Annotated in this window: 58 protein-coding genes, 1 pseudogene, 1 riboswitch and 2 other annotated features; of the genes and pseudogenes, 51 read left to right on the forward strand and 8 right to left on the reverse strand. The window is 27.4% G+C overall.

Going from position 1 to position 57,671, the window contains the following annotated elements; translation table 11 throughout:
* The coding region (locus KGF42_RS05230; protein WP_227825920.1) for an IS3 family transposase at positions 1-222 on the forward strand (222 nt) is incomplete at its 5' end.
* 112 nt (positions 223-334) lie between these two features.
* Here the strand turns inward: KGF42_RS05230 and KGF42_RS05235 are convergent.
* Entirely contained in the window at positions 335-856 is a 522-nt protein-coding gene (locus KGF42_RS05235; RefSeq protein ID WP_227825921.1) for a GNAT family N-acetyltransferase, read from the reverse strand.
* Positions 857-1,217: 361 nt separating this feature from the next.
* On the opposite strand from KGF42_RS05235, the gene KGF42_RS05240 reads away from it, so the two are divergent.
* The 27 genes and pseudogenes from KGF42_RS05240 to KGF42_RS05365 all read left to right on the forward strand — a co-directional run bounded on the left by KGF42_RS05240 (position 1,218) and on the right by KGF42_RS05365 (position 27,024).
* Entirely contained in the window at positions 1,218-2,015 is a 798-nt protein-coding gene (locus tag KGF42_RS05240; protein WP_054273578.1) for a 3D domain-containing protein, read from the forward strand.
* 109 nt (positions 2,016-2,124) lie between these two features.
* Entirely contained in the window at positions 2,125-2,715 is a 591-nt protein-coding gene (locus tag KGF42_RS05245) for an SGNH/GDSL hydrolase family protein (protein ID WP_227825922.1), read from the forward strand.
* Between the two features lie 61 nt (positions 2,716-2,776).
* Positions 2,777-4,474 (forward strand): phospho-sugar mutase, encoded by a 1,698-nt coding sequence (locus KGF42_RS05250; RefSeq protein ID WP_227825923.1) that lies wholly within the window; start codon positions 2,777-2,779, stop codon positions 4,472-4,474.
* A 213-nt stretch (positions 4,475-4,687) separates the two neighbouring features.
* On the forward strand, positions 4,688-5,527 hold the full coding sequence (locus tag KGF42_RS05255; RefSeq protein ID WP_107595532.1) for a YihY/virulence factor BrkB family protein: 840 nt from the start codon (positions 4,688-4,690) through the stop codon (positions 5,525-5,527).
* A 193-nt stretch (positions 5,528-5,720) separates the two neighbouring features.
* Positions 5,721-5,864, forward strand: coding sequence for a hypothetical protein (locus KGF42_RS05260; protein WP_207655646.1), 144 nt, complete (start codon positions 5,721-5,723; stop codon positions 5,862-5,864).
* Positions 5,865-6,132: 268 nt separating this feature from the next.
* Positions 6,133-6,534 carry an IS200/IS605 family transposase gene (tnpA, locus tag KGF42_RS05265; RefSeq protein WP_107595548.1) on the forward strand — a complete coding sequence of 134 codons (402 nt, stop codon included), beginning with the start codon at positions 6,133-6,135 and terminating at the stop codon, positions 6,532-6,534.
* A gap of 311 nt (positions 6,535-6,845) precedes the next feature.
* The gene (locus KGF42_RS05270) at positions 6,846-7,145 is read left to right on the forward strand and encodes a hypothetical protein (RefSeq protein ID WP_227825924.1); all 300 of its coding nucleotides are present in this window, start codon (positions 6,846-6,848) and stop codon (positions 7,143-7,145) included.
* Between the two features lie 182 nt (positions 7,146-7,327).
* The gene (locus tag KGF42_RS05275) at positions 7,328-7,660 is read left to right on the forward strand and encodes a transposase (protein ID WP_227825925.1); all 333 of its coding nucleotides are present in this window, start codon (positions 7,328-7,330) and stop codon (positions 7,658-7,660) included.
* Between the two features lie 173 nt (positions 7,661-7,833).
* Positions 7,834-9,690, forward strand: a complete 1,857-nt coding sequence (locus KGF42_RS05280; RefSeq protein ID WP_227821860.1) for an ATP-binding protein — start codon at positions 7,834-7,836, stop codon at positions 9,688-9,690.
* A gap of 80 nt (positions 9,691-9,770) precedes the next feature.
* Positions 9,771-10,011: a binding site (T-box leader), on the forward strand.
* Positions 10,012-10,067: 56 nt separating this feature from the next.
* Positions 10,068-10,303 (forward strand) — a binding site (T-box leader).
* Positions 10,304-10,387: 84 nt separating this feature from the next.
* Complete coding sequence (locus KGF42_RS05285) at positions 10,388-11,605, forward strand: homoserine dehydrogenase (RefSeq protein WP_054273584.1); 1,218 nt, start codon at positions 10,388-10,390, stop codon at positions 11,603-11,605.
* A 116-nt stretch (positions 11,606-11,721) separates the two neighbouring features.
* The gene (cdeM, locus tag KGF42_RS05290) at positions 11,722-12,216 is read left to right on the forward strand and encodes an exosporium morphogenetic protein CdeM (protein ID WP_227821859.1); all 495 of its coding nucleotides are present in this window, start codon (positions 11,722-11,724) and stop codon (positions 12,214-12,216) included.
* Positions 12,217-12,457: 241 nt separating this feature from the next.
* Positions 12,458-13,723, forward strand: a complete 1,266-nt coding sequence (gene hisD / locus KGF42_RS05295) for a histidinol dehydrogenase (RefSeq protein WP_227821858.1) — start codon at positions 12,458-12,460, stop codon at positions 13,721-13,723.
* 221 nt (positions 13,724-13,944) lie between these two features.
* Positions 13,945-15,039 (forward strand): ROK family protein, encoded by a 1,095-nt coding sequence (locus KGF42_RS05300; protein WP_227821857.1) that lies wholly within the window; start codon positions 13,945-13,947, stop codon positions 15,037-15,039.
* Position 15,040: 1 nt separating this feature from the next.
* Positions 15,041-15,991 carry a BadF/BadG/BcrA/BcrD ATPase family protein gene (locus KGF42_RS05305; RefSeq protein WP_227821856.1) on the forward strand — a complete coding sequence of 317 codons (951 nt, stop codon included), beginning with the start codon at positions 15,041-15,043 and terminating at the stop codon, positions 15,989-15,991.
* Positions 15,984-17,168 (forward strand): hypothetical protein, encoded by a 1,185-nt coding sequence (locus tag KGF42_RS05310; RefSeq protein WP_227821855.1) that lies wholly within the window; start codon positions 15,984-15,986, stop codon positions 17,166-17,168. The genes KGF42_RS05305 and KGF42_RS05310 overlap by 8 nt, the downstream gene beginning before the upstream one ends.
* A 9-nt stretch (positions 17,169-17,177) precedes the next feature.
* Positions 17,178-18,677, forward strand: coding sequence for a sugar ABC transporter ATP-binding protein (locus KGF42_RS05315; protein ID WP_227825926.1), 1,500 nt, complete (start codon positions 17,178-17,180; stop codon positions 18,675-18,677).
* A 22-nt stretch (positions 18,678-18,699) separates the two neighbouring features.
* Entirely contained in the window at positions 18,700-19,650 is a 951-nt protein-coding gene (locus tag KGF42_RS05320; protein ID WP_107595539.1) for an ABC transporter permease, read from the forward strand.
* A gap of 20 nt (positions 19,651-19,670) precedes the next feature.
* The gene (locus tag KGF42_RS05325) at positions 19,671-20,633 is read left to right on the forward strand and encodes a sugar ABC transporter substrate-binding protein (RefSeq protein WP_054273594.1); all 963 of its coding nucleotides are present in this window, start codon (positions 19,671-19,673) and stop codon (positions 20,631-20,633) included.
* A gap of 369 nt (positions 20,634-21,002) precedes the next feature.
* Complete coding sequence (locus KGF42_RS05330; RefSeq protein WP_054273595.1) at positions 21,003-21,635, forward strand: YitT family protein; 633 nt, start codon at positions 21,003-21,005, stop codon at positions 21,633-21,635.
* Between the two features lie 448 nt (positions 21,636-22,083).
* Positions 22,084-22,134 carry a K(+)-transporting ATPase subunit F gene (gene kdpF / locus KGF42_RS20410; RefSeq protein ID WP_353671629.1) on the forward strand — a complete coding sequence of 17 codons (51 nt, stop codon included), beginning with the start codon at positions 22,084-22,086 and terminating at the stop codon, positions 22,132-22,134.
* Between the two features lie 46 nt (positions 22,135-22,180).
* Complete coding sequence (locus tag KGF42_RS20415) at positions 22,181-22,813, forward strand: potassium-transporting ATPase subunit KdpA (RefSeq protein WP_413926992.1); 633 nt, start codon at positions 22,181-22,183, stop codon at positions 22,811-22,813.
* Positions 22,798-23,400 (forward strand): potassium-transporting ATPase subunit KdpA, encoded by a 603-nt coding sequence (locus KGF42_RS20420; protein ID WP_413926993.1) that lies wholly within the window; start codon positions 22,798-22,800, stop codon positions 23,398-23,400. The genes KGF42_RS20415 and KGF42_RS20420 overlap by 16 nt, the downstream gene beginning before the upstream one ends.
* Positions 23,387-24,538: pseudogene (kdpB, locus tag KGF42_RS05345) on the forward strand (potassium-transporting ATPase subunit KdpB); the annotation flags it as partial. The gene KGF42_RS20420 and the pseudogene kdpB, both read left to right, overlap by 14 nt.
* A 141-nt stretch (positions 24,539-24,679) precedes the next feature.
* Positions 24,680-24,913 carry a potassium-transporting ATPase subunit C gene (locus tag KGF42_RS05350; RefSeq protein WP_413926994.1) on the forward strand — a complete coding sequence of 78 codons (234 nt, stop codon included), beginning with the start codon at positions 24,680-24,682 and terminating at the stop codon, positions 24,911-24,913.
* 236 nt (positions 24,914-25,149) lie between these two features.
* Positions 25,150-26,058, forward strand: a complete 909-nt coding sequence (cysK, locus tag KGF42_RS05355) for a cysteine synthase A (RefSeq protein WP_227825927.1) — start codon at positions 25,150-25,152, stop codon at positions 26,056-26,058.
* Positions 26,059-26,084: 26 nt separating this feature from the next.
* Positions 26,085-26,675: a serine O-acetyltransferase EpsC gene (gene epsC / locus KGF42_RS05360; RefSeq protein ID WP_107595544.1), complete on the forward strand. Its 591-nt coding sequence runs from the start codon at positions 26,085-26,087 to the stop codon at positions 26,673-26,675.
* 160 nt (positions 26,676-26,835) lie between these two features.
* The gene (locus KGF42_RS05365; protein ID WP_107595545.1) at positions 26,836-27,024 is read left to right on the forward strand and encodes a ferredoxin; all 189 of its coding nucleotides are present in this window, start codon (positions 26,836-26,838) and stop codon (positions 27,022-27,024) included.
* A gap of 53 nt (positions 27,025-27,077) precedes the next feature.
* On the opposite strand, the gene KGF42_RS05370 is transcribed toward KGF42_RS05365, so the two are convergent.
* The 3 genes from KGF42_RS05370 to KGF42_RS05380 all read right to left on the reverse strand — a co-directional run bounded on the left by KGF42_RS05370 (position 27,078) and on the right by KGF42_RS05380 (position 29,130).
* The gene (locus KGF42_RS05370) at positions 27,078-27,947 is read right to left on the reverse strand and encodes a methionyl aminopeptidase (RefSeq protein ID WP_227821852.1); all 870 of its coding nucleotides are present in this window, start codon (positions 27,945-27,947) and stop codon (positions 27,078-27,080) included.
* 195 nt (positions 27,948-28,142) lie between these two features.
* Positions 28,143-28,724 carry an anthrax toxin lethal factor-related metalloendopeptidase gene (locus KGF42_RS05375; RefSeq protein ID WP_413926995.1) on the reverse strand — a complete coding sequence of 194 codons (582 nt, stop codon included), beginning with the start codon at positions 28,722-28,724 and terminating at the stop codon, positions 28,143-28,145.
* Entirely contained in the window at positions 28,714-29,130 is a 417-nt protein-coding gene (locus tag KGF42_RS05380) for a hypothetical protein (RefSeq protein ID WP_227821850.1), read from the reverse strand. The genes KGF42_RS05375 and KGF42_RS05380 overlap by 11 nt, the downstream gene beginning before the upstream one ends.
* Positions 29,131-29,418: 288 nt before the next feature.
* Between KGF42_RS05380 and KGF42_RS05385 the strand changes: the two genes are divergently transcribed.
* The 5 genes from KGF42_RS05385 to KGF42_RS05405 all read left to right on the forward strand — a co-directional run bounded on the left by KGF42_RS05385 (position 29,419) and on the right by KGF42_RS05405 (position 32,721).
* Complete coding sequence (locus KGF42_RS05385) at positions 29,419-29,730, forward strand: GIY-YIG nuclease family protein (protein WP_054273602.1); 312 nt, start codon at positions 29,419-29,421, stop codon at positions 29,728-29,730.
* 92 nt (positions 29,731-29,822) lie between these two features.
* A riboswitch (TPP riboswitch) is annotated at positions 29,823-29,915 on the forward strand.
* 100 nt (positions 29,916-30,015) lie between these two features.
* Positions 30,016-30,810 carry a bifunctional hydroxymethylpyrimidine kinase/phosphomethylpyrimidine kinase gene (gene thiD, locus KGF42_RS05390; RefSeq protein WP_227825929.1) on the forward strand — a complete coding sequence of 265 codons (795 nt, stop codon included), beginning with the start codon at positions 30,016-30,018 and terminating at the stop codon, positions 30,808-30,810.
* 24 nt (positions 30,811-30,834) lie between these two features.
* On the forward strand, positions 30,835-31,626 hold the full coding sequence (gene thiM, locus KGF42_RS05395) for a hydroxyethylthiazole kinase (RefSeq protein WP_227825930.1): 792 nt from the start codon (positions 30,835-30,837) through the stop codon (positions 31,624-31,626).
* A 21-nt stretch (positions 31,627-31,647) separates the two neighbouring features.
* Entirely contained in the window at positions 31,648-32,280 is a 633-nt protein-coding gene (thiE, locus tag KGF42_RS05400; RefSeq protein WP_227825931.1) for a thiamine phosphate synthase, read from the forward strand.
* 138 nt (positions 32,281-32,418) lie between these two features.
* Positions 32,419-32,721 (forward strand): PTS sugar transporter subunit IIB, encoded by a 303-nt coding sequence (locus KGF42_RS05405; protein WP_227825932.1) that lies wholly within the window; start codon positions 32,419-32,421, stop codon positions 32,719-32,721.
* Positions 32,722-32,874: 153 nt separating this feature from the next.
* Here KGF42_RS05405 and KGF42_RS05410 read toward each other — a convergent pair whose 3' ends face one another.
* Genes KGF42_RS05410 through KGF42_RS05420 form a run of 3 tightly spaced genes read right to left on the reverse strand, consistent with a single transcriptional unit; the run spans position 32,875 to position 35,042 of the window.
* Positions 32,875-33,624, reverse strand: a complete 750-nt coding sequence (locus tag KGF42_RS05410; protein ID WP_227825933.1) for an ABC transporter permease — start codon at positions 33,622-33,624, stop codon at positions 32,875-32,877.
* The gene (locus KGF42_RS05415; RefSeq protein WP_227821845.1) at positions 33,618-34,580 is read right to left on the reverse strand and encodes an ABC transporter ATP-binding protein; all 963 of its coding nucleotides are present in this window, start codon (positions 34,578-34,580) and stop codon (positions 33,618-33,620) included. Before KGF42_RS05415 ends, KGF42_RS05410 begins: the two co-directional genes overlap by 7 nt.
* A 3-nt stretch (positions 34,581-34,583) precedes the next feature.
* The gene (locus tag KGF42_RS05420; RefSeq protein ID WP_227825934.1) at positions 34,584-35,042 is read right to left on the reverse strand and encodes a GyrI-like domain-containing protein; all 459 of its coding nucleotides are present in this window, start codon (positions 35,040-35,042) and stop codon (positions 34,584-34,586) included.
* A gap of 351 nt (positions 35,043-35,393) precedes the next feature.
* Between KGF42_RS05420 and KGF42_RS05425 the strand changes: the two genes are divergently transcribed.
* From KGF42_RS05425 to KGF42_RS05455, 7 genes are all read left to right on the forward strand, one after another.
* Positions 35,394-35,750 carry a GntR family transcriptional regulator gene (locus KGF42_RS05425; protein WP_054273609.1) on the forward strand — a complete coding sequence of 119 codons (357 nt, stop codon included), beginning with the start codon at positions 35,394-35,396 and terminating at the stop codon, positions 35,748-35,750.
* A 72-nt stretch (positions 35,751-35,822) separates the two neighbouring features.
* A complete protein-coding gene (locus KGF42_RS05430; RefSeq protein ID WP_227821844.1) occupies positions 35,823-36,539 on the forward strand; it encodes an ABC transporter ATP-binding protein in 717 nt (238 codons plus the stop codon).
* The gene (locus tag KGF42_RS05435) at positions 36,532-37,356 is read left to right on the forward strand and encodes an ABC transporter permease (protein ID WP_227825935.1); all 825 of its coding nucleotides are present in this window, start codon (positions 36,532-36,534) and stop codon (positions 37,354-37,356) included. Before KGF42_RS05430 ends, KGF42_RS05435 begins: the two co-directional genes overlap by 8 nt.
* Before the next feature lie 10 nt (positions 37,357-37,366).
* Positions 37,367-38,566 (forward strand): hypothetical protein, encoded by a 1,200-nt coding sequence (locus KGF42_RS05440; protein ID WP_227825936.1) that lies wholly within the window; start codon positions 37,367-37,369, stop codon positions 38,564-38,566.
* A gap of 8 nt (positions 38,567-38,574) precedes the next feature.
* Positions 38,575-39,387 carry a hypothetical protein gene (locus KGF42_RS05445; RefSeq protein WP_227825937.1) on the forward strand — a complete coding sequence of 271 codons (813 nt, stop codon included), beginning with the start codon at positions 38,575-38,577 and terminating at the stop codon, positions 39,385-39,387.
* Between the two features lie 10 nt (positions 39,388-39,397).
* Positions 39,398-40,666: a hypothetical protein gene (locus KGF42_RS05450; RefSeq protein WP_227825938.1), complete on the forward strand. Its 1,269-nt coding sequence runs from the start codon at positions 39,398-39,400 to the stop codon at positions 40,664-40,666.
* 359 nt (positions 40,667-41,025) lie between these two features.
* Complete coding sequence (locus tag KGF42_RS05455) at positions 41,026-42,207, forward strand: metal-dependent hydrolase family protein (RefSeq protein WP_227825939.1); 1,182 nt, start codon at positions 41,026-41,028, stop codon at positions 42,205-42,207.
* Positions 42,208-42,359: 152 nt separating this feature from the next.
* Here the strand turns inward: KGF42_RS05455 and KGF42_RS05460 are convergent, their stop codons facing one another.
* Positions 42,360-43,277, reverse strand: coding sequence for a CotA family spore coat protein (locus KGF42_RS05460; RefSeq protein ID WP_227821839.1), 918 nt, complete (start codon positions 43,275-43,277; stop codon positions 42,360-42,362).
* Positions 43,278-43,528: 251 nt separating this feature from the next.
* Here KGF42_RS05460 and KGF42_RS05465 point away from each other — a divergent pair, with 251 nt between their 5' ends.
* From KGF42_RS05465 to KGF42_RS05515, 11 genes are all read left to right on the forward strand, one after another.
* Positions 43,529-44,323 (forward strand): ABC transporter ATP-binding protein, encoded by a 795-nt coding sequence (locus tag KGF42_RS05465; RefSeq protein WP_227825940.1) that lies wholly within the window; start codon positions 43,529-43,531, stop codon positions 44,321-44,323.
* Positions 44,324-46,390: an ABC transporter permease subunit/CPBP intramembrane protease gene (locus KGF42_RS05470; protein WP_227821837.1), complete on the forward strand. Its 2,067-nt coding sequence runs from the start codon at positions 44,324-44,326 to the stop codon at positions 46,388-46,390.
* Between the two features lie 599 nt (positions 46,391-46,989).
* Positions 46,990-48,534 (forward strand): bifunctional diguanylate cyclase/phosphodiesterase, encoded by a 1,545-nt coding sequence (locus KGF42_RS05475; RefSeq protein WP_227821731.1) that lies wholly within the window; start codon positions 46,990-46,992, stop codon positions 48,532-48,534.
* A 174-nt stretch (positions 48,535-48,708) separates the two neighbouring features.
* A complete protein-coding gene (locus KGF42_RS05480) occupies positions 48,709-49,077 on the forward strand; it encodes a GntR family transcriptional regulator (RefSeq protein ID WP_107595370.1) in 369 nt (122 codons plus the stop codon).
* A 1-nt stretch (position 49,078) separates the two neighbouring features.
* Positions 49,079-49,804, forward strand: coding sequence for an ABC transporter ATP-binding protein (locus KGF42_RS05485; protein WP_227821732.1), 726 nt, complete (start codon positions 49,079-49,081; stop codon positions 49,802-49,804).
* Positions 49,798-50,556, forward strand: a complete 759-nt coding sequence (locus KGF42_RS05490) for an ABC transporter permease (RefSeq protein WP_227821733.1) — start codon at positions 49,798-49,800, stop codon at positions 50,554-50,556. Before KGF42_RS05485 ends, KGF42_RS05490 begins: the two co-directional genes overlap by 7 nt.
* Before the next feature lie 221 nt (positions 50,557-50,777).
* Positions 50,778-52,028 (forward strand): MFS transporter, encoded by a 1,251-nt coding sequence (locus KGF42_RS05495; RefSeq protein WP_227825941.1) that lies wholly within the window; start codon positions 50,778-50,780, stop codon positions 52,026-52,028.
* Positions 52,029-52,215: 187 nt separating this feature from the next.
* On the forward strand, positions 52,216-53,100 hold the full coding sequence (locus KGF42_RS05500; protein ID WP_227821735.1) for a mechanosensitive ion channel domain-containing protein: 885 nt from the start codon (positions 52,216-52,218) through the stop codon (positions 53,098-53,100).
* 369 nt (positions 53,101-53,469) lie between these two features.
* A complete protein-coding gene (locus tag KGF42_RS05505) occupies positions 53,470-54,087 on the forward strand; it encodes a PepSY domain-containing protein (RefSeq protein ID WP_227821736.1) in 618 nt (205 codons plus the stop codon).
* Positions 54,088-54,194: 107 nt separating this feature from the next.
* The gene (locus KGF42_RS05510) at positions 54,195-56,726 is read left to right on the forward strand and encodes an FAD-dependent oxidoreductase (protein WP_227825942.1); all 2,532 of its coding nucleotides are present in this window, start codon (positions 54,195-54,197) and stop codon (positions 56,724-56,726) included.
* A 210-nt stretch (positions 56,727-56,936) separates the two neighbouring features.
* The gene (locus KGF42_RS05515; protein WP_227821738.1) at positions 56,937-57,557 is read left to right on the forward strand and encodes a VTT domain-containing protein; all 621 of its coding nucleotides are present in this window, start codon (positions 56,937-56,939) and stop codon (positions 57,555-57,557) included.
* Positions 57,558-57,671 lie beyond the last annotated feature (114 nt).

Consider the following 57,671-nt stretch of genomic DNA (forward strand, 5'->3'; position numbering starts at 1 on the left):
GGTATTATACAATCTATGTCCCGAAGGGGCAACTGCTGGGATAATGCTCCTATAGAAAGTTTTTTCAGTCATTTTAAATCTGAATTAATATATTTAATTGATACTACAGATCCAAAGGAAATGATTAATCTAATAAATGATTATATTTATTTTTATAATAATGAAAGAATACAATTAAAAAACGGAATGAGTCCGATTGAATATCGAACTCATTCCGCGTAAAGATAGCCTTTTTTAAGTCTGTCTACTTGACAGGGACATATCCAATTTTGAGACAGTCTCTTTTATGTAATTGTTATGAAACTTTGCACAGTTCAATAGATAGGAACTATATTTAGAAGTTCATTACATGATTTTTTAAATAATGATTAAATTTATCATATTCCATTTTAGATAATCTTTCTGGATAAGACATTACAACTAGTTGATGACCATTAAATTTCTCTTGGTATGGTGGATAAATATGTTTATAATCATTTGCCTTATATTTTACTCTCTCATAGAATTCCTTGCGGCGAGTTGAAAGCTCATCAATGGGAGGGTCAATTTCTAAAATAATAGTTTTTCCTCTCTTATTTAGAAGTTCCAATGTTTTTTGTCCATATCTATTATTACGCATTTCTGGAAAAATACAGAAATGTTCTACATAAATAAAGCTTTCTACTTCCCAACATAGAATTATACCAACAAACTGGTTTTTATCATAAATTAAATTGAATTGATATTCTTTATTTTCCATAATTTCTGCTTGCAAAGAAGATTTTCTTTGTTCATGAAATGGAAAACTAGTTTTATATAATTCCATAGCCTTATAGTATAATCTATCTTTACTAGTTCTTAACCGTTCAAATTTCATTTTGTTCCTCCTAATTACAAAAAATTCCGATTTATCTATGAGTTTATTTTATCACAGTCAGCATTTGTATACAATGTGTTTTCAGTTGTATATCATTTCTCAATTTTATTCTATTTATGTCCATATCTCATAGGCCGAAATATAATTGTTTGTGGTGTAACTTCAAACTATTATATAGGCTCTGATGATTTAAAAACAGCATACTTGTAGACTTTTTTACTGTATGGAAATAATTTTAATGATTTTAGAAGTTACAAAAAAGTTACATAAATTTGGAAAGTTATAATATACATATATAATATAAGATTAAAACTAGAATGAATAATATTAATTTAACATTTGAACATGGAGGAAGATTATTATGGAGAAAAGAGAAAAGAGGATAATAATATCATCTTTATTAAGTGTATCAATTTTAATGGGTTTAGTAAGTGTATATTCTATATTAAATAAGGAAGATATAAGTTTAACAGTTAAAGGTCAAGAGCAAAAAGTATCTTCATTTAAAAAAACAGTTGAGGAACTTTTGGATGAACAGGGTGTGAAGTATAATTCTGAAGATAAAATTAATCCAAGTTTAGATACAGAGTTAAAAGATAATATAAAAATAAAAGTTGTTAAAGTAACTAAAAGTAAAAAAGAAGAGTTTGAAAAAATTCCGTTTGATACAAAACATGTAAATGATAGTAATTTGTTGAAAGGAAAATCTAAAGTCTATCAAGAAGGTCAAGATGGAGAAAAAAAACTAGTCTATAATTTAACTTACCATGATGGAAAGTTAGTCAAAAAAGTCTTATCAAAAGAAGTAATATCTAAAGAGCCAACTGCAAAAATTATAAAATATGGAACTAAAGAAAAGGTACTAATTGCATCAAGAGGAGCAAATATAAGAGGTGGAAAACATATGAAGGTAGTTGCAACTGCATATGCAGGTGATACAATAACATCGACTGGAACAACTCCAAGATGGGGTGTTATTGCGGTTGACCCAAGTGTAATACCATATGGAACAAAGGTATATATACCTAAGTTGGGCATGACTTTTGTGGCAGAAGATTGTGGAGGTGCAATTAAAGGTAATAGAATAGATATTTTTATGAATAGTGAAGGAAAAGCCTCAAATTGGGGAAGGAAAAGCATAGATATATATCTACATTAAATTAGTGAATAGAATAACTTTACTTGAAAGATAAAAAAGTATAAAATATGAATTAACTAAACTGTTAGATTATTCTTGAAACATAAAAATATATCTAAGGGGGGATAAGATGAAAATAGTCTGTTTAGGAGACAGTTTAACATATGGATTTGGAGTATCACGAAGTAATTCATGGACAAACATTGTAAATAAAGAGACTCGATTAGAAATAGTAAATAAGGGTATAAATGGTGATACAACAAGTGGTATGTTAGTTAGATTTAATGAAGATGTTGTAAAAAACTCTCCTGATATAGTTTTTATAATGGGTGGTACCAACGATTTTATTGCTGGAGCAGGAAATGAAGTTATTAATTCTAATATAATGGCTATGGTACATCAAGCATATTCAAAAAATATTATACCTATAATAGGAATACCATTAAAACCAGATATTCCAAGTGTTAGAGAAGATTGGAGTTGTTTTACTGATTTTAATATAGTATCCCCAAAATTAGAATCATATAGCCATTGGTTAAAAAAGTTTTGTTTGACATTTAATACTAATTTTGTAGATTTTTATTCAGAATATAATAAAAATATGGAACTAGAAGGATATAAAAAATTGTATTTTGATGGATTGCATCCAACCAAGGAAGGTCATAGAATAATGGCAGATATTTTTATTAATTCAATTAATAAGTATATAGAAGAGTTATAGTTGTATCAAAATGCTTGTTTATACAGTTGTAATAAATACATAAGATAGGGAGGGTTTTATTATGGATTATACTAAAACATATGAAGAGTGGATAAAGAGTTCATATTTTGATGAAGATACAAAACTAGAGTTGGAGAAAATAAAAAATAATGAAAAAGAGATAGAGGATAGGTTCTATAAGGATTTAGAGTTTGGGACTGCTGGTCTTAGAGGAATAATTGAAGCAGGAACGAATAGAATAAATAAATACACAGTTAGAAGGGCTACTTTTGGGTTAGCAAACTATATATTAGAAAATACTACAGAAGAAGAAAAAACTAGAGGTGTAGTAATAGCTCATGACAATAGACACAAGTCTAGAGAATTCTGTATAGAGTCTGCAAACACTTTGGCAGCATGTGGTATAAAAGCATATATATTTGATAGTTTGAGAACTACTCCAGAATTATCTTTTGCTGTTAGAAACCTAAATGCAATAGCGGGTATAGTCATAACAGCAAGTCATAATCCTCCAGAATATAATGGATATAAGGTATATTGGGAAGATGGAGCACAAGTTATGCCAGAGATTGCAAATGCAATAACAGACAAAGTAAATAGTATACACGATTATAGTATAATACCAACTTTGAGTGAAGCTAATAAAAATTTAGTAGTTTTGTTGGACGAATCACAAGATACTAAATTTATAGAAGCAGTAAAAAGTCAAATTATAAGAAAAGATTTAGTTAAAAGTGTAGGTAAAAGCTTTAAGATAGTTTATACACCTCTTTGTGGAACAGGTAATATTCCAATAAGAAGAGCATTAAAAGAAGTGGGGTTTGAAAATATAATTGTAGTTCCAGAAGAAGAAAATCCAGACCCAAATTTTGCAGGCCTTGATTATCCAAACCCAGAAGAGAAAAAAGCTTTAAATAGAGGTATATTACTTGCAAAAGAAAAAGGAGCAGACCTCGTAATAGCAACTGACCCGGATTGTGATAGAGTAGGTGTAGCAGTAAAAACTACTACAGGAGAGTATGCTTTACTTACAGGAAATCAAATTGGTGGTATGTTGACACATTATATAATAGAAGGCTTAAAAGAAAATAATAAATTAAAAGAAAATGCTACAATGATAAAAACTATAGTTACATCAGAATTTGGAGCAGATATAGCTAAAGCGAATAATGTTGATGTGTTAAATGTTCTTACAGGTTTTAAATTTATTGGTGAAAAAATAAAATTATTTGAACAAAATAAAAACAGAAGTTATGTATTTGGATATGAAGAAAGTTATGGTTATTTAGTTGGTACTCATGCAAGAGATAAAGATGGTGTAGTTTCTTCATTATTGATATCCGAAATGGCAGCATTTTACTATTCAAAAGGTATGAGTTTATATGAAGGTTTAATAGAACTTTATAAAAAATATGGATTTTTTAAAGAACAGACTATATCTTTGACTTTAAAAGGTATAGAAGGTGTAGAAAAGATAAAAGAAATAATATCTTACTTTAGAGAAAATCAAATTGATTATATAAATAATGTTAAAGTAGTTGATAAAAAAGATTATAAAAATGGTATAGAGAATCTTCCTAAATCTGATGTTTTAAAATACTTTTTGGAAGATGAATCTTGGGTAGCTATAAGACCATCTGGAACAGAGCCAAAACTTAAATTTTACATAGCTGTAAAAGGAACCAGTGATATTGAAGCGGATAAAAAGCTTCAAGGTTTAAAAGAATATATAGATGCCATGGTTGAAAAATTAAAATAAAACATTATTATTTTATAAGATAATTTTATGATAATATTTGTTTAGCTGAAAATTATAATTTACTTTCATTGAGTAGAATATGGAAATGTTAGTAGAATTATTATTTTCAGCTTTTATTTGTGTTACTTTTACTTAAATAATTATATTATGGTAGAAATCTGAGTATAATTAATATTATATAGTGAAATTAATTTGAGAGAAAAGGGGATATTTATGTTTGGTATAGATAAAAAATTGATTGAGTATATAATTGCAAAATCTAATTACAGTGAATTAAGTTCAAAGTCAGCAGAAGTATCTTTCTTCTTAATGTTGTCTATATTTCCTTTTTTGATATTTACAATAAGTTCTATAGCGTATATACCAATTCTTCATTTAAATAAATATATAGCTTTGTTTAGAAATATGATGCCAGAAGGAGCTTTTGCTGTATTATCTTCAATCATAGTTTCTGCAATAGACAATAGAAACCTAAAATTTTTAGCTATTAGTTTTGTACTTACTATGTGGACATTTTCAAGAGCAGTAAAAGCTCTTATTAAAGGGATGAATAGAGCGTATAAAGTTAAGGAAACTAGGTCTTTTTTTAAAATTCTATCTATATCATTTTTATTTACAATAATGCTTTTGGTACTTATTTTTTTATCTATGATATTTCTAGTTTATGGAGAAAAAATAGGTTATTTTATTTTTAACCTTATAGGATTGGATGAAATATTCATAAAAATATGGGATATTCTAAGATACACTGTAGGTATAATAACAATAATAGTGATATTTACATTATTATATAAATATACTCCAAATAAAAAATTGACTATTAAAGAATCTGCGCCAGGTGCCATCTTTGCTACTTTTGCTTGGTTTTTAGTATCATTTTTATATTCTTATTATACAAATTACTATGCTAATTATGAAGTAATCTACGGAAGTATAGCTGAAATAATTGTACTTATGACATGGATGTATTTTAGTAGTTGGTCTATTGTTATTGGCTATGAGGTAAATTCAAGACTGTATTTTAGAAAGATAAGAAATGAAATGCTAAAGTAAAACATTAAAATAAAAGATAGTATTTAATATTATAAATGTGATTGAATTAATGAAAAAAATATTGACATTTAAGTTAAAAAGTCTAGAATTTTCTGGGCTTTTTTTATTTTTAATGCAACTTGACAAATTTTATTTTATGAGATAATTTTAATTTATAATCATCTTTGAAAAGATGACTATTGATAAGTAAGAGATGAAATTGGTAGAAGCATCAAAAAATGTACTAAATAAAAATTATAGTCCTAATGAGTTAATGTCTGTATTTTCAAATAATGCAGTGTTTAGTCATGTGTTTTTATATGCGCCTGTATTCCTAATTATCAATATATTAGAATAAGATACTGTAATTAGATTTAGAAAAAAGCGACATAAATAATTATAAACAAATAATAAATTACATAAAATTAAATTTATTCACAAGTATATCTTATAAAATATGTTATAATTAATAGAAAATTGTCATATAATTACAATGAAATTGCCGAAAAGCCTCCTTCTTTAGATGTGGGGATGAAAGGCAAGGTCTTAATATAAATAAAAGTCAGAATAATACTTTCAACCTAACATTATGAATGATAGATTATGTGTAGGAGGTGTTAGTTTTTATGTATAAATCTAACGGAAATATAACATATGATTGTAAATATCATATAATATTTTGTCCTAAGTATCGTAAACCTGTTTTAGTTGGCGAAGTAAAAAATATGTTAAAAGAGATAATGCCATATAAAGCAGATGAACTTGGAGCAGAAATAATAGAAATGGAAATAAACAAAGACCATGTGCATTTATTAATATTATGTGACCCACAGTTTGGAATACATAAAGTAGTAAAAGGTTTAAAAGGTTTTAGTTCAAGAATATTAAGGGAAAATTTCCAACATTTAAAGTCTAGTATGCCTAGTATGTGGACTAATAGTTATTTCGTAGGAACTGTTGGCACTGTAAGTTTAGAAGTGGTTAAACAATACATAAACAATCAACCATTTAGGAGTAAGAAAAAATGATAAAAAGTCATAGAGTAAAATTAAACCTAACTAGAACACAATTTGAATTAGTAAGAGAAAAACAAATGGAGAGTGCTAATTGTTGGAATCATACGGTTATCTAAAGAATACTATTTTGAACATAGACAATGGATAAAAAAGAATGATATACAAAAGATAATCAAAGGTAAATACAATCTAAACTATACAAGCAATATCAGATAAATTTGATGCTAATAGAAAGACTATTTCACAGTTAAGAAAGAAAGGTAATACCAAGGCAAAGTATCCATATAAAACCAAGAAATTTTATATAATACCATTCAAAGCTAGTGAATATCAATGCTAAAGGTAACTTAAAGTTATCAATGTCAAAAGGTAGATATTTAGAGTTAGATTTTAATATTGAAAATATAAAGACTGCTGAAATAGTATGGAGAAACGGATATTATTTGTATTATACATTTGATGATGGAATCATTAATCAAACACTGAAAGGTAACAACATCGTAGGTGTAGACTTAGGAGAAATACATTCTATAGCGAGTATAACTAATGAAGGTATTGGACTTGTAATATCTAATAGAGAAGGTAGAAGTATTAAGCAATTTAGAAATAAGTTATATATCTAAAAGATTAAGTAGATGTAAAAAAGGTAGTAGACAATATAAGAGATTATGGAAATTAAAAAATACTATTAGAACTAAAACAGATAACCAATTAATAAACTTATACCACCAAACAACGAGAAAGTTTATAGATTTTTGTGTAGAGTAACAAGTATGTGAAATAGTTTTAGGAGATATAAAAGGAATTGAGAAAAATACAAAAAAGATTAAATAGAATTAATAGACAAAAAATATCTCAAATGGAGTATGGTCGTATTAAAGACTATATTAAATATAAAGCTAAAGAGCAAGGTATTGAAGTTAAGCTAGTTAAAGAAAACTACACATCTCAAACTTGCCCAAAGTGTTCTAAAAAACACAAACCAACTGGTAGAACTTATAGTTGTACTTGTGGTTATAAAACTCATAGAGATATAGTTGGTGCATGGAATATTCTAAATAAAAAACATAAATATGATTTAGTTGATTTTAGTATAAACCATAAGCAACCAATTAATTTAAAAGTATCTACCATATAAGGTAGTAGTGGCGAAGACACCGTCCAAGTAGCTTGGTTTTGTAACCACCTATGATTCTATCGTTTAGATAGTATTAAGTCGTTAGCCACCAAGAATCCCCTTGCTTTAGCTATGGGGAGTGTGTCAATTAAGGAGTATTATTATAAATAACATTGAGAGGTAGTGGTTAGAATATGGATACCCATAATAAATATGTAAATTTTATAAAAAATATACCTGTACCTTTTTTATATTGTAGAATTATAAAGAGACAAGAAGATATAGAATATCGAGTAGAATATATAAGTAAAGGTATGGGCAAAATATTAAAATTAGAAGAAGGTATTTGTGATAAAAATATATTAGATGTATTGCCTGTATTTAAGTCTAAAAAATATTTTAATGAGTTGTTCTCAGATGATGTGGATTGTATAAAAAGATACATTCCGACACTTAAAAATTGGATAAACATAAAAAAACAGATAATAGGGGATTCATACATAATTTTGTATTTTGGTAAAATTGTATTTGATTATAGACAGATAATCGATTCTCTTGATAAAAAAGAAAAAGTAGCCTATATTAAAGATGAAGAAGGCATATATATAGATTGTAGTGAAAATTTAATATCAATATTAAATAATAATATTAAGACAACAAAAGACATATTTGGTAAAAATGATATAGAAGTATGGGGAGAGAATACTGGAAAATTATTTAGAGATGATTATATAGAAGGAGTATCCAGTAAAAAAAGATTTTTACAAAACTTATTTGAATATGAAGAAACTTTCTTTATGGTTGAAAAATATTTTTTGTATGATGAAGATGAACTTTTAGGTACTATAGGAATAATAGATAATATAATATACAGTGGATACAGTAATAAAAATTATAATTCAAAAGACTTAATGAAGATGATAGAGCACTCAATTCCAGAGAATATGTTTTATAAAGACGTGTATGGAAATTACATTGGATTTAATTCAGGTTTTTTGAATTTAGCCTGTATGAATAAAGAAGAATTATTAGGAAAGAATAGTTATAAAATATCAACAGAAGACTTTTTAATAGATAAGATATTTGAAAGTGATAAGAGTGTAGTTGAAAATAAAAAAGCAGTTACATTTGAATTAAATATAAATATGAATGAGGAAAACAAGTGTATTGAGATTACAAAAAGACCATTTTTTGATAGTTATGGAAGTGTCATTGGAATAATTGGAACAGCAAGGGACATAAGTAGAAGAAAAAAACTAGAAGAGGAAATAGATAAAACTAGAATGGAATTTTTCGCAAATTTATATCATGAACTTAGAACCCCACTAAATTTAATATCTTCTTCATTACAAGTGATAGAAAAAAAAGAAGCTGACTTAATAGAATCAAATGATACTTTAAAAAGAAATCTAGGTATAATAAAACAGAATGGAAATAGAATACTAAGGTTAGTAAATAATTTTATAGACTTTACAAAAATGCAGTCAGGATATTTAGATTTCATACCAGAAGAATCTGATATAATTGCATTTATAGAAGATATATGTATGTCTGTAGCTGACTTTGCAAGTCAAAATAATATACAGCTTACATTTGATACAGAAATAGAAGAATTTTCAATGTTGTTTGATTCAGAGAAATTGGAAAGAATAATATTAAATTTACTTTCGAATGGAATTAAGTACAATAAGAAAGATGGAGAAATAAATATATTTTTATATGTGAAAGATAATGTATTTAATATGAAAATATCCGACAGTGGTATAGGTATACCAAAAGAAAAAATAGATAAAATATTTAATAGGTTTGAACAAATTGACAATGAACTTTCTTACAGGGTTAAAGGCAGTGGAATTGGACTTTCACTAGTGAAATCTTTGGTTGAGTTGCATGAGGGTAGTATATCTTTAAAAAGTCAACTTGGTATTGGAAGTGAATTTATTGTTTCATTACCTGTTAGAAGTAAAAATAATATTGAAAAATACAATTATAAAAAAGAAATCAGTAATGAGTTAAGTAAAAAATTAGAAATAGAATTTTCGGATTTATAGTTTAAATATGAAAAATAAAATTTAAAAAAGTATTGACAATTGATTTGGAAGGGTTTAAAATGAAGTACAACATAATAAATAAAAAAGCGATGAATAGGAAGAGTAAATCTAATTCGATTACCAGAGAGAAGAGTCCATAGGCTGAAAGACTTTTTAAATTAGAGGGATTGAAAACTACCTAGGAGCTACTTTCTGAAGTTATCTATACTAATAGATTTTAGTAAGAATAGTCGTTAACTGCGTTAAAGTATTAAGTGAATTTTCATAATAGATGAAAATTAAATTAGGTGGAACCGCGGGAATAATACTCTCGTCCTTATGTCATAAGGATGAGAGTTTTTTGTTATTTAAAAATATAAATAGTAATTATAAAAAATATAAAAGCGATGAATAGGAAGAGTAAATTTAATTCGACTATCAGAGAGGAAAGTTCACAGGCTGAAAGACTTTCTAAGTTTGAGAAATTGAAAACTACCTAGGAGCTGTGGTCTGAAGTTACTTTAAAAGGTTTTAGTAAGACTAACCGTTAACTGCGTTAAAGTGTAAAGTGGATTTTATCACTAAATGATAAAATCAAATTGGGTGGAACCGCGAGTATAGACTCGTCCCTTTATATAGGGATGAGTCTATTTTTATTGCAATAAAAGATTGAAAATAAAAAAAAATCGGAAAATTATAAATTTAGGAGGAAAATAATATGGAAAATAAAGTAAAAATTGGAGTACTAGGATATGGGATTGTAGGAAGTGGACTTATAGATATAATAGATAATAATAAAGAAAAAAGAAATATAGAAATAGTTGGAATCTTAGTTAATAATTTAGAAAAACATAAGGGGAAAAAATATTCTAATATAATAACTAATAATATAGATGATATATTTGATAAAGATATAGATATACTTGTTGAAGTCATGGGTGGTTTAGAACCAACATTATCTTATATTAAAAAAGCGTTAAGTAATAAAATTCATGTTGTTACAGCAAATAAAGATTTGTTAGCTGAATGTGGAGATGAGCTTGCAAAATTAGCAAGTGAAAATAAAGTAAGTATAAAATTTGAAGCTTCAGTTGCTGGAGGTATACCAGTATTAAAACCAATAATAGAATCACTAGAAGGAAATAACATAGATAGTATAAATGCTATTTTAAATGGAACTACTAACTTCATATTATCTAAAATGTATGATGAGAATTTATCTTATGATATGGCATTAAGACAAGCTCAAGAATTAGGTTTTGCTGAAGCAAATCCAGAATCAGATGTATTAGGGTATGATGCTGCTAGAAAACTATCAATATTATCAACTCTAGCTTATGACAATAGAGTCTATTGGAAAGATGTGTATTTAGAAGGAATTACAGACATAGATGAAAAAGATATCGAATATGCAAAAAAATTAAATTGTAAGATAAAATTAATTGGTCAAAGTAAGTATGAAAATCATAAAGTAAGTGCTTTTGTTAGACCTGTCTTAGTAGAAAAAGATAATATACTTGCTAGAATAGACAATGAGTTTAATGCTGTCATAGTGAATGGAGATTCAGTAGGAGAAGTTTCTTTTGTAGGTAAGGGAGCTGGAAGTTTAGCAACAGGAAGTGCAGTTTACTCAGATGTTATAGATATAATAGATAATAGAGTTTCAAGTATAGACTCTTTTACTAAAGATAAAATACAAGTTAACAAAATAGTTAGAGAAAAGTGTGGAGCACTTCTTAGATTTAAAAAATGTAATAAAGATGAAATTTTAAATATAGTTGAGAACTGTTTGGTAAATTACGATATTTTAAATGATGATGATGAACTTGCTATTATGGTTTATGCTGACTCTGAATATGAAATAAATAACAGTTTATGCCTAATAAAGGATAAAGGATATTGCGAAAAAATGAATAAAATGTTGAAAATAAGTTAAAAAAGAAAAAATATAAGTTTATATGTAACATATTTTGACGATTTTAATACTATATAGTATGAGATGAAACAAAACATCTCATAAAAAAATTAAAATTAAAGGGAGAGATATGTTATATGGAAAATAAAAAATATGCAAATGGTGGTTATTCAGAAGATTGGTATGAAAGAGGAGAATCTACAGCTAAATGGTTCCAAAATGATGGAGAAGAATATGAAAGAGTAGCATACGATGAAGATAGAGAAAGAAGAGGTTCAAACTGTGGATGTTCAAATTCAGAAGATAATAGACCTAGAAATTGTGAAAGATTTAGAAGAGAAGCTGAAATAAGAGAAAGAGAAGCAAGAGAAGCATTCTGTGAATCTTCAGAAAGAAAAAAAGAAGCATTAGCATATGAATGTGAAGCTAGAAAATTATGGGAACAAGCAGAGAAATACTGGGATGAATACTCAAAGTACAACTATCAAGGAATCGAATATTTAGCAGAAGCTGCTAGATTATTTGATGAAGGTATGGAATGTGAAGCTAGAAGAAATGGAAATAATGGAGGAAACAATAATAATTGTTGCCATAAATGCCATAAATCTAATTGTAACTGCTGTAGAAAATAAAAAAATTCATTGACAAATCAATAGTTAAAATATATCATATTATGTATAATAAAGAGAAAATTTAGAAAAAAATAATGATTAGAAGAAATATAAGTATAGTTATTAGACAAATAGTGCTCAGTTAGTGAGGTGAGTACAATATGATTAAACTCCCATCCTCTAGCTTTTAATAGAGGGTGGGAGTTTTTATTTATTGATGTATCTTAAATGATGATAATATTGTAAAACTAGGAGGTAAAAAATGAAGAGTATTAAAGCATCAAGCGTAAAAGAAAAGGTAGATGAAAAGATATTAAGAGAGCAAGTAAGTTCTATAATAGAAGATATAAGAAGTAATAAGGATATTGCACTTAAAAAATATAATGAGAAATTTGATAGAAATACAAGATGTGAATTTAGAATTACTAAAGAAGAAATAAGGGAAGCTTATAAGCATGTAGATGACGAATTTATAAATAACTTGAAGATTGCTGCTGAAAATATAAGGAAATTTGCTAAGGCTCAAAAAGTAAGTTTTGAAAATTCTTTTGAAAAAGAAATTTATCCAGGTGTAATCCTAGGTCAAACTAATATTCCAATAGAGTCATGTCTTGCATATGTTCCAGGGGGTCAGTATCCACTGTTTTCAACAGCTCTTATGCTTATAATACCTGCAAAAGTCGCAGGAGTAAAAAGAATTGTGGCATGTTCACCAACTATGAAAAATACTGAAGACATAAATCCTAAAACATTGGTAGCTATGGATATAGCAGGGGCTGATGAAATATATGCAACTGGGGGAGTTCAAGCTATAGCAGCATTTACATATGGGACAGAAAAGATTAATCCAGTTGATATAATCGTAGGACCAGGAAATAAGTTTGTGACTGAAGCTAAAAGACAATGTTATGGTCAAGTAGGAATTGATTTTGTAGCTGGTCCAAGTGAAGTTCTTATAATAGCTGATGAAACTTCAAATCCAGTTTATATTGCAGCCGATTTATTAGCACAGTGTGAACATGATTTAAATGCAAGAGGTATATTATTAACAAATAGTTTAGAAATAGCACAGGAAGTTGAAAAAAATATAGAAATTATGTTAAAAGATTTGCCAACAAAGGATATAGCATATAGTTCATGGGAAAATAATGGAGAGATAATACTGGTTGATGATATGGAGGAAGCCATTAAAATAAGTAATTTTTATGCACCAGAACATTTAGAAGTTGCAGTAAAGAAGTATGATGAAATTTGTGATAGATTAATTAACTATGGCTCTCTATTTATTGGAAACCTTTCTGCTGAAGTATTTGGAGATTATGTTTCAGGTACTAATCATACATTACCAACACTCAAAGCATCAAGATATACGGGTGGCGTTTGGGTTGGAACTTTTATAAAAACTTGTACAAAGCAGATATTTAATGAAAAAGCTATAGAATCATTAGCACCTGTAGCTGAAAAGCTCGCAAAAGAAGAAGGATTATATGCACATGCAAAGGCTGCTGAGGTTAGATTTAAAAAATAGTAGAAAATTCTGTTTCTATCAATCGAGATTGCGTATTAGAGAAGGATAAGAAAAACGCCGCCAACCTGAATAAACACTATATTTTGCAGGTCGTCGGCGTTTTTTATATCTGGACAATAGAGAAATTTGATTTAAGTTTTTTTGAAAATTTATTGACAAATCTAAGTTGCAAATATTATACTAAACTTAATAAATAAAGTTTATAAAGTAAGGTGTTGTTTATGAAAAATATAGTTGGAAAACCACAAACGATAAAAAAAGTAAATGAGGATTTAATAAAAAATATTATAAAAAATGAAGGTCCTATAACAAAACCAGAAATTTCAAGTATTACTGAATTGAGTTTAGCCACAGTTAATAAGATTGTAGAGCAATTAGCTTTAAAAAATGAAGTTAAAGTAAGTGGACTAAGTGAATCTACTGGAGGAAGAAGAGCTCAATTATTTGAAATAAATGCAAACTTAGAACACATAATAGCTTTATATTATTATAGAAATAGTTGTATAGGGGTAGTTGCCAATTTACTAGGTGAAATAATTTATCAAGAAGAATTTAATATAAGAATGGATACGTATGAAAACGTTAACCAAGATACTTTTTTTGTTATAGATACTTTAATCAAAAAGGAAAGGGGAAACAATATAAGAGCTATTGGGATTGGTGTACCAGGCGTTGTAAAAAAAGGTATAGTTAAAAATATACCAACTATAAAAAGTTGGGAAGGTATAAATTTGGAAAATTTAATAAAGAGTAAATACAATACTAAAGTATTTATAGAAAATGATACAAATATTACTACTATCGGGATTTATCAAAAACAGTATAAAGACATATATAAAAATATGGCTCTTATGTATCTAGAAGATGGGATTGGCTCAGGTATAGTTATAAATGGTGAATTATATTTAGGTTCTACAAATTTTGCTGGAGAATTAAGTTATTTAAATATGGAGTTTGGTAAATATAACTCCAATAACTTAAATCTTGAAGATTATATTATGAGTTTAAGAAAAATATATTTAGAAAGTAAAGATAAGAAATTTAAGAAAGAAATTTTATCTATAATATCAAATTTTATAAGGACTATTATATGTGTCTTAAATCCACAAGCGATGATTATACAATGTAGCATATTAACTAAGATTGACATGGAATTTATAGAAAAAGATATAAGTAATAGTGTTGGAGAAGAAAATTTTCCTAAATTAATAAAAGTAGAGTCATTGAGAGAAGGAAGTATAAATGGAGTAATTAGTATGTGTTTAAAAGAAACTGACTATCAATATTCCTTATCTAATAAAAAAGGAGGATATTAATGTGAAACATTTGATTTCAATAGATGGAGGAGGAACAAAAACTAAATTTTGTGTAAGTGATTTAGATGGAAACATACTTAAAGAACATACCACTGGTTCAACTAATTACAAGTCAGTTGGAATTCAAAAAACATATGAAAATATTAATAATGGATTTAAAAAATTATTAAAAGATTTACATATCGATTACGACGATATTGAGTATACTGTATTTGGTATATCTGGTTGTGATTCTCCTAATGATTATAAGATTATAATGGATGAAATATTAAAAATTGGGATTAACAAAGAAAAAATATATCTAGTAAATGATGCAGTTTTAGCTTTTTATGCACAAACTGATGCTCCTGGTCTAGTAATTGTGGCTGGTACAGGTTCAATTATATTAGGAATTAAAGGAGATGGGGAAATATATAGAGTTGGTGGATGGGGATATAATTTTAGTGATTTGGGTTCTGGATATGATATAGGAAGAAAATTATTAAAGAAGGTTTTACTTTATTGTGATGGATGTCATGAATATAGTGATTTATTTAATTGTGTTTTGGATTTCTTTGGAGCAAATAGTTTTGAGCAACTTACATATATAATTACTGAGATAAACAATAATGTTGAAATAGCAAACTTAGCTTCATTAGTGATTGATTGTGCCAAACAAGGTGACAAATTGGCTATTGAAATATTAAGAGAGTCATCAACTGAACTGTCTAAATTAGCTCAAGTAATATTGAGTAAAATATCTAATTCAATGAAAAGGGATAAAAGCAAAATAAATATAGTTTTGTCTGGTGGTACGTTAAATAAAACTATATATGCTCAAATGTTAATGAATAATTTAAAAACAGAAAATATAGATAAAAATTTAAAATTTATACCTCAAGAAAAACAGCCTGTATATGGAGGTATAAGACTTGCTATGGCATTAGCTAATAGGAGGGTCAAGCATGGATAGAAAAAAAGTAATAGTACAGATTTTTACTGGAGGTTTTAAAACTAAAGAAATAAAATTCAATGATATAAAGTGTAAGCTACTAGAATTACTGGACTGTATTGATATAGAAAAGGTTATCATGGGATGGAATGTAGATGAAGAATTATATGTAGGAACTAAAAAACTATTAAATAAATATAATGTTGAATTATATCTTTGGTTACCATGTTTTTCAGAAATAGGACTACTTGAAAAAAGTAATTTACTAGTCGATTATACGGGAAAGGAAGTCAAGGGCTATACTTTACAAGAAGATGAAAATTTTGAATTTTATTGCCCAAATAATAAGAAGAATATAGAAAATATAAAGAAAGTATATAGTACTTATTTTAGTGAAATTAAGTTTGATGGAATTTTTTTAGATAAAATAAGGTATGGCTCTTTTTCAAATAAACTAAATGGTGTTTTTAATTGTTTTTGTGAAGATTGTTTAAATATATATGAAGAAAATAATATTGATAAAAAGTCGTTAATGATAGAGATGAATAATGTGTCTAATGGAGTTCTAGATAATGAAGATACTCCATTTGGTATAACAGAATACATTAATGGAAAATACAAATTTAAAAATAAAATATGGGAAGATTTTTTTGAAATAAAAAATCAAAATATATACAAGGCATTATTAGAAATAAGTAGTTATTTTAAAAATAAAGGATTGAAAATAGGTATAGATACATTTTCACCTTTTATTTCTTACTTTGCAGGTCAAGATCTAGAAAAATTACAAGAAGTAGCAGATTTTATAAAACCAATGATGTATAGAATTACAAAAGCTCCAGCTGGTTTACCATTTGAATTTGAAAGGCTGATTGATGAATCCATACATAAAAATAAAGAGATTGCAAAAAGAAATTTCTTAGATATTTTAGGAATTAGAGAGTATGAAGGAGATATATATCCTATAAAATTTGTACTAGAGGAAATCGATTTTATGACAAAAAATCTTAATAGAGAGATATATGTAGGAATTGAAATAAATAAAAAAGAAATTATAGCTCCTGTTACACCTAAATACATAAGTGAAAATCTTTCAAACATAAATAAAACAGCAGTAAAAGGATATGTTTTATCTTGGGATTTGTTATCAGCACCAAAAGAAAATATTGATGAAATTATAAAATGGTTTTGGAATTAGTGAGGTGATATGGTGAGTAAAATATTGGAAATGCAGCAAATATATAAAAGTTTTGGAAAGGTGGATGTTTTAAAGGGGATAAATTTTGAGTTAGAAAAGGGTGAAGTAAGGGCTCTTTTGGGAGCTAATGGAGCAGGGAAATCTACACTTATTAAAATTTTAGGAGGAGTTCATTCTCAAACTAAAGGTAAAGTAATTTTAAATGAGAATGAAATAATGTTTAAAAATCCACATCATTCTAAAGAAAATGGGATTAGTATAATTTATCAAGAATTAAGTTTGATACCAACACTTACAGTACTTGAAAATATTTTTCTTGGTAGGGAAACTTTAAAAGGAATTGTGTTTTTAAATAAGAAAGATATGTTTGAAGAATATATGAAAATTTGTGAAGACTTTGATTTTAATATAGACCCACATACAGTAGTTTCTAATTTAAGTGTAGCAAATCAGCAAATGGTTGAGATAATGAAAGCTGTTTCATGTAATTCTGAAATTATCATAATGGATGAACCAACAACATCACTTACTAATAATGAAAAAGATGGGCTATTTAAAATAATAAACAGATTAAAGTCTAAAGGTAAAACAGTAGTTTATATTTCCCATATATTGGAGGAAGTTTTAAAAATATGTAATAGCGCAAGTATAATGAAAAATGGAACTATGGTTGGAACTTATGATGTAGGGGATTTAACTAAATTAAAAATAACTCAACTTATGACAGGAAATGATAATCACAAACTTATTGAGAAGAAGGATTATACATTTGCAAAGTATGAAGAAAGTCCAGTACTAGAAGTAAAGAATATAAGTTGGTCTAACAAAATAAAAAATGTTTCATTTAAAGTTTATAGGGGAGAAGTTGTAGGTCTTGCAGGTCTTGTAGGTTCGAGAAGAACTGAAATTATAAATTTGATATTTGGGATAGATAATAAAGATAGTGGAGACATTTTTATCAACGGTAAAAAAGTAGACATAACTTCTCCTAAAGTTGCTATAAAAAATAAAATAGGACTGATTCCTGAAGATAGAAAAAATTTAGGACTAATTTTAGAACAAGCTATATATACGAATTCAGCATCAGTACAAATTGATAAGTTCAAGAAATTCTTGTTTATAGATAGAAAGAGAGAAATTGAGTTTTCACAAAAAGGTGTTAAGGAATTAGGAATAAAAGTTAGCGATGTAAAGCAAGAAGTAAAAGCGCTTAGTGGCGGAAATCAACAAAAAGTAGTAGTTTCTAAATGGTTAGAGAAAGATTTAGATTTAATAATATATGATGAGCCGACAAAAGGAATAGATATTGCTGCAAAAGAAGATATTTTCAATAAAATCAAAGAATTTTCAAGTAAAGGAATAGGAGTAATATTTATATCTTCTGATTTAGAAGAAGTAATAAGAGTAAGTGATAGAATTTTAGTAATTAGAGAAGGTTCTATTGGAGATGATTTAAAAAATGAGAATATAAAGGTTCAAGACATAATGAACAGTATATTTAATGTATAAAAAATGAAAATGGAGGACTGAGATGAAGAAAGCTTTTGAGAAATTAAATTTAAGAGATTATGGAGTATTACTAGGTTTTTTGGCTTTATGTATAGCTATAAGTATTGCAACTCCATCATTTTTAGGTAAACAAAATATACTTAATCTTTTACGACAATCTTCTATAATTGGAATAATTTCAGCCGGTATGACTTTTGTTATAATATCTGGAAACTTTGATATATCTGTTGGAGCAGTAGCAGCTCTTGCAGGTGCTATAACAATGAAATTTGCAACTGGTGGAACTAATTTGTTTGCATCCATGTTCTTAGGTATAACGATTTGTGCAGTAATAGGATTAATCAATGGTATAGTAGTTGCAAAGATAAACGTACCATCACTAATAGCCACTATGGCTATGGTCACTATTGTAAGAGGATTACTGTTGATGCTTACAGGCGGGTATCCAATTACTGAAAATATACCAATACTTGATTACATTGGAAATGGACATTTGTTTAATATACCAATACCAGTATTAATTTTCTTTCTGGTGGTGTTAGCTTCGTTTATTGTACTTAACAAAACTAAATTTGGTAGATACGTTTATTCTGTAGGAGGGAATCAAGAGGCAAGTAAGCTTAATGGTATAAATGTAGATTCTCATAAAATAAAAGTATTTATTATTAATGCTGTGCTTGCAGGAATAGCTGGAATCGTACTAACTGGAAGACTTGGAACTGCAACTGCGATTGCAGGTGAAGGATATGATATGGATGCAATTGCATCTGTAGTAATAGGAGGTACATCAGTGGCAGGAGGCTCTGGATCTGTACTTAAAACTGTTATAGGAGTGTTACTTATGAGTGTTATAAACAACAGCTTTAATCTTCTTGGAATAGATGTATATTTCCAGTACATATTTAAAGGGTTAATAATTTTAGCAGCAGTTGGATTTGATTCTTATAGCAAGAAAAAGCTTGCTGCAAGATAAAAAAAGAGGGGGAATTTTTTATGAAAAAATTAATGAAACATTTAACATTACTGTTATCGCTTGTTATGATATTCAGCTTAGTTGGATGCTCAAATGATGGTAGCAAAGGAAAAGAGGGAGAAAAGAAAATAGCAGTATTATTGCCAGGTTCAACAGGTTACTTTGTAGCAACTAAACAAGGTATAGATGCAAAATCTAAAGAATTAGGTGTAAGTGTAGAATATGCAGATGCTCAATGGGATGCTAGTAAACAATTATCACAAGCTGAAGATTTTATGGCTAAAGGGGTAGACATGATTGCATTATGTGGAGTTGATTCTGCTGTAAGTGAGAGAATAGTTAAAGCTGCTAATGATTCAGATGTTCCTATAATAGCATTTACAAATTCTATAGGAAGTAACCCAACTGGAGAATTTAAAGGTTTAGTTACATATATAGGACAAAATGAGGAAGAGACAGGAGCATTAACAGGTAAAATTGCTAAAAACTTATTAGGAGAAACTGGTGGAAAGGCTGTATCAATAGAAGGTGTTCCAGGAACTACTCCACAAGTATTAAGAAAAAAAGGACTTGAAAAAGAACTAAAAGATAGTAATATAAAAATAGTTTATAATCAAACTTCAAATTGGGAGAAAGAGCAAGCTTTAAAAGTAACAGAAGACTTAATTCAAAAGAAAACTGATTTTAATGTTATAATATGCCAAGATGATAACTCTGCTACAGGTGCAGGACAAGCTTTAAAAGATGCTGGTCTTAAAGATAAAGTTAAAGTTATAGGTTTGGGTGGAAGTAAAGATGGATTAAAAGCTATAACTGATGGGTTAATAGATGGTACAACTTATATGTCTGCTGTGGAAGAAGGTGGATTAGTCATAGAAAAGGCATCTAAATTCCTTAAAGGTGAAAAAGTGGAACCTGTTACACAAATTAAACAAGTTGAAGTTAATAAGGATAATATTTCAGAGTTCAAGGGTGAATGGTAAGTATCATAGATAATAAATAAAATTTTCAGAGTTACTTTATATAGTTTCTAAAGTAACTCTTTTTTAAATTTAACTTAGTGATAAATTATTGGATAGTATTTCTAAACAAATAAAAAATTAATATAAACAAAGATTTAATTATACTAAATTATAAGTAAAATTAATATAAACTTTTGTAAAAAAGGAAAACGTCTAAGGTATTGAAAATACTGTGATATGGGTGATGAACTAAAAAAACATAAAAAAATATAAAAAAATGTTGAAAAAAATATAAAAATTTTGTATAATTAAAGATTTGAAAAGTGCGGTATACAAAGCCAATTCTTTTGTATATAATATATATAAATTAAGAAAAAGGAAGGGATATGTATGGCCAGGCGGTTATTTTTAGAAAGGATTGGACTTATATTTTTAGGTTCAGCAATATTAGCATTTGGAGTTTACAATTTTTATTATTTAAACAACATAACAGAAGGTGGAGTGTTAGGTATTTTACTACTGTTAAAAAATTTATTCAATATACAACCAGCAATAGCAAATGTTGTAATAGATGGTTTACTACTTTTAGTAGGATATAAATTTTTCGGTAAAAAATTCCTTATATATTCAATAGTAGCTTCTATAACTTTTTCAGTGTTATACGACTTATTTGAGGCTATAGGACCTCTGGTACCACAATCAGAAAACATGCTTTTATCAACTATTTTGGCAGGTGTAACTGTTGGAACAGGTGTAGGTATAGTAGTAAAAGCAGGTTGTGCATCAGGAGGAGACGATGCTTTAGCATTAGTAATTTCTAAGACTACATCTTTGAACATAGGGCAAGTTTATTTAGCAACAGATGTTATTGTATTGTTGTTATCATTATTTTATCTATCAGCTTTTGACATCTTTTACTCTTTGATTGCTGTTACAATTAGTGGCAAAGTAATTGATTTTATTTATTATCATGGTAAAAGTTTGGATATGGATATAAGTAATGATATAGTTCCAGAATGTTAATATAAATTAAATAACTTTAGATTTTATTAGAGGTGGCAAATTTGCCACTTTTTTTGTCTAAATATTTATAGAAAGTATAATCCCATATAGATTTTTACAAATCTTAAATATAGAATTATGTTGGAATGACTAGGAATACGATTGCCAGATGGCATTTTAAAAACTCAATTTTATATTTATGAAATACTAATCATTAATAGATGTTTCTTAATCCTATCTTTATACCTAAAATGATAAGATAAATGAAGTAGCAATATAAAACTAAAATTTGTAAAAGAAATTAAAGTAAATGGAGGAATTAAAATGTTGGATATAGTTATGATAGCATTGTTATTCATAGGATTTGTTTCCATGAAGTTGCTTGCTGACTGGTGTGGGAAACAAACTGAAAAAAATAATGTAATGTATGGAGGGATTACCTATGTGGTTTCTGGCAGTTGTAATCATAATGTTAATAATATATTTGGTGTATGCGCTTATTAATCCTGAAAAATTTTAAACATTGTAAGGCTAATAAGTAAGTTGAATTGGGGGGAACAATTTTTATGGTGCAGATAGTAATAGTGTTAGCGATTTTTATGGTTTTAGTAATACCTATGGGCAAGTACTTATATCATATAGCTACTAATCAAAAAACATTTGGAGATAGAATAGTTGATAAAGTGGACAATTGTATATATAAAGTATGTAGTATTGATAAGAAAAAAGAAATGAACTGGAAACAGTATGCTTTAGCTTTATTATTTACAAATGCAGCTATGGTGTTTATAGGATATATCATACTTAGAACTCAAAGTATGCATATTTTTAATTCAGGTGGAATTAAAGGTATGGAGCAAGGTTTATCATTTAATACAATAATAAGTTTTATGACAAATACAAACCTTCAACATTACTCAGGTGAATCAGGACTTTCATACCTTAGTCAGATGACAGTTATAATATACATGATGTTTACATCAGCAGCAACAGGATATGCAGCTGCTATGGCATTTGTAAGAGGTTTGGTTGGTAAAAAGAAAACATTGGGAAATTTTTATGTAGATTTAATTAGGATAACAACAAGAGTACTTTTACCAGGAGCTTTAATTGTTGGGATTATACTAGTTACACAAGGAGTACCACAAACTTTTGCTGGAACAGAACAGGTACAGTTAATAATATGCATGACACCTTAACTCCTTTAGGAGGATTAGTACCACTGTTAAATATGATGCTAAATGTAGTATTTGGTGGTAAAGGTGTAGGTCTTATGAGTATGTTAATGTACGCTATAATAGCAGTTTTTCTATGTGGATTAATGGTAGGAAGAACACCAGAATTTTTAACTAAGAAAATTGAAGGAAAAGAAATGAAGCTTATTGCTTTACTTATTATATTACATCCACTTTTGATACTAATGTTCTCTGGTCTTTCAGTAGCAGTACCAGCAGGGCTTGAAGGAATTTCAAATCCTGGATTCCACGGATTATCACAAGTATTATATGAATTTGCATCTTTAGCAGCCAATAATGGTTCAGGATTTGAAGGTCTAGGAGATAATACTATGTTTTGGAATATAACAACAGGCATAGTTATGTTCTTTGGAAGATATGTATCTATTATAATACTACTTGCAATATCAAGTTTATTGGCATCTAAAAAATCTGTAAATGAAAGTATAGGAACGCTTAGAACGGATAATTTTACATTTACAATAATTTTAGTGCTTGTTGTTTTAATTGTTGGTGCTTTAACATTTTTCCCAGCCTTTGATTTTGGATAAGACAGGTACTATTACTTATGGTAATAGACTTGCATCAGAATTTATAGCAGTTGGAAATGCAGATACAAAAGACTTAATAAATTATTCTGTTATGTGCTCATTAAAAGATGATACTCCAGAAGGAAAGTCAATAGTTGATTTAGGTATGAAGTTAAGCTCAACAGGTAAAACAAAAGAGGCAGAGGAAACTGAATTCGTAGAATTTTCTGCACAGACTAGAATGAGTGGGATTAACTTAGATGATGGTACAGCTATAAGAAAAGGTGCTTATGATAGTATAGTAAAACGAGTAAAAGAATCTGGTGGACTGATACCAGAGGACTTAGAAGAAAATGTAAGCAGAGTAGCCAATTTATGAGGAACACCTCTAGTAGTATGTGTAGATAATGATATATATGGAATTATCTACTTAAAGGATACAGTAAAATTAGGACTAGTAGAAAGATTTGCTAGACTTCGTGAGATAGGAATAAAAACAATAATGTGTACAGGAGATAATCCTTTAACAGCAGCCACAATTGCAAGAGAAGCTGGAGTAGATGGGTTTATTGCGGAATGTAAGCCAGAAGATAAAATAGATGCTATTAAGAAAGAACAATCTGAAGGTAAAATAGTTGCAATGATAGGTGATGGAACTAATGATGTTCCTGCACTTGCTCAGGCAGATGTAGGTCTTGCTATGAATAGTGGAACAACATCTGCAAAAGAAGCAGCAAACATGGTGGATTTAGATTCAGACCCAACTAAGATATTGGAAGTTGTTGAAATAGGAAAACAGCTTTTAATAACTCGTGGTGCTTTGACAACATTTAGTATAGCAAATGATGTTGCGAAATATTTTGCGATTATACCAGCTATATTTACTCTTGCAATACCTCAAATGGAGATACTAAACATAATGAAACTTTCTACATCATTTAGTGCGATATTATCAGCTTTAATATTTAATGCTATAATCATCCCATGTTTGATACCTCGTGCAATGAAAGGAGTAAAATATAGACCTATGAAATCACAAGCTATGTTAATGAGAAATATGCTTATATTTGGTCTTGGTGGAGTCATAGTACCATTTTTAGGAATAAAATTAATTGATTTATTAATTACACCTTTAGTAATGGTTCTTAATTTAGGTTAATAAATGGAGGGTATGAAAATGAAAACATTAAAGCCAGCGTTGCTTGTAAGTATTGTGTTGTTAGTTGTTTGTGGACTTGTATATCCACTTGTTTTAACAGGTATAAGCTAGGTTGCATTTAAAGATAAAGCTAATGGAAGTATGATAGAAGTAAATGGTGTAAAAGTAGGTTCAGAACTTGACCCTAATATAAGTCCAGCATCTGCAAAAATTCAGATACCTGCTATAGCAAAAGCATCAGGAATATCAGAAAGTAAATTACAAAAAATTGTAGATGATAATACTTCGAAAAAACTTTTTGGAGTTTTAGGTGAAGATAGGGTTAATGTGCTAAAGATTAATGTAGAGGTCGCAAAAATATTAGGTCTTATATAGTATTTTGTAGAATTTTAGTAATAAAATATTGTGCAGGATTTAATCTAAAGGTTAAAGTTTAAAGAGTGAAAATCGATAATGATTTTCACTCTTTTATTTGAATATTACTAATATTTGGAATAAAGCGATTGTATGTATAAAATCCAAAAAAAGGTTGCATTATCAAAATGATAATACTATAATATATTTATCGTTATCAATTTGATAATAGATTTGGACATATAGGAGGAAGTAGTATGTTATATAATAACGCATTAGAGTTGATAGGAAACACACCTATAGTAAGGTTGAATAATTTAGGCTGTACTAACGGGTGTTCTAACATATATGTAAAATTAGAAAAAGTAAATCCAGCAGGAAGCATAAAAGATAGAGCCGTTTATGAAATGTTAGAGGGATTAGAAAAAAGAGGCGAATTGAAAAAGGGAGATGTATTAGTAGAAGCAACTAGTGGAAACACTGGTATTGCATTATCTATGATAGGAAAATTAAAAGGATATGAAGTAGTAATCGTAATGCCTGAAACTATGAGTGTTGAAAGACGAGACTTAATGAAGGCTTATGGAGCAAATTTGGTACTTACAGATGGTAAAGCTGGAATGGCAGGTTCCATAGAAAAAGCAAATGAGCTTTTAAAAGAAAATCCAAACTATAAAAGCTTAAAACAATTTGAAAATAGAGATAATCCAAACGCACATTATAAAACAACAGCAGTTGAAATTATGAATGATGTTAAAGATTTAGATATATTTGTATGTGGAGTTGGAACAGGTGGTACTTTAATAGGAACTGCGAGATATTTAAAAGAACAAAATCCAAACATAAGAGTAATTGCACTTGAGCCTAAAAAATCTCCAGCTATATCAGAAAACAAGACTGGACCTCATAAAATACAAGGAATAGGTGCTAACTTTGTTCCTGAAAATTATGATTCTAGTGTAGTTGATGAAGTAATACTAGTAGATGATGAAGATGCTTTTGATACAGTTAAATTACTTGCAGCAAAAGAGGGAATTTTAGTAGGTATCTCTTCTGGAGCAAATATATTTGGTGCTATGGAAATGGCAAAAAAATATCCAGGTAAAAAGATAGTAACAGTAGCTCCAGATGGAGTAGATAAGTATATGTCAATGGGAATATTTTAATAATTTTATTTTAGGGAGTGAATACTTTGTTTAAGAAAATAAATAAAGATATTGAATATATAATGAAAAATGACCCAGCAGCTAGGTCTAAAATAGAAGTCTTTTTACTTTATCCATCAGTTCATGCAATGATAATGCATAGGATGGCTCATGCTCTTTATAAGAAGAAGATGCTTTTTACAGCAAGATTAATATCCCAAATATCCAGATTTATGACTGGTATAGAAATACATCCTGGTGCTAAAATAGGAGAAGGTATATTGATAGACCATGGAATGGGTGTTGTAATTGGAGAGACAGCTGAAGTAGGTAATAGGGTAACAATATATCAAGGAGCTACTTTAGGAGCTACAGGAAAAGACACTGGAAAGAGACATCCAACTGTTGGTGATGATGTATTAATTGGTGCAGGAACAAAAATACTAGGACCTTTAAATATAGGTTCAAATTCAAAAATTGGTGCAAATTCGGTTGTTGTTAAGGATGTACCTAATGGTGCAACAGTTGTTGGCATACCAGCAAAAATAGTAAAAATAAGAAACTTAGAACCTGTAAAAAAGAATAAAAAAGAAGTGTCCTATGAGTATGACGAGTTAGACAATGTATATTATATATAACTTAGGTATAACTATAAAATAAACTTTATAAAAATTATTTTTAAAAGGTATTTTTTTCAAATTTGGGGACATAATAAAAAAGAACTGAATGTTAAAGTTTTAGTTCATCAATCTTTGATAAACAAGATTTTAAATTTGTAACGTCTAGGAGGATTTTATTATGAAAGCAAATGTTAATCAAGATACTTGTATAGGTTGTGGATTATGTCCATCAATATGTCCAGAAGTATTTGACATGAAGGATGATGGAAAATCACATGTTATAGTTGATGAAATACCAAGTGATGCTGAAGAGTCAGCAGCAGAAGCTAGAGAAAGCTGTCCAGTTGATGCAATAGATGTGCATTAATAAAATAAATGCCTATAAAAATTGAATCTTCAATTTTTATAGGCATTTGTCTTTTATTCAGTCAATATTTCAACTCCTGTTTCTGTAACTAAAACCATACACTCCCATTGAGCAGACAATTTACCATCTTTTGTATAGATAGTCCAATTATTTTTTTCATCAACGAAAATTTCGTGAGTTCCCTCATTGACCATGGGTTCTATTGTAAATATCATTCCAGGAACCAATAACATCTCAGTTCCCTTTTTAGATACATAACTTACAAATGGGTCTTCATGAAAACTTAATCCAACTCCATGACCACCAATTTCTCTAACGACAGAGTAACCATTTTTTTTTGCATAGGAGTTAATAGCATCACCTATATCGCCTAAGAATCCCCAGGGTTTAGCAGCATCAAGGCCTTTTTGAACACATTCTTTGGTAATTTGTACTAGTTTTTTTGCATTTTCACTAACATTACCTATCATAAACATCCTTGAAGCATCTGAATAGTATCCATTAAAAATAGTAGAGACATCTACATTTATAATATCTCCATTTTTTAAGATAATGTCTTTACTGGGAATACCATGACAAACTTCATTATTTATTGATGTGCATACACTTTTAGGAAATCCATTATAATCTAGTGGAGCAGGAATAGCTCCATTTTGTAGTGTAAAGTCATGAACCAACTTATTTATATCTTCTGTAGACATTCCAATTTCAATTTTATCTGAAATATAATCTAAAATCTTTGTATTTATTACAGCACTTTTTTTTATTTCTTCAATTTGTCTTTCATTTTTTATAATATTATGGGTTGGTACAATATGGCCCAACTTAGCAAATGAATCTATTTTATTGTCCATATCCATGTGACATTTTTTATATTTTTTAGTGCTTCCACACCAACAATTGTCATTTCTATTTAACTTCATAACTTTCCATCCTTCTTTTATTATTTATTTAAATTATGGATTACGTAAAGCATTTTAAAACATAACCATTATAAATATTATAACATAAATGTTAAGAAATCCTTTAAGGATAGTAATTTATTAAAATATAAATTATCATCCAATTATTGTTGATGAAAAGGGTGTAGTTAAATATATTATTGGATATTAGTGTACTTAATAGTCCAATTCAAGTTTTTCAAGAAAATCATATGTCAAAGGACAATTTTCTTTTAAAGTATTTCTTGAATCTTCATCAAGATAATAACCAGGTACATCTCTCCAAGTCTTGCCTGATCTTACCCAACATGGAGGTAATTGATGTTTTAAATCACTAAATTCCGGTTCATCAGTTAAGTTTGAATTTATTAATTTTATTTTTATATCCTTTTCTTTGAGCGTTTGTAAATATTTAATATTTATTTTTGCAAGTCTGTTTTTCATATTTTCAACTTCATCCTTATCATAATTCAAGTCATTAAGAAGTATAAGCATTTGCTCAATTATATCTATGCTACTGTCTTTTACATCTTCAGATTCTTCATCAAATTCAGATTGAAGATTATCATTTTCATAGATAGTTATATTTGTATTATTTTTCATAGAATAAGAGTTAATATCATCTAAATCTAAAATATTCATTTGCTGTAAAATATGTTTTGTTTCGCCACTCCATACCACTAAAAAAAGTGAATTAAAGTTAATTAGTGGATTTTCTTTTGCTTTTATATCATTGCTTATATCGACATCAAATAACATATTCAATTGAGTCCTCTATGTTAAGACTGTCTGTATTCTTTTTAATATACAAATATGCTTGTTTTAAGTCTATATAAATCTCATCTAAAGATTCGTCATAAAATTCCGATAAATTATCAGTAAAGAGTTCTTTACTTAAAAGTTCATTTTTATCAGTTATACTTTCGATTAAAATATTAATTTCTTTTATCATATCGGAAATACTCATTTTTTTATTTGCTTTTTCATTAGATACATTGCATGGCGCAAGAGCAATGCAATAAAAATCTTTTTCTTTTTTGTAAAAGGTTTTAAGTGATTTTGATAAAAGTGTAAAGTCTACACCTATCTGTAAATTGACTTTAAGTGAGTCCTTTTGTGATAACTCAGTATTGTTTCTTTTAGCTATATTTAAATTATTTTCCATAATCATGACCCCCTTTTTATTAGAGAATCATAATTTTTTTATATGTATCAATTTATTTTTTGAGAATCATAATTTTTTTGAAAATTTCATTTTTTATAATTTGTGAATTTTTTGTTATAGAAATAAAGATATTATTATGTCAAAATTTAGCGTTAGATTCATGTAGAATATGTTCTATGAACATATATTAGAATTAACTCTTTGAAAACTACATATTTAAAATACACACCATTTTTTTCAATTCTATAATATAATATTTATATATTTAATTTGAGGATGTGATTTAAGATGTATTTTACATATATTATAAGATGTAAAGATGATTCTCTATACACTGGATATACCAGTAATATAGTTAGAAGAATGAATGAACATAAGTTAGGAATTAATTCAAAATACACAAGAGCAAAGGGATTTAAAAAACTAGAAGTTTATTTTATAACCAATACAAAAAGTAATGCTATGAAGTTGGAATACTATATAAAAAAATTAACTAGAAACAAAAAATTGTCTATAATTAAAAACCCGAATATACTTATAAGTTTAATTGATAATAAAGGGGATTATATTATTGGGAAAGACATAGAACAATTAGCATAAATCTTTATAGTAATATTATAATAAGTATATATGCTGTAAAAACTTGACAATAAATACTATTGTAATATAATGAAGTTATAAATATAATAAATTAAAATAGCTAGGGGAGCCAAGAGCTGAGAGGAATACCGACCCTTACACCTGATCTGGATAATACCAGCGTAGGAAAGCTTAGTATAAAACTTAAGTATGTATTATTTGTGATATATGCTATTTCTAAGCTATACCTATTGTAGGTATAGCTTTTTTAATTAGACTATATAAATCAAACTTTAGGAGGTAATAATGAGTAATTATAAAATACCAACACTTACAATAGCTGGGTCAGATTCATCTGGAGGAGCTGGAATTCAGGCTGACTTGAAAACTTTTAGTGCAATTGGCACTTATGGTATGAGTGTAATAACAGCTATAACAGCACAAAATACTCAAGGAGTTTTTGCTGTAGAAGGTTTAAGTAAAGAAATAATAAAAAAACAGATAGAGGCAGTGTTTGAAGATATACCTCCAAAAGCTGTTAAAATAGGAATGGTTTCAAGTCCTGAGATTATACTTGAAATAGTTGAGAATCTAAAGAAATACAATCCAAAATATTTGGTAGTAGACCCAGTGATGATATCTAAAAGTGGATATTATCTATTAAAGCCAGAGGCAAAAGAAAACTTAATTAAACATTTGATACCACTTGCATACATAATTACACCAAATATCCCAGAAGCAGAAGAAATCACAGGAATAAAAATACATAATGTAGATGATATGAATAAGGTAGGAAAAGAAATACTACAGCTTGGACCTAAGTTTGTCCTTATGAAAGGAGGACATTTAGATGGGGAAGCAGTAGATATTTTAATTGGTAAAAATATATTTAAAGTTTATAAAAGCGAAAGAATTGATAAAAAAAATACACATGGAACAGGGTGTACATTATCTTCTGCAATAACATCTTATTTAGCATTAGATTATGAAATAACAGAAGCAGTAAATTTAAGTAAAATTTATATAACAGAAGCAATAAAAAGAAGTTTTGACATAGGTCATGGAGTAGGACCAGTGCATCATTTTTATAAATTTGAATAGTAAAAAAATTTTTGGAGGTACAATATGTATAATTTAATTAAAGATGTTAAAAAAGCTAATCCATTGGTAATCCATTATACTAATAATGTAACAATAAATGATTGTGCTAATGTAACTTTAGCTATAGGAGCAAGCCCTCTTATGAGTTTTTCATATGAGGAAGTAGAAGAAATGGTAAGTATAGCAAATTCCGTAGTAATAAATATAGGAACTATGAATACAAATATGTTAGACTTGTACTTATTAGCTGGAAAGGCAGCAAATAAGTATAATAAACCTGTTATCTTAGACCCTGTTGGAGTATTTGCAAGCAAAGCTAGAGCAGAACTTACAAGTAAACTTTTAAATGAAGTCAAATTTAATGTTGTTAAGGGTAATATGGCAGAAATAAAGTTTATAGGTGGCTTTGATGTAAGAGGAAAAGGTGTAGATTCATTTGATGAAGAAGAAGATTCTACTGATATAATAAGAAAAGTTTCTGAAAAGCTTGAATGTGTAGTTGTGGCAACTGGAAAAATAGATATAATAACCAATGGTAAAAGCACATATAAAATAAACAATGGAACCGATAAATTAAAAGGAATTACAGGAACTGGATGTATAACTGCTAGTTTGATTGCAAGTTTTATGGCTGTTACTAAGAATATATTAGAAGCAGCAACAATGGGTGTTCTTACAATGTCTTTAAGTGGGGAATTAGCTAATCTAAATAATCCACCAATAGGTACATTTAAAGAAAATCTTATGAATGCTATTTATCAAATGGATATAGATACTTTAACTAAAAATGCTAATATTGAATTTTTAAATGAATAAAGGGTTAAGAGGAGACTTAAAATGATAGATAAAGAATGCTTAAAAAAAGATTTAAAGTTATATCTAGTAACTGATTCTGAAATGCTTGAAGGTAGGGACTTTTATAAATGTATTGAAGATGCAATAGTTTCTGGAATAACAACTGTACAACTTAGAGAAAAAAATGCTTCTGGAAGAGAATTTTTTAAAAAAGCTATGAAAATTAGAGAAATAACTAAAAGATATGGTGTTAAGTTTATAATAAATGATAGAGTGGATATAGCCCTTATTTGTGATGCAGATGGAGTACATGTAGGGCAGAGTGATATTGGGGCAAGAGAAGTTAGAAAGCTTATAGGAAACAATAAAATTCTAGGAGTATCAGCAAGAACTTTAGAAGAAGCTATTTGTGCAAAAAATGATGGCGCAGACTATTTAGGTATAGGGTCTATATTCACAACATCTACTAAATTAGATGCAAAATCAGCTTCGTTTGAAACTGTTAAAGAAATTAAAGAAAAAGTAGACATGCCATTTGTACTAATTGGAGGTATAAATTTAGACAATATAGATAAACTTAAATGTTTAGAAAGTGACGGGTATGCTATAATATCAGCTATATTAAAAGCTGAAGATATCTCTAAAGAAGTGGAAAAGTGGACATTAAAAATATAAAATTGGCTCTGGTAGTGAAAAAAATGGAAAAATTTGATATAATCTAAGAGTAAAATTTAAGCAATTATAAATGATAAACTTTTTTACATATACTTTTTAATCAAGATATATGTAGATTTGGTTAAAAAGGAGCTATGAATGATTAGGATATTGTTAGTGTGTGTTGGAGGCATGTCTTCTACTCTATTGGTAAATAAAATGGAGAAGGATGCAAAAAAAAGAAATATAGACTGTAAAATATGGGCAGTTGGAGAAGGGAATATAAAATCAGAACTTGGTAACTTTGATATTTTACTTCTTGGACCACAACTTAGATTTATGCTTAATGATGTAAAATCTATAGTTGGAGATAGAGCTCCAGTGTCTATAATAGATATGGTAAACTATGGTACTTGTAATGGTCATGCTGTGTTAAATTCAGTTTTAGAAATATTAAAATAAATAATAAAAAGGGGCTGTCTCAAAATAGAGATTGTACTGCACCCCAATTGTTGGAATGATGGCAATATATTTAATTTCATACAAAAAAGAGTGCCTCGTAAACTAAAAAGTTTATTTTGAGACACACTCTTTTTATTATTGTAGATTTAGAGCTTAGCTTACCATTTCCTTTTTCAATCTCCACATAGCAAGTGAAAAACTTGCACAGCACAATATAAAAAATAATAGGATAACAGGTAGTATATCTCCAATAAGAATAGTTTCACCAAATATTAAACTACGTAAAGCATTAATGACATGTGTAAATGGATTGAGCATTACTGCTATTTTTAATCCTCCAGATAAATTTTCTATAGGGAAAAGAGCTGAACTTAAAAAGAAAATAGGAAGTACAATTGCAGTCATAATTGTTTCATAAACTATTTCATTTGGCAACAATAAACTTATGGAATAAGCTAGACTTGATAAAAAAAAGGCTGTCATGAATATCAGCACTATCATAAGTATGATTCCACCAATACCAGATTCTATTCTTACTGAAAAGAATATGCTTACTATACACAAAATAGCTACTTCTAGGAAGGAAACTAATATAGCTTCTAGTAATTGACCAAGGACAATTGAATACCTACTAATAGGTGCAATTAAGACTCTGTAGAAACTCCCACTGTTCTTCATTATGAAGTTGATGATACCACCACTACTACATGAAGAAAACACAACCAGTACAATGATACCTGGTAGTATAAAAGCAGTATAATTACCAATATTCATATTATTCATAGTTTGGTTTGCGATAGAGCTATAAAGTACAAGCCAAAGAAAAGGTTGTAATATAGTGACTATAAATGAGATTGGATTTTTAAAACGCCATTTCATACTACGCCATAAGATATTTAACATTTCCATTCCTCCTTTAAGTCTTTTTTAGAACTTGTAAGTGCTAAAAATACATCTTCGAGACTTGGTTCTACGATTTCTATTGCATCAAACTTTATATCGCGTTCTAAAAGCCATTTATTTATTAAAGTAAAAGCAACTCTACTATCATTTACAGTTATAAAAATTGAATTTTCTCGTACGCTCATAAACTTGACTAAGCCAGTATTTTTAATTGCATCTTTATATTTTTTTATATCTTCAATATTATGAAAAGCTATACGTAGTATATTTTGTCTAATGTAACTACGTAAACTGGCTGGTGTTCCTTGTGCTAAATCTTTTCCATTCTTCATAATACAAATATTATCACTCAATTGTTCAGCTTCTTCAAGATAATGGGTAGTTAGAAATATAGTTGTGCCATACTCATCTCTAATTTTTAATAACATATCCCACATAGATTTTCTTGAATCTACATCCATACCAACAGTTGGCTCATCTAGAAATAGAATTTTAGGAGATGATACCATATTCATAGCTATGTCCAATCTACGTTTTACTCCACCAGAATATGATGAAGTGGGGTATTTTAAGTAACTAGATAAGTCAAATTTATCAATTAAAGAGTTTATTCTTTGTTTTGCAATCTGTGGTTCTACTTTATACATCTTGCTTTGAAATACCATATTTTCCATAAGAGATAGATGTTCATCAATAGAGATTTGTTGTGCTACACAAGCAATTTGAGTACGTATCCAAGAAGGATTATCTACTAAATCTTTTCCAAACATTGTTACATTTCCAGATGTAGGCTTGTAAAAAGTAGTCAAAATATTGATAAGAGAAGATTTACCAGCACCATTAGGACCAAGTAAAGAAAAAATTTCTCCAGCATTTACATCAAAACTTAGACCATTTAAAGCTTTCACACCATTTTTATATTTTTTTACTAAATTGTCTATTTCAATAGCTAACATATATTATTCCTCCTCTTTAAGTGGAAATATGATTTCTGTAATATAGTTATCAGGGTTTCCTTTTATCAGCATACCTGGGCCTTTAATAAATACTTCTCTCCAAGGCGTTTGTATTTTTATATTATTTTCATGAATATACTTAAATATCATTTCATACGTTTTTGGTAAATTACTATAAGAGCCTATGTGAGTAAAAAACAAAGCTTTTATTTTAGGAAATTCTTTTATAGTTACACCCATACGATTTGGAGTCTCAGCAGTTGGAACACATAATTCCATTTCTCCAACACCAGTTTTTTGGTTAACGTTATAGTAGCAAAAGAATGGTGCACCATTGGATTTTCCTTTTATAGATTTAAATACATTTGGAAAATACTTTGTCGCTTCAGTCATAGGTCCATTATAACGCATAGTAGCTGCTGTGACTGATTCAATATTTTTGATTTCAATTTTATAACTCATTTGTTTACCTCCTAATGTGTGTTCATATTCTTACTAGATTTTTAAGCATTAATACATATAAGATTTTTAATTAGTTGAAAATATATAACCTTATCTCGTTTGCTTGTTTTCAAGTCTAACATAACATAAAATATATATCCTCTCATTTGATGCTCTATTTTGTAAAGTTATTATTTAAGCTTTACTTTAGATGTTTTAGTAAATTAAAATAAAGTAATTTATAAAAAAAGTATTTACAAATTAAGTGTATTAATCGTATAATACACTTAATAGTAAATAAGGTCTGAAATAAAAGTGTATTTTTTTAAAGTAAATGTACTATCGTATTAATACACTAGAATAGGAGGAATCATGAATTTTGAATTAGATAATACAACTCCCATTTATTTGCAAATAGTAAAGTATATAAAAAGACAAATAGTAACAGGAGAGTTGAAACCAGGGGAGACAATACCATCAAGAAGAGAAATGGCACTTAATCTAAAAGTAAATTTAAATACGGTTCAAAGAGCATATAAGGAGATGGGTGATATGAATATAATAAATACTTTTAAAAATTATCAAAGCAGTATAACAGTTGATGAAAATATATTAAAAAACTTAAAATTAGAGCTGATAAATGAATCATTATCTGTTTTTATAGAAGATATGAAAGCAATAAATGTTACCAAAGAAGAAGTTTTAAAGATAATAGAAGATAAATATTAGTATTTTAACAAATAGAAAACTTAGTTTAGAAAGTTTATTGTACAAGCATATTGGATATGGAGGATAGTAAATATGATAGAAATAAGGAATGTCAGTAAAACATATAAAAGGATGCAAGGGATTAAAATAAGAAAGATAGAGGCTTTAAAGAATGTAAGCTTTAATATAGAAAAGGGGAAAATAACTGCATTACTTGGGATAAATGGTGTTGGTAAATCAACTATGTTAAAAGCAATAGCAGGACTTATAAACATTGATAGTGGAGAGATTCGTATAGATGGAGAAAAAATAAATGAAAAGATATATAATAAGCTAGCTTTTGTTCCAGATGTACAATCTCACTTTAGTAATACAACAATAAAAGAAACATTTGAATTTATGGAAGTTTTTTATCCAAAATGGAATAAAGAAAAATCAAAAGAAATGATGAACATATTTAAATTAGATGAAGATGAAATAATTGATAACTTGTCGAAAGGAAATATTGCAAGAGTAAAATTGATACTTGGATTTTGCCAAGACCCAGAGTACATACTGCTTGATGAACCATTTACAGGAATTGATTTGTTCAAGAGGGAAGAGTTTATAGGAGTAATAGCAAGATATATGGAGGAAAATCAAGCTATTATTATAACTACTCATGAGATAGTGGAGATAGAAAGTTTAGTTGATGAGGTTATAATTCTTGATGAAGGGCAGATTATAACTTCATTTAATGCAGAAGAATTAAGAGAAAGAGAAGGTAAATCCATATTAGATAAGATGAGGGAGGTATATAAGAATGAATAAACTTCTATATCTAATAAATGTAGATTTGAGAAGAAACAATAGGTTTTATATAGCTTATATATCCTTTTTTTCATTAATTACACTTGGTTTAAATTTATTAGAAATTAATAAATTTAAAAGTTCTAAATTTATTATGAATTTAGCGATAGAAGATTTTGGAGGTATATTTTATGGAATAGGGATACTTAGTAATCTTGGATTTATCGAACATATATTGTTCTTTGGGATGTTGGGACTTTTTATATACTATGTTTTTATGTGGAAAAGAGATTTCTTTTCAAAAAATCAAAGTATTTACACACTGATGATGTTACCTCAGAGTAAGTTTAAGATTTGTATAGCTAAGTCAATTGCTTTGATAACAATGATATATGGTTTTTTGACAAGTCAGATAGCAACATTATTTATATGTAAATATATATTTAATTTCATTTTTAGAAATTTGCCAATAATCAATATGAACTTTGCACAAGATTTATATTATCTAAACTTGAAGAGTATACCAATTGATTTTATCTCTTTTATGGCTATTTATGTATTTTTACTACTTATAGCTATTTCTGTTGTGAATTGCTGTATATTATTTATATTTTCTTATATAAATAAATTTTATGTAATTTTAATCACTTTGCTGATTATGGCAGGCTTATATTTTTCAACAATATATATAAATATAATCACTTTATTTAGAAAATATTATGAGGTCATAGGATTTCAATTTAATAATTTAGTAGCAGGGTTATTAAGTTTTTTAATTATAATGTTTGTTCTAAATGGAATATCTTATTTGTTAATCAAAAAGAAAGTATCTCTTTAGGAGGGATGGTATGAAATTAAAATCTAAAATATCTATACTTATTATATTTTTGACTTTAGTAATATATTTTAGTATAGGTTTATTAAACAATGAAGACAATTTGAAGATAAAAACTATAAAAGGTGACTCTGATGAATTAGACTATATAAACATAAATTTTGGATATGATTTTAACGGATATATAAATTCATATTACACAATAAATGGAAGTAACAAAACTAAAAAGACTGAATTAGTAAAACTACAAAAAGATAGTAAGAACACAAATAATTTAATTGATGTATCTAGTGGTTCAGATTTAATTGCTCATGTTGGATTTGAAATGAATGATGATTCAAAAGATATAAACTTTGTAATAGATGAGAAAAAAGAAGATTTAGAAAAAGGTGTATTTCCATCAGAAGGAAGTGATAAAGAACTTGAATATGAAAAACTAGATATGAATAATTTTATAAGGATAAAATATAAAGTAGATAAAAACATTGATGATTATTATGCAAAGATACTATCATCAAAAAGATATAAAAAAAATTTGTATGTGTCTGTACTTTATGCTACAAGTGATTCGTCAGAAAATAACAAAGAATATTTAAGTACTATAGATATAATAAAAATTAATCCAGAAAATAAAAAAATACAGACTATAAAAAGTATAAATTTAAGTAATTATTTTTCTGAAAAATACCAAAACATAGAGTCTATAGGTGTAAGTTATGCTAGCAAATATGAGGATAAGATGTATATTTTAATAAATGTATTAAATGCAAATACAGGTGATAATAGCAATTCTAAATTTCATTTACTTGAGTATAATCTTGAAGAAAATAAAGAAAGCATAGTGGAATTAAAAACTGATAGCAGTATGGTTTTAGCAAAAGCAAAGTTAAAAGATAATAAATTATATATGGTAATGTCAAATGATTATGATGATAGTTCAATTACAGAGTTAAATTTACTTACCTATAATATATTAGATAAAAGCTTAGATGAAGATAAATATGTTTTAGATAATAGAGAAAAAAGAGACATTAGAAGTATTGTAATTGATTCAAATAAAATTATTGTATATACATCAAGACTAAATTCTATATTATCTTGGGATAATAAATTTATGTTATATATAATAAATAAAAATTCTAAGGAAATTGTATATGAAGGAAAATTACAATTTAACAGTTCAAATAGTACATTAGAATTTGAAATAAAGTAGGTGATTTGATGAAAGATTTAATAAGATTATTCGAATTTGAATTAAAAAGAAATATAAAAAATTATATATTTATAATAATTTGTTGCTGTTCTTTTGTAATTTTAAATATAGTAAAAAATTTAAATGACTATAATTACATAATAGAAAATGCATCTAAAAGTGAACAGTTAACAAAAATAGGAAATACAATAGAAATGGTAAATGTCACAGGTTTCTCAAGTTTTAGAAATATAATGAGTTCTACAGAATCATGGTTTATATTTGGTATAATTGCATGTATTTGCTATGCTTTTTTTATTTGGTATAGAGACTTTGAGGGGAGGAGTAAATCTATATATACACTCATAATGTTACCTAAAAATAGAATCAATGTTTATATATCTAAATTATTAAATATATTATTTCTAGTGTATAGCTACACAGTAGTATTTACAATAACTTTATTTATTACAAGTAAGGTGTTGCCTAGGTATATGCTTGGTAATGTTGTAAACTATGGTTTTGTACAAGAAACAATATATAGGTTAAAAATGTTACTTCCATATAGCTTTGAAATACTATTTGTAGAGTATATATTTTTATTGATAGGATTTGTATCTGTAGTATTTACATCAATTCTTATAAATAAATCTATTTATAAACTAAGTACTTTAGTAAGTTTCCTGTTTTTAGTTTTGGAAATTTTAGTATTTATAATTTCTGTAGAATTTATTATACCTTATGAATACAGCAATGTATTTACTGTTTTATATTCAAGTATAAACATATTTGTATGTAGTCTTATATCTAATAAACTTTTGAAGCAAAAGATTGACTTTTAGGAGGGATATTATGAAAGCAAAAAATATAGGAAAATATACAATATGTTTTATAATAGTATGTTTTTTAATGATTACTATGACCTTAATATTGAGTTATTTTAATAAGGATAAACTATCTGTAAAAACTTTAAAAGGTAATGTAAAAGATATAGGGAGAGTAAGTGTAGTATATACACCTAATATAAGCAAATTTTCTTATGAGGAGGTAATTATAAGTAAAAATGGAGTAAGAAATGATACAAACCCTAAATCAATAATTAGAAATGATTATTTAAATATTGACAAAAAATACAGTGATTTTGTTAATGATAAAGGAGATGTACTTATATATAAAGATGATTTGAATATAGGAGAAGCATATACTTCTACTAAGTCTGATTTAGTACAAGGAATGAATGCTTTAAATGATTGCATAAAGGTTTCAAATAAAAATTTAAAAAGTGGGGTAGAAGAAAATTTTGATATTAATTTGAATAAGTCTGATTTTAAAGAAAATAGTTGGAAAACTTTATTTAATAAAATCTATAAAGGCAATTTATATATGGTAATTAGTGAAACTAATATTTCAGGTTCTAAAGTCAATAATATTTGTATATTAAAAATAGATATAAAAAATAAGTCTTATAAATTATTAAATAGATTTAATTTAGTCTTACAGAATGGATATCAACAAAATATCAATGAAATTAAATTTTCTATTGGAAGCAAATTGTATTTAGAAATGGTAAATAATAAAAGTACAAATGGAGATGTTGAAGGACATGATAATTACTCTAACTTTATTATATATGATATAGAAGAGAACACTTTTAATATAAGCAATAAATTTATGGATAATCTAAATAAAGAAAAGAATGCAAATCCAAAGGAGATTGGCTTATTAAGTAAAACTAAGCTAGATTATATGGTAAAAAATAATAAATTGAATCTTATAGTTACGGATATGAGTAATTCCATAACTAATCTTGTTTATGATATTAATTCTAATGAGATTAAACTAGAAGATTATGAGATACTTGATTTAAAAGTAGATTATAATGAAGCATTATCTGGAGTTAGGAAAGTTAAGTTACTGGATGATAAGATATATTCTATTTCATGTATAAAGGACAATATATCAGGAGAATTAAAAGGGTTTAAAGGAGTTGTTGACATAGTCGGAACTAAGCCAGTAAAATTTCAAGTATTTGATATGAAACTTAAAAAGAATGTTTATGAAGCTGAGCTAATAAATGGAGATATAAGTTTACAAGAGAAGTTATATTTTGTTGCAAATTAAGTGATAGAACTAATTTTATCACTTTGAGCGTTTATATGTGTTTATTATATGAAAATATAAATAAGGGGGTGTCTCAAAATGAACTTTTTAGTACATGAGGCACTCTTTTTGCATGAAATCAAATATATTTTCATTATTTCAACAATGAAAAAAGGCTTATCTCTATTTTGGATATGTCCCTTATTTTTAATTTTAATAGAAAAATATTTTTTAATATTTTTGTGTTATATATCGTAATTTAATTTATATTAATACACTTAAATTTGAAATAGAATGAGTATAGTGGTAAAATTAATTATTGGAATATTAGAAATAATAAATAAATAATACATTATACTTAAAAGGGGGAGAAATTTAAGTTGAGCAAAAAATATATTAAAGCAGGGATTTTGATTGATGGAACAGGAAATAGTATTATGAAAAACAAGGGTATAATTATTGATGGGGATACTATAGTTGAAATTGAAGATATAAGAGAAGATTTAAATGGATATGATGTGTATGATTACTTAGATAAAACTGTTATGCCAGGTATTATGAATTGTCATGTTCACTTGACAATGGAGCCAGTTGGAAATCCAAAAGTATATTATGACAATGTATCAGATGTAGAGCTTGTAGTAAATACAATAAAACAACTTGATGCATATTTAGATTCAGGAGTGACATATATTAGAAGTCTAGGTTGTCCCAAATATGTAGATGTACAACTTAAAAATCTTGTAGACAAAGGGTCTATAGATGGTCCTGGTATAGTTACCTCAGGTCCAGTTATATGTATGACAGGAGGACATGGATATTATTTTGGTATTGAAAGTGATGGAGTAGATGAATGTAGAAAATCAGCCAGAACAGTTTTAAAAAATGGAGTAGATTGTGTAAAGATAATGGCAACTGGAGGTGTAACAACTGATGGAGTTGAGCCAGGTTCACCACAATTAACTTTGGAAGAAATGAAGGCTGCTGTAGATGAAGCTGTAAAAGCAGGTAAAATAACTGCCACACATGCACAAGGAAGAACTGGTATAAAAAATGCAGTGCTTGCAGGAATTACCTCTATAGAACATGGTGTTTATTTAGATGATGAAATAATTGATTTGATGCTTGAAAGAGGAACTTACTTAGTTCCAACCGTGGCTGCACCGTATTTTATTCTAAATGCAGGAAAAGAAAGTGGAATAACTGAGGCTACTCTTAGAAAGTGTGAGATTGTTGCCATTCCACACAAGGAGTCATTCCTAAAAGCATACAAAAAAGGCATTAAAATTGCAGTTGGTTCTGATGCAGGAACTTCTTATAATGAGCATGGGAAGACATACTATGAAATGAAACTAATGTCAGATTATGGTATGGATAATATGGACGTAATAGTTGCGGCTACAAAAACAGCATCTGAACTTTTAAGAGTTGATAAAAATTATGGAACTTTAGAAAAAGGAAAGAAAGCAGATGTTATAGTTGTAAATGGAAATCCAATAGAAGATATAGATGTACTTGCAGATGTATTAGCAGTATTTAAACTTGGTAAAAAAGTTAGATAAATAAAAAATTAGATAAGTAATATGAAAAAAAGAGTGTCTAAAGGGATTTTTAAATAATTATAGACACTCTTTTTTATTAGTAATAATTAAATTTTTTATACTTTATAAAATGGATGTTATTCTATATTTAGATATAGTTCTTTAAAATTATTCTATGCAATATAATCTATAGAATCTACACATACAAAGTATATTCTTGAGTCATTAGAGTTTCCAAGTACTAGAACATCATTTTTCTTTCCTATAACTTCAACACCAGTTAGAACTAAACTACCAGCTACTACAGTAACTTGATTATTTATATTGGACATATAAAGATTATCAAGGATACCTTTATTACAACAACAATCGTCACAATCACAGTTACAATTGCATTCTTTGTAATGTTTTTTGTCAAGATAGTAACCTAAAGATGCTACGAAATCTTCGTAATCTGCAGGTGTAACATTAAAGGCAACAGCTTTAAGATTACATAATGATGCTAAATCTACATTTGTTAGTGGGTTAACTGTAGAAATTATATAATCAATTATATCATCAAGTATTGAATTTAATATAGCTCCAAGGTCTATAGTAGCAGGAACTGCTGCCTCTATAAGAGTAACTAGTTCAGATACTCCTGGAATAGTACCAATTGAAGTAACTAATCCTCCAAGTGTCAAAGGAACAGGCTTAGGATAATACAATTGACCAGATATATCTATTAAATCACAGTTACAAGCTGAAAATCTTTCAAAAGTACCATTAAGTCCAGATAAATTATCTTTTGGAGGTATTGAATAATCTATACCTACTAAATAAGCACCAACGATAAAGAAATCTGAAATAAAAGCAAATTGATTGAAATTTACAAAAGGTCTTAGAGCATCATATCTTAGAAGTTCTAATGCCTCTCTCATGCTTTTTTTACAACAACATTGTTTCATTTTAGGTTCTTTATATTTATTTGGGTAATTATAGTATCTATCAGCTACTTGATAATTTTCATAGTATCTTTCATTTGTATTTGGATAATCTTCTTCGTATTCCTGAGTAAATCTAAAGTCCTCTCTACATTTATTATTTTCCATTAAATACACTCCTTTTATATTTTGATTTAAATGTATAGATAATTGAGTTTATCTATATAGTAATATTATATTTATTATGTAAAAAAATGTTACAAAAGGTATTATAAAATAATAAAAAATAATAATTTGTCAGATGAGGTTATAAACTCTTATGAATAATCTATTTTAAAATAAAAAACTGTGTATAAAAAAGGTTTATATGTTATATTTATATAAATATATTTGTAAAAGAGAAAGGAGTAATTCGATAAATGATTGAGGTAGATAAATTGTGCAAGTCTTTTACAAGAGTTGTGAAAGATGATAAGAATAAAAATTCAATAAGAAAGTTAAAGAAAATAAAAACTAGAAAAGAAGAATTTTTTGCTGTAAACAATGTTTCATTTAAAGTTGTAGAAGGTGAAATTGTTGGAATATTAGGTCCAAATGGTGCAGGAAAGACAACATTACTTAGAATGTTAGGTGGTATATTGACACCAACATCAGGAAGTATAAATATTTCTGGATATGATTATTCAATAGATAGAAATTCAGCAAAAAAAGAAATAGGGTATCTATCTGGAAATACAAAGCTATATGGAAGGCTTTCTCCTAGAGAACTTCTAACAACTTTTGCAAACCTATATGAAATGTCAAAAGAAGAGATAGAAGAATCAATTGAAAATGTTGTAAAAATAATGGATATGAGTGAATTTATAGACAATAGAATTGACAATTTATCAACTGGTCAGACTCAAAGAACATCTATAGCTCGTTGCTTAATACATTCTCCTAAAGTATACATTTTTGATGAGCCGACGTTAGGGCTGGATGTTTTAAGTAGTGCATCCATAATAGATTTTATGAAGAATGAAAAATTAAGGGGTAAAACTGTTCTTTATTCAACTCATTATATGGAAGAAGCAGAAACTTTATGTGATAAGATTTTTATGATTCACAATGGGAAAATAATTGCATCAGGTACACCACAGAGTTTAAAAGAGGAATCAGGAGTAAATAATTTAAGAGATGTATTCATAAAACTTGCTAGAAGGGAGGAGATTTAAATGAGAAGTAAGATTGTAAAATACATATTTAAAAAGGAAATGTTAGACATATTAAGAGATAAAAAGACGTTGTTTATGATGATTGTTGTACCACTTCTTTTATATCCTTTGCTTATGTTATTAATGATTCAGGTAATGAACATGTCTGCAAATAGTATGAATAGCAAGGACATTAATATAGCTTTTAATAATAAACCCAATAAGGTATTAGTATCTATGATTGAAGACGATAATTTAGAAAAAGATACTAAAGACAAAAATACTTCAAATGATAAAGGTAAAATAAGAGTGTTAGATGTGGATAACTATAAAAAGTCATTAGAAGAAAATAAAATTGATGCTTATATAAAAATAGAAGAAAAAAAATCATCTACAAGTTATCAAATATATATGAATTCTTCTCAAGAAAATTCTTCTAATGCAGTAAAAAGAATTGAAACTGTTTTAGATAAATACAAAAGATTTACTATAGAGAAAACTTTATCTGAAAAAGGATTAGATGTACAAGCTACTTTAGAACCAATAACATATAGCACTGTAGATGTTGCAAAGACGGAAGAAGTGGCAGGATACTTTTTAGGGCAGATATTGCCATTCATATTAATAATAGGAGTTTTACTTGGTTCAATATATCCAGCAATAGATGTTATGGCTGGAGAAAAGGAAAGAGGCACACTAGAAACTTTATTTACACTTCCAATATCAAATTTAGAACTAGTTATGGGAAAATACATGGCAGTTTCTCTTAGCGCAATAGTAACAGCAATTTTAAACATTTTATCTATGGGACTGACTATGGCGTTTATTTTAGTTAGTGGAGGTCTTAGCAGTCAGTTTGGTTTTGGAAATTTTAATTATGGAGATTTAGTCTTGCCAATTATAACTACTTTAATTTGCATATGTCTATTTTCGATGGTAGTTTCAGCAATAAGTATGTGTGTATGTTCACTAGCAAAAAGTTTTAAAGATGCTCAAAACTACATAACACCTCTTATGTTAATTATTATGATACCATCATATGTTTCTATGATACCAAATATAGTATTAGATAGGGTAACAGCTGTAATACCTGTGGTAAATATATCTCTACTTATAAAAAGTGTATTATCTTTTAAAAGTGATTTAAATTTAATAGCTTTAGTTTTAGCGTCAAATGTAGCTTTTGTCATATTGGCAATCATATTACTATCTAAGATGTTCAATTCTGAGGAAATACTTTTTGGTAATAGTAAGAGTTTTTCTTTCTTAGAGAAAAGAAGTAACATAAAAAAAGGGTCTATACCAACTGTGAGTGATGGTGTTATTTTATATGCAGTAGGATTAGTTCTATTGATTTATGTTGGTTCTCTAGTGCAAATTAAATTTGGTATGGCAGGTATTATAATGACACAATTTATGATAATTTCTTTGCCATTAGTATTTGCATACTATATAAAAGCTGATTTTAAAGAAGTATTTAGCTTGAAAGTTCCTAAATTGAAGCACATATTTGGGAGCATTGTTCTTTGGATTGGTGGATATATACTTATTATGATTATAACACAGCTAATTTTATTTTTATTCCCTCAAAGTATGGAGGTCGCTGAAAGTTTAAATAAGGCTCTTTTTATGAAAAATAGTTTTTTATTGAATTTACTCGCAATAGCTTTATTACCAGCTATATGTGAAGAAATGTTCTTTAGGGGATTTATATTTTTTTCATTTAGTAAATCAAAGGATAAAAATAAGTCTGTTAAGCTGGCTATAATATGTAGTGGGATATTATTTGGTATCATGCATATGGATTTTATTAGAATAATTCCAACATCAATACTGGGTATTATATTTGCATACAGTGTATATAAATCTGGTTCAATATTTGTATCAATGTTATTGCATTTTTTGAACAACAGCGTAGCAGTTATAGTAAATCATTATACAAGTGGAAATATAGCCAATTTGTATAAGTTTATTGAAGTTGATTTTTCGAACTTAAATGTACTTAAATTTGTTTTAATTCTCTTAGTAAGTTTTATATTAGTTCTGTTAGGGGTAAGAGTTCTATATAGAAAGTATTTAAGAAATTAAATATAGATTTAATATATATATTAAAATTGATAAGCACTAAAGTATATAAATATATCTTATATATAAAATACTTTAGTGCTATTTTATATATTTTATTTATGTGAAATAATAAATGGTTTTTGTTTTAGAAATTTAACTTGGACACTATTTGAGTTAGTTATTTATAAAAATTAATAACTAATTTGTCGAAATAATTGTAATAAGAAAAAATGAAAAAATAAAGTATGAATATGTTGCAAATACTGCGTTTTGCTAAAAAGTAGTCATTTCTTGTAAAATGGATAATTTATATTTATTTTAATTTTGTAAAATTTTCTGCTACTATAATTATAGGATGTAGCATATTAGTTGTCTTTTCTATTGATTTATACATTTCATATCGGTATAATAGAAAATAAATTGGATTATTTTGGTATATAATTATTTATAAAAAATGCTTATTTTTCTTTAAATTATCTGAAAATTTTTATTTTTATATTATAATTTTATTATTTTCTTTTCAAAATTATCCATTTTACAAGAAATGGAAACTTTTAAGATATACTTGTTTGCTAATAAATTATAATTAAATAGAGGTGTTTTAATGGGAGGAAACTTTTATGAGGAATTTACAAAAAAAATTAATGTTTTTTTTATTTATTTGTATAATTTTACAAATTATATATACAACACCAGTCTATTCTTTACACGAACTTTATAAAAACAACTCTATAAATAACTTTGAATCTATTATATTTAATAATCATTTTATTAGCAAATATGCGTTACAGATAATATTTACTATGACTATAGTATGTATAATACTTATCGTATATATAATATATGACAAATTAAATTTTAGAATTAAATTGCAAAAGACAGCATATACGGATAGTCTTACAGGAGCAAATAATATAGATAAATTTTTGATTGATACTAACAAAATATTATGTAAAAATACTCAAGCAAAATATGCTTTACTGTATATAGATATTGACAAATTTAAATATATAAATGACTTATTTGGATATGAAGTTGGAAATGAAATTTTACGGAATTTAACGAAGATTATTAAGAATAATACATTTGAAGAAGAAATGTTTGCGAGAATATCAGCTGATAATTTTACTGTAATTATGAAATACATAGAAGAAGAAGATATAACAAATAGGTTAGAGATTATATTTAAAGAATTAGATTTATTTAATAATAGCCAAGAGGAAAAATATAAGCTTGTTTTAAGCTGTGGAATCTATTTTATACTTCCAGAAGATAGAGATGTCAACTCGATAATAGATAGAGCTAATATAGCTCATAAAATGGCAAAAGGAGGACATAAAAGTTCCTATGCATTTTATGATAATAAGATTCATGACCAAGAGATAAAAGAAAAAGAGATGGAAAACACAATGTTTTCAAGTTTAGAAAATAAAGAATTCATTGTATACTTGCAACCTAAGATAGAACTTAATACAGGAGAGATACAAGGCTCAGAAGCACTTGTTCGATGGAAAAGTCCTGATAAAGGATTAATACCTCCAAATGAATTTATCCCATTTTTTGAAAAAAACGGTTTTGTCATAAATTTAGATTTATATGTGCTTGAAGAAGTATGTATGCAGCTTAGAAGATGGATTAATACAGGCATAAATCCAGTGACCATTTCAGTTAATGTTTCAAGAATACATTTATATTGTAATAATTTCATAGAAACATATAAAAATATAATTGATAAATATGAAATACCCGCAAAGTATATAGAGCTTGAATTAACAGAGAATATTATATTTGATAATTTTGATATTTTAATTGATATAATGAATAATTTAAAAGAAATAGGATTTTTAATATCTATGGATGATTTTGGTTCAGGATACTCATCATTAAATATGCTAAAAGAAATTCCTATGGATATTTTAAAGCTTGACCAAAAATTTATTATGGAAACTTATAATAGTAATAGAAGTAAAATAATTGTTACTAAAGTAGTAGAAATGGCAAAAGAGTTAGGTATGAAAGTAATATCAGAAGGGGTTGAGACAGAAGAACAATTTGAACTTCTAAAGGAAGTAAAATGTGATATGGCACAGGGATATTTGTTTGGAAAACCAATGCCAATTGAAGAATTTGAAAAATTGATTGTGTCCAGTTCAACAAAAGAATAGTTAATTTATCTTATAAAAAATTTAATAAATTGCATAAAAAATGAACTCTAGTATAGTGTTCATTTTTTTATGAGCTTTTTTATAAATTTGCTCAAAAGTAGTTGACATATAAACTGTATTATTATATTATTGTATTAAGTTATTAATACAATAATATAATAAGGAGGTATGAACATGGAGTGGGAACTTGATAATAATAAACCTATATATATACAATTAGTAGAACATTTAAAACTAAAAATAATTTCAGGAGAAATTAAAGTAGGTTCTAAACTAGAAACAGTGAGAGCACTTGCAGAAGATGCAGAAGTCAATCCAAATACAATGCAAAAAGCTCTAACAGAACTTGAAAGACAAGGCTTAGTTTATAGTCAGAGAACTAAAGGAAGATTTGTAACAGATGACAATGAAAAAATAAAAGCAATGAAAGAGGAAATAGCTAATGTGGAGATAAATACATTAAAGGAAACTCTAGAAAAGCTTGGATATGATAAAGATGAAATGCTAAAACTTATTACAGAAAATCTGAAAGGGGAATTATAAGATGGATAAAAATATAAATAATATTTCTCAAGATGGAATAGTTGAATTTAAAAGTGTAAATAAAGGCTATGGAACTAAGAATGTTTTGAAGAATATCGAGTTGAAGATACCAAAGGGCAAAATAGTTGGATTGTTAGGACCTAATGGAAGTGGCAAAAGTACAATGATTAAGTTAATGAATGGATTATTACAGCCTGATAATGGTGAAATTATGATAAATGGAATGAAACCATCAATAGAAACTAAAAAAATAGTTTCATATTTACCAGAAAGAACTTATTTAAATGATTGGATGAAGGTATCAGATTTACTTAAGTTTTTCTATGATTTTTATAGTGATTTTGATGTTAGAAGAGCAAATGAGATGATTAAGAGTTTAGATATTAATGTAAATGAAAGGTTAAAGACAATGTCTAAAGGAACTAAAGAAAAAGTTCAACTTATCTTAGTAATGTCAAGAAATGCAAGCATATATATATTGGATGAACCTATTGGAGGTGTTGACCCAGCTGCAAGGTCATATATACTTAAGACTATATTAAAAAATTATTCTGAAGATAGTACTTTACTGATTGCTACTCACTTAATCAGTGAAATAGAAAATATATGTGACGAGGTAATATTCATATCAAAAGGAGAGATAGTATTACAAGGAGATGTTGAAGCAATAAGAGAAGAAAAAGGGAAATCTATAGATGCATTATTTAGGGAGGAATTCAAATGTTAGGTAAATTATTAAAATATGAGTTAAAAGCAAGTGGAAGAACATTCATACCATTATATATAGCCATATTGATAGTAGCTGTATTTAATGGAATATTTATAAATACAAATATATTTCAGATACAAGGAATAGGAATACTGATATTAACAAGTCTTTTTATGGCATTAGGAGTTTTAACTGTTGTAGTTACAATTCAAAGGTTTAGAAAAAATCTTTTGGGGGATGAAGGTTATTTAATGTTCACTCTTCCTGTTAGCACTAGTTCACTTATATTGTCTAAATGCATAACAGCACTTATATATGCTGTGCTTAGTTTTATAGTTGTAGTATTCACTTTTGGAGTACTTATGCTTTCTAGTGCTTCTGGAATTCTCTTACCTGAAATTTTAGAGTTGTTTAATACTGGTTTTAAATTGATTTCTGAAAACTTTTTAGATATTTTATTATTAGTAGTAGCAATGTTTATTTCATATTTATCATTTATTTTGTTATTATATACATCACTTTCAATGGGACAATTGCCAAAATTTAATAAGCATAGAAATATAGTTGCATTTGCTTCTTTTATAGCTATAAATATAGTAATATCAACTATTAGAGATGTAGTTGCAAGAGCTTTGCCAAATGAAAATACGACATATCATATTTATCAAAGTCCTCATTTTATGCTTGCAATACTTGGTAGCATTGCAGTTGTGGTAATACTATTTTTCGCTACAAAATTTATATTAGATAAAAAATTAAATTTAGAATAAATATTTTTATAGGGAGCCATCTTTTGAGTAATATTAAAAGATGGCTCTTATTATTTATATAGTTAATTCATATATAAAATATGAATAAATCTTTATTTCTAGTTAAATATGTACATATATTGTATAATGAGATTGTATGTTAAATTTGAAGTAAATAATTGTATACTTGATGTGAGTAATATCAAAAAAATTTAAAGATATATAGATTTGAGGGAGAAAATATGAAAAGTTATACAAAGGCTAAGTGGAGTGTTTGGGGTATAGTTACATTTTCATTTGTTTTAGTCTTATTTTTAAGGATGTCAACAGCTGTTGTTTCAGATAATTTAGCAAATGAATTAGATTTTAATTCTATACAAATTTCAAATATAGCATCCTTTTGCCTATATGCATATGCATTTATGCAAATACCTGCAGGAATTTTAATTGATAAATATGGACCAAGAAAGATTAGTAGTCTTGGAATAATAATGGCAAGTTTAGGAACAATTTTATTTGGATTGATTCAAAATATAGAATTAGCATATATTTCTCGTATAATTGTAGGGGCAGGAACATCAGTAATATTACTTTGTATTTTAAAAATTCAAGGGAGATGGTTTAATAAATCAGAATTTGCTTCTGCAACAGCTAAATTTTCATTTGTAGGGAATTTAGGAGGAGTTCTTGCAACTTTTCCACTTGTGTTTCTGTCTGAACTTGTTGGTTGGAGAAATTCATTTTTATTAATAGGTATAATTGGTGTTGTAATTGGATGTTTTATGTATATTATTGTTAGAGATACACCAAGAGAGTATGGATTTAATGTAGATATAGATTCTTATAAAGAGTCAGAAAAGATTAATGTTATTGATGGAATCAAGTCTGTTATAAAGAATAAATCAACGTGGTATAACTCAATGATAATGTTCTCTTTTGTAAGTCTGACAAGTGCATTTACAAGTCTATGGGGAGTAAGATATATAATGGATGTTTATGGAGTGAGTAAGAGTTTTTCTGCATTTATAGTATCATTTTTTACATATGGATTTATATTTGGTTCAATAATTATGGATTTTGTATTTGCTAAAATAAGGCCTAGTAAGTTTAATATAATAAAATATGGAGCAATAATAGATTTGTTTATATGGCTTGTAATTGTAGTTGTATACCAAGTAAAACCACCAATTGTGGTTTTACCAATATCATTTTTTATTATGGGATGTATAGTTATGTCACATCTACAGGTTTTTAACGATGCGAAGTATAAAAATAAAGAAATTTATTCTGGACTGGCAACTAGTGTTATTAATACTTTTGAATTTATAGGAAGTGGCATTATTAATTTGATTATAGCCATCTCTTTACAAGTAAATTCATACAATATAGTTGATGGATATAAAAGAGGCTTTGTAGTATTTATAGTACTAAGTATTATAACTATAGTGTCATCCCGTATAGGAGTAAAAAATGACGATTTCAAGACTCTATAGTATTTTATTAATTAGTTTAATTTAGCATTATATTTTGCATATAACAAAGAGCGTATATTTATTTTAGATGTATAATTGGAATATAAATCTTGTTTACTATGTTTAAATGGTATTGTATTATATTAAATAGAAAATAAGAACTTTAAACTATAATATTGGTTCTAAAATATAATGTAAGGAGCTTTTTATGGACACGACAAAAATAGATGATATAAGCAAGTTAGATTTAAATAATCTAGATATTAATAAGATGGATATGGGAGGTATAATGGAAAGCCTATTAGAATGGGCCACTACAAGTGGAGTAAAGCTTATAATAGGTGTACTTATACTTTCTATTGGATTTAAAATAATAAAAAAATTTGTAAACCATGTTATGTTATTGCTTGGGAAAAAAGATATTGATTTGACTTTAAGAAAGTTTTTGAAATCTCTTCTTTTGAGTGTACTTAAAGTTGCTGTCATAATAATTGTTCTAGAATATTGGGGAATGAGTTTATCTAGTTTTGCTGCAGTGATAGCATCAGCAGGGGTAGCAGTAGGTTTAGCATTACAAGGTAGTTTATCAAATTTTGCTGGAGGATTTATTATACTTTTGATTAGACCTTTTAAAGTAGGAGATTACATAGAAGCAGCAGGCCATGGAGGAACAGTTGAACAAATAGGACTTTTTTATACACAATTGGTTACTCCAGATAATAAGCAGATACTTATACCTAATGGTTCTGTATCAAATGATAGTCTAATAAACTATTCATCAAAGAATACTAGACGAGTTGATTTAACCTTTAGTGTAGGATATGAAGATGATATATTGCATGTTAGAAGAGTTCTTAAAGAGATTGTTAATAATCATAAATTAATAATAAATGAACCAGAACCATTTATAGGGATAGTAGAACATGGAGATAATGCTATTAAATTTGCAGTTAGAGTTTGGTGTAAGACAGAAGATTATTGGACAATTTATCTTGATTTACTAGAAGAAGTTAAAGTTAGATTTGATGAAGAAGAAATTACAATTCCTTATCCTAAAATGGATTTAACATTAAAAGAATTAAAGCGAATTTAATTATTTAATTATGGTGTTTAAATTGAAGAATATCATATAGATATATTTATAGAATTTATAAAAAATTAATAAGTATTGTTATTTTATAAGTAAAAATATAAAAAAATGGGAGTGTCTCAAAATGAACTTTTTAGTTCATGAGGCACTCTTTTTGCATGAAATCAAATATATTTTTATTATTTCAACAATGAAAAAGAGGCTTATCTCTATTTTGAGAAAGTAGCATTTTTTACGTAACTTTGATTTTAATAAATATAAATTTTAAAGTTTTAAAATTACTAAAATAGGAGGAATTTTTAATATAAAAGGGTAAATAAAGGGTTTAGAGGGCATAATATAGAATAAATTAATTATTTAAGGAGGATTTTTATGTGTAAAAAAACGTATTTATTAGTGGTAGGTATACTTATAGCAGGTTTATTAACTGCATGTAGTGGGAGTCCAAATACAGATTCAGGACAATCACAAGATAATACAAAGAAAGAGACAAATGCTTCAAATAGTGCTTTAAAAGATGAAAAAAATAATGAAAATTTAATGGAACAAGATTTTAAAGTACCGTACACAGATGCAATAAACATATTTAAAGATAAATATAAGGATGCTGACATAGTAGATTTAAGTCTTGAAAGAGATTTAAATAAATTTGTTTATACTGTTGAAGGTGTAGACGATAATAATGAATATAAGATGAAAATAGACGCTAATACAAAAGATGTACTGCAAGATAAAACAGAAAAATTGGATTCAGAAGATTTAAATGGAGTTGCTAGAAAAGAAAAATTAGATTTAAATGACATAATAACACCTCAACAAGCTATGGAAATTGCATTAAAAGAACAAAATGGAATAGTGAAAGAATGGAGTTTAGATAAAGATTTAGATGTTACTTTTTATAAAGTAAGAATAGATAAAGATAAAAATGAATATGACATAAAGGTAGATTCTAAAAATGGAACTATATTAGAGGTAGAAAAAGAAGATTAGAAGTTTTAGATTACTTTTAAAATAATTTCTTTTTTGAATAAAATTTGTTTAAAATATAACAAGCAGGGTATAAAAAGATTAAATAACTATTTTAGGAGGAGTACGGTATGTCATTGAAATCACTAAAAATAAAAGAAAATTTATATTGGGTAGGTTCGCTTGACCCTGATTTAAGAGTATTTGACATAATTATGTATACACCTTATGGAACTACTTATAATTCATATGTATTAAAAGGGACAGAAAAAACAGTTTTATTTGAGACAGTTAAAGATAAGCATTTTGACAATTATATTGAAAGATTAAATGATTTAAATATAGATTTTGAAAAAATAGACTATATTGTTATAAGTCATACTGAACCAGACCATGCAGGAAGTGTTGAAAAGCTTTTGGATTTAGCTAAAAATGCAAAAGTAGTAGCTTCAGAAACTGCAATTAAATATCTTAAGGAAATCGTAAACAAAGACTTTGAATATGTTGCAGTTACAGATGGAGATACATTATCACTTGGAGATAAAACTTTAGAATTTTTCTCTGTACCTATGCTTCATTGGCCAGATACTATATACACATATATAAAAGAGGATAAAACCCTTGTAACATGTGATTCATTTGGTAGTCATTATAGTAATGATAAGATAGTAAATACACTTGATGAAAATGAAGAAAAGGATTACTTAGATGCTTTGAGATACTATTATGATTGTATAATGGGACCATTCAAACCATCTATGGTAACTGCTATAGAAAAGATAAAAGATTTAGATATAGATACTGTATGTCCAGGTCATGGTCCAGTATTAACTGAAAATCCTAAAAAAATTATAGACCTTTATTATAATTGGAGTGTAAATGAACAAATAAAGTTAGAAAAAGAAGTTACAATTTGTTATGTTTCTGCACATGGATATACAAAGATTATGGCAGAAGCTATAAAATCATATATTGAAAAAAATAGCAATTATAAAGTAAATTTATTTGATGTAATCGAGCATAAGCAAGAAGAGATTCTAGCAAAAATAGCAGTATCACAAGGTGTATTATTTGGAACACCAACAATATTAGGAGATGCATTAAAGCCTATTTGGGATATATTAGTGTCCTTAAATCCAGTTCTTCATGGTGGAAAAGTTGCTTCAGTATTTGGCTCATATGGATGGAGTGGAGAAGGTATCGAAAATGCTATGGAGAGAATAAATCAGCTTAGAATGACAGCGGTAAAACCTTTTGCTGTTAACTTTAAACCATCAAGTGAAGAGATTGATAAATTACATTCTTATACAGGTAAATTTTTAGATAAGTTAAATTCTACTTTTGGAAGTAAAAAGAAGACTAAGAAATTTAAGTGTGTAATTTGTAATGAAGTATTTGAAGGGGATAGTGCTCCTAGTGTATGCCCTGTGTGTGGAGCTAAGGAAGACCAATTTATAGAAATTGAAGAAGATGAAGTTACTTTTAGAAAAGATACTGATGAATACTTTGTGATAGTAGGAAATGGAGCAGCTGGTTTTTATGCAGCAGATGCCATAAGAAAAAGAAATAAAACTTGTAAGATAACTATGATTTCTAATGAAGAAGAGTTAACTTACTATAGACCTGCACTTTCTGATGGTATAAATGAAGAACTTGGTTCAGATTTCTATATGGAAGATAAAGCTTGGTATGACGAAAACAATATAGTAGTGATATTAGGAACAAATGTAGATAAATTAGATGAAGTAAATAAAACTATTATAGTGAATGATGGAGCTATTAAATTTGATAAGCTTGTAATAGCTACAGGAAGTAGAAACTTTATACCACCAATTAAAGGTCATGATTTAGAAAATGTGTTTACTCTTAGAAATATAAAAGATTTATATAGTGTGAAGGAAGCACTAGAAAAATCTAAGAAAGTTGTAGTAATTGGTGGAGGTTTATTAGGACTTGAAGCTGCATGGGAATTTAGATTGAAAGGTTTAGAAGTAGTAGTAGTTGAAGCAATGGATAGTATATTATCAAAACAGCTTGATAAAGAAGGCAGTAAAATATTAGAACAATGTGTAAGAGATACAGGAATAGATGTAAGACTAGGTGTAGCAGTTGATGGTATTGAAGGTGATGGAAAAGCTCAAAAAGTTATATTTAAAGACGGAGATAGTATCGATTGTGATATGGTAGTATTTTCAATTGGTGTAAGAGCAAACACTCAAATGGTTCAAGATACATCTGTAAAAGTTGACAGAGGTATTGTTGTAGATAAGACATTACAGACAACTATTAAAGATATATATGCTTGTGGAGATGTTGCACAAGTGGAAAATACTAGTTTAGCAATATGGCCATCTTCAGTAGAAATGGGAAAAATAGCAGGAGCAAATGCAAGTGGAGATAATTTGACATTTGAAAGTGATGTATATCCAGTTTCATTAGATGCAATGAATGTAAAAGTATTTAGTATTGGTAATATACAAAATTTTGATAAAGAAATTTCATCAAAAGATGAAGGAAAAAGAATATATAAAAAATTATTCATGAAAGAAGGCTCATTAGTAGGAGCTATACTTATAAATGATTTAAGTTGTACTGTTAAATTGATAAGATTAATATCTGAAAAAGGTGATTTTGAGGATATTATGAAGGCAGATATACTATAATTTAAATATACCAGAACAAAAAGTCTTAAAATATGACAATTCATATTTTAAGACTTTTTTGTTATAATATATAATAAAATAATTATACATTAACTGTAAATTTATATAGATTGTTTATTTTTTAATATTAGATTCATTTTTTTAGATTGGTATATAATAAAAACATGCAGTATATAATAATAGTTAAAGTTAAAAAAGGGGAAAAGCAGTATGCAGTATATACAAGAATTACTTGATTTGACTCAAAATTATTGGGCATTAGCCACAATAATTGGTTTGTTAAGTGCATTTATAGAAAGTTTTATACCAGCCCTACCGCTTGTGGCTATAGTTACAGCAAATGCTGCAATACAAGGATTATTGCTTGGATGTTTGTTATCTTGGATTGGCTCAGGTCTTGGGACAACTTCATTATTTTTATTAATAAGTAGGTTTAATGATAGCAAGCTTTTTAATAAGCTGAGAAATCGTAAAACTGAGAGAGCGATAAGTTGGATGGATAAACAGGGATTTAAGTTATTATTTATAGCGTATGCCTGTCCATTTATGCCTGGTTGTTTAGTTACTATCGCATCAGCTTTTGGCAAAAAAGATGTAAAAGATTTTGTACCAGCAATGTTAGCAGGGAAATTTGTAATGTTTATAGTGATAAGCTATGTAGCAAGTGATATAGAGGGCTTTATAACAAGTCCTTTAAAGATAGCATCATTTATATTATTGGTGTTTTTGTCATGGAAGATTGGAAATAGAGTAAATAAAAATCTTGAAAATCATAATTATGATTTTCATCATAAAAAACATCACAATGACAGAGATAATAAAAAGATTTAACTTGTTCAAAATAAAAAGTATCTTAGAATGATTTAGTACTTAATCATTCTAAGATACTTTTTATTTTTTTGTGTATTAAGATATAAAATTTTTTATGACTCCTGTAAGGTAAAA

The sequence above is a fragment of the Clostridioides sp. ZZV15-6383 genome, from assembly GCF_020657735.1.
GTDB lineage: Bacteria > Bacillota > Clostridia > Peptostreptococcales > Peptostreptococcaceae > Clostridioides > Clostridioides difficile_D.

Bases quoted from the DNA above. Each gene is read 5' to 3' on its own strand.
- KGF42_RS05235 (WP_227825921.1), bottom strand. From the start codon at position 856: ATGAAATTTGAACGGTTAAGAACTAGTAAAGATAGATTATACTATAAG.
- KGF42_RS05240 (WP_054273578.1), top strand. From the start codon at position 1,218: ATGGAGAAAAGAGAAAAGAGGATAATAATATCATCTTTATTAAGTGTA.
- KGF42_RS05245 (WP_227825922.1), top strand. From the start codon at position 2,125: ATGAAAATAGTCTGTTTAGGAGACAGTTTAACATATGGATTTGGAGTA.
- KGF42_RS05250 (WP_227825923.1), top strand. From the start codon at position 2,777: ATGGATTATACTAAAACATATGAAGAGTGGATAAAGAGTTCATATTTT.
- KGF42_RS05255 (WP_107595532.1), top strand. From the start codon at position 4,688: ATGTTTGGTATAGATAAAAAATTGATTGAGTATATAATTGCAAAATCT.
- KGF42_RS05260 (WP_207655646.1), top strand. From the start codon at position 5,721: ATGAAATTGGTAGAAGCATCAAAAAATGTACTAAATAAAAATTATAGT.
- tnpA (WP_107595548.1), top strand. From the start codon at position 6,133: ATGTATAAATCTAACGGAAATATAACATATGATTGTAAATATCATATA.
- KGF42_RS05280 (WP_227821860.1), top strand. From the start codon at position 7,834: ATGGATACCCATAATAAATATGTAAATTTTATAAAAAATATACCTGTA.
- KGF42_RS05285 (WP_054273584.1), top strand. From the start codon at position 10,388: ATGGAAAATAAAGTAAAAATTGGAGTACTAGGATATGGGATTGTAGGA.
- cdeM (WP_227821859.1), top strand. From the start codon at position 11,722: ATGGAAAATAAAAAATATGCAAATGGTGGTTATTCAGAAGATTGGTAT.
- hisD (WP_227821858.1), top strand. From the start codon at position 12,458: ATGAAGAGTATTAAAGCATCAAGCGTAAAAGAAAAGGTAGATGAAAAG.
- KGF42_RS05300 (WP_227821857.1), top strand. From the start codon at position 13,945: ATGAAAAATATAGTTGGAAAACCACAAACGATAAAAAAAGTAAATGAG.
- KGF42_RS05310 (WP_227821855.1), top strand. From the start codon at position 15,984: ATGGATAGAAAAAAAGTAATAGTACAGATTTTTACTGGAGGTTTTAAA.
- KGF42_RS05315 (WP_227825926.1), top strand. From the start codon at position 17,178: ATGGTGAGTAAAATATTGGAAATGCAGCAAATATATAAAAGTTTTGGA.
- KGF42_RS05320 (WP_107595539.1), top strand. From the start codon at position 18,700: ATGAAGAAAGCTTTTGAGAAATTAAATTTAAGAGATTATGGAGTATTA.
- KGF42_RS05325 (WP_054273594.1), top strand. From the start codon at position 19,671: ATGAAAAAATTAATGAAACATTTAACATTACTGTTATCGCTTGTTATG.
- KGF42_RS05330 (WP_054273595.1), top strand. From the start codon at position 21,003: ATGGCCAGGCGGTTATTTTTAGAAAGGATTGGACTTATATTTTTAGGT.
- KGF42_RS20415 (WP_413926992.1), top strand. From the start codon at position 22,181: ATGGTGCAGATAGTAATAGTGTTAGCGATTTTTATGGTTTTAGTAATA.
- KGF42_RS20420 (WP_413926993.1), top strand. From the start codon at position 22,798: ATGCATGACACCTTAACTCCTTTAGGAGGATTAGTACCACTGTTAAAT.
- KGF42_RS05350 (WP_413926994.1), top strand. From the start codon at position 24,680: ATGATAGAAGTAAATGGTGTAAAAGTAGGTTCAGAACTTGACCCTAAT.
- cysK (WP_227825927.1), top strand. From the start codon at position 25,150: ATGTTATATAATAACGCATTAGAGTTGATAGGAAACACACCTATAGTA.
- KGF42_RS05365 (WP_107595545.1), top strand. From the start codon at position 26,836: ATGAAAGCAAATGTTAATCAAGATACTTGTATAGGTTGTGGATTATGT.
- KGF42_RS05370 (WP_227821852.1), bottom strand. From the start codon at position 27,947: ATGAAGTTAAATAGAAATGACAATTGTTGGTGTGGAAGCACTAAAAAA.
- KGF42_RS05375 (WP_413926995.1), bottom strand. From the start codon at position 28,724: ATGTTATTTGATGTCGATATAAGCAATGATATAAAAGCAAAAGAAAAT.
- KGF42_RS05380 (WP_227821850.1), bottom strand. From the start codon at position 29,130: ATGGAAAATAATTTAAATATAGCTAAAAGAAACAATACTGAGTTATCA.
- KGF42_RS05385 (WP_054273602.1), top strand. From the start codon at position 29,419: ATGTATTTTACATATATTATAAGATGTAAAGATGATTCTCTATACACT.
- thiD (WP_227825929.1), top strand. From the start codon at position 30,016: ATGAGTAATTATAAAATACCAACACTTACAATAGCTGGGTCAGATTCA.
- thiM (WP_227825930.1), top strand. From the start codon at position 30,835: ATGTATAATTTAATTAAAGATGTTAAAAAAGCTAATCCATTGGTAATC.
- thiE (WP_227825931.1), top strand. From the start codon at position 31,648: ATGATAGATAAAGAATGCTTAAAAAAAGATTTAAAGTTATATCTAGTA.
- KGF42_RS05405 (WP_227825932.1), top strand. From the start codon at position 32,419: ATGATTAGGATATTGTTAGTGTGTGTTGGAGGCATGTCTTCTACTCTA.
- KGF42_RS05410 (WP_227825933.1), bottom strand. From the start codon at position 33,624: ATGTTAAATATCTTATGGCGTAGTATGAAATGGCGTTTTAAAAATCCA.
- KGF42_RS05415 (WP_227821845.1), bottom strand. From the start codon at position 34,580: ATGTTAGCTATTGAAATAGACAATTTAGTAAAAAAATATAAAAATGGT.
- KGF42_RS05420 (WP_227825934.1), bottom strand. From the start codon at position 35,042: ATGAGTTATAAAATTGAAATCAAAAATATTGAATCAGTCACAGCAGCT.
- KGF42_RS05425 (WP_054273609.1), top strand. From the start codon at position 35,394: ATGAATTTTGAATTAGATAATACAACTCCCATTTATTTGCAAATAGTA.
- KGF42_RS05430 (WP_227821844.1), top strand. From the start codon at position 35,823: ATGATAGAAATAAGGAATGTCAGTAAAACATATAAAAGGATGCAAGGG.
- KGF42_RS05435 (WP_227825935.1), top strand. From the start codon at position 36,532: ATGAATAAACTTCTATATCTAATAAATGTAGATTTGAGAAGAAACAAT.
- KGF42_RS05440 (WP_227825936.1), top strand. From the start codon at position 37,367: ATGAAATTAAAATCTAAAATATCTATACTTATTATATTTTTGACTTTA.
- KGF42_RS05445 (WP_227825937.1), top strand. From the start codon at position 38,575: ATGAAAGATTTAATAAGATTATTCGAATTTGAATTAAAAAGAAATATA.
- KGF42_RS05450 (WP_227825938.1), top strand. From the start codon at position 39,398: ATGAAAGCAAAAAATATAGGAAAATATACAATATGTTTTATAATAGTA.
- KGF42_RS05460 (WP_227821839.1), bottom strand. From the start codon at position 43,277: ATGGAAAATAATAAATGTAGAGAGGACTTTAGATTTACTCAGGAATAC.
- KGF42_RS05465 (WP_227825940.1), top strand. From the start codon at position 43,529: ATGATTGAGGTAGATAAATTGTGCAAGTCTTTTACAAGAGTTGTGAAA.
- KGF42_RS05470 (WP_227821837.1), top strand. From the start codon at position 44,324: ATGAGAAGTAAGATTGTAAAATACATATTTAAAAAGGAAATGTTAGAC.
- KGF42_RS05475 (WP_227821731.1), top strand. From the start codon at position 46,990: ATGAGGAATTTACAAAAAAAATTAATGTTTTTTTTATTTATTTGTATA.
- KGF42_RS05480 (WP_107595370.1), top strand. From the start codon at position 48,709: ATGGAGTGGGAACTTGATAATAATAAACCTATATATATACAATTAGTA.
- KGF42_RS05485 (WP_227821732.1), top strand. From the start codon at position 49,079: ATGGATAAAAATATAAATAATATTTCTCAAGATGGAATAGTTGAATTT.
- KGF42_RS05490 (WP_227821733.1), top strand. From the start codon at position 49,798: ATGTTAGGTAAATTATTAAAATATGAGTTAAAAGCAAGTGGAAGAACA.
- KGF42_RS05495 (WP_227825941.1), top strand. From the start codon at position 50,778: ATGAAAAGTTATACAAAGGCTAAGTGGAGTGTTTGGGGTATAGTTACA.
- KGF42_RS05500 (WP_227821735.1), top strand. From the start codon at position 52,216: ATGGACACGACAAAAATAGATGATATAAGCAAGTTAGATTTAAATAAT.
- KGF42_RS05505 (WP_227821736.1), top strand. From the start codon at position 53,470: ATGTGTAAAAAAACGTATTTATTAGTGGTAGGTATACTTATAGCAGGT.
- KGF42_RS05510 (WP_227825942.1), top strand. From the start codon at position 54,195: ATGTCATTGAAATCACTAAAAATAAAAGAAAATTTATATTGGGTAGGT.
- KGF42_RS05515 (WP_227821738.1), top strand. From the start codon at position 56,937: ATGCAGTATATACAAGAATTACTTGATTTGACTCAAAATTATTGGGCA.